Origin of the sequence: Paenibacillus sp. S-12 (genome assembly GCF_030363895.1) — a bacterium.
Taxonomy (GTDB): domain Bacteria; phylum Bacillota; class Bacilli; order Paenibacillales; family Paenibacillaceae; genus Paenibacillus_B; species Paenibacillus_B alvei.
This window is the reverse complement of record NZ_JASIUF010000002.1, coordinates 57,672-115,342: the sequence shown is the minus strand read 5'-3', so window position 1 is coordinate 115,342 and position 57,671 is coordinate 57,672. Positions and strand designations below refer to the sequence as shown.

Here is a 57,671-nt window from a genome sequence, read left to right as displayed (position 1 = left end):
TGCTCATCCCATAATTCATCAAAAAGCTCATCTAATGTATAATAAGGTTTAACATTGAATGAATGTAACTCCTGCTTATGTGAATTTGAAGGTTTTATATACTTTTTATCATTAACATTTACGAATTCAATTGGTGCAATGCTTTGCCCAGGAAGCTGCTTATATCTATGACGATATGTGAAGAACAAATTCCATGAATTAGATTCTGTATTAGTCCATTTTATATACCAGCTTCCCATATCATTGGGATCAAATTGGAGCTGTGCTAGAGGTTCTAGTACTTTCTCTGCCTCTGTCTTATTAGTTTTTTGATTGATTATCTCAACAGCGATTTTCCCTGTGAACAACGGCGCCCTTGACCCCCATATCCAAGCGTCTTGGCCCGCATATTCGTCAAAAATCAAATCCTTTCTTACATATGTAGGCCCTCTGTCCTCTGTATTAAATTTAATTGTCCCCGAGCTTACAGTTGTTGTTCTTTCATGTTCTTCAATAATTGGATCCCTGTTAAAAACAAGCCAATCCCACGGAGCTGCCTTAAATGCATATTGAAACGCTTTTTTCACCCAGTTTACAACTGACAACTCTTGATAGTTTTCTGTCAATTCCTCGACGTTATTCTCACTGATAGGGTCTGCACTCGCGTTTTGGACAACTGGTGCTGTTGAGAGTAATAGCAGGGTACATGCAAAAATCAAAAAAAGCCTCTTTGCGAACACTTTGCATTCCTCCTTATAGTTGATTTCATTACATATGTTACCATATTAAAATATATTATCCATTATTTTCATTGTATTAGGAATTGATTACTATATAATTGAACCATTTTACCTATAATTTAAAATAAATTATTCATGTCCCTCCCTTGAAGTTTCGATAAATTACTATATTGACGTAGAAAATTAGGCAAAGCTGCTCCAGTATGCCAAGGAATTGCGCACTGTTGCATTTATAGAAGGTCAAAACGACTTCGTGGCAGAAGGCTGGTTGTATGAATCGTTTGCACTTAAGGGAATGAAAAACTTTGATGCGCAATTAAAACGACACAGCGATATGCCTCATATGGAGATCATTATGCATGGCTGTCTCAATGTAATCGCCTATATATATCTATTGAAATGAAGCAAGCAGAATCTATCGAGAAACTCATGACTATGCTCGAAGGTGACCACTGCTTCTTGTACTTTTGCCAAAATGAATTAGGCTTTGACTGCAATGCATTATCGTTGGAACTGGCAATTTCACTTTCTGAAGAACAAAACGTCGTTTCACACACATTCTATTAAATGAGGTGGATTCAAATGAAAAAAGTATAAATCACGATGTCCATGGCTCCTTTCTTGTTCGGTTCTACCGGAGCATCTTCGAGGGTGAATCTAGCTAACATCGGGTCAGGATGGTCAACTTTGGACATTGGTTCAAGGTGGTAAGCAACATCGGCTAGGGACGGAGCGCAAGGGTTGTGACGCGAGGATTAGAGATAAGGTATAGGTTCAAAACATACGGATAGCGACTCTTGAGTTCAAGGGACGCTTTCTTAATTAGGATAAAGTCCAAAATATTAAGAGAATCTAGGGATTAGAATCCATCGAGCGGAAGAGCTACATGGCATATCATCTTACTATAACAATTGGAACATCATCACCATCACCGAGAACAAATTGGCCAATCCGTGCATCATCCAGCTCGGAATAATCGATCCTCCTGCTAATTTCTCGTTTATGTACCCCATAAACCAGCCAATTAAGGCAGTAAATAACGTTATGATAACAACATTGATAATTCCGGTTCTTGAAAAAAACATAACTCCGTGCAAACAACCAAACAATATCGCTTGAATCGTGTTCCCTGTCGCAAATCCAAACGCAGAAATCAATCTTTTCCCGATAAAACCTCTGAATAATATTTCTTCAGATAAACCGGTCTACGAAAGCATACAACAAAGCCGCAGCTATTCCTGAAACGCCTACTCCATAAAATTTGTGAAGCAGCAACATCGGCGTCATTGGTAAAAAACAACGTAATATATGCCCCAGAGAAACGAACAAAAGAAACGCTGAGAAGAACACGGTGAAAAAGAGTTTGCTTTTCTGGATAACAGGAACTTTACATCCAATCCATTCAAAAAAAGACTGCTCCTTTCTGGCGAATAGAAACCAGCATACCAGAGGAATTACACTAAATAGGATTACTTGTATAAGTGATGAAATCAACACGGGAACAGTCATCTCTTACTACTCCTCTCTCTTGTACTCTAAAATGTCGCCAGGCTGGCAATCAAGCACTTTACAAATCGCATCAAGCGTAGAGAAACGAATCGCACTTATTTTCCCCGTTTTTATATTTGAGAGATTAACATTTGATATTCCTACCTTCTCCGCAAGCTCGTTCAGAGATATCTTACGGTCTGCCATCACACGATCCAGCCTCAAAACAATAGCCATAATACACACACATCCTTACAGAGTTTCATCGGATTGCTGTTGCACCAAGCAAGAGAATATACTTAGAAAAGACTATATCATTTAATTTTCCAAAATCGTCATTCATATTTGCTGAATTTTTTCGGTATTTTAATTCAACGGATAGTCTTTATTCTTTTGTGCCACAAGTAGTATATAAGTATCATTTTTATAAAATCCCACAAAATAAAGAACATACATTCGCATTACGACTCATTTTCTGTCATAATAGATTAAGGGAAAAGTCACAACAAAAAAACATAATCAATATTAACGATGTATTTTTCTGATGAAAGTAATGTAGGTATAGTATGAAATGTAAATTTATTTTTATTTAGGTCTTGTGCAACCTACTATTCGTAATTTCTAGTACTAAGACTAGCTTTCTGCCTATAGATGTAAAATTGTAAAGAAGATTAGCGTAAGTCTGAGGTCTAACAAAGATTGAAATGAAGAATGATGTTTCATTTGTTTTACTTGATTATTAAATTTGTTATACACAAAGAAAACAACCAAATAACTTTGATATTTTCATGTAAAAGATCACTATTTCCCTTGGTAATTTCTCATTTTTTACATATACAATCTACCCTGGATTTTTATAATTTCTCATGTTAAAATGAAAAGGATTCTTAAGGAGGTACACCAATGCCCTATGCAATAGATTTATTCTGTGGTGCTGGCGGTATGAGTGAAGGCATTCTGCAGGCAGGATTTGAAATACTTTTTTCTAATGATATAAATGAAGACGTGGAAAGAACTTACGTTAACAGACATGAACAATTGGGGTTAATTCAAAATTATAACACTTACTTCCATCGTGGTGATATTAGTCAATTAAATGGCGATTTCATTTGGAATTGTATTAAAAATTTAAAGATTTTTAGCACAAAAGAAAAACCTATTCCAACTGGGATTGATGCGATTTTTGGTGGACCTCCCTGTCAGGGATTTAGTAGAGCTGGAAGACGAAAGACTGATGACCCCCGAAATTTATTATTTAGAGAGTATTTAAGAATTATTAACGAGATCAAACCTAAATATGTAGTAATGGAAAATGTAGAAGGGTTTAATGATACCAAGTTTTATGATTTCAAAGGAGTAACAGGGGAAATTTATCCTGACGCTTCTCTAGCTCCAGATATTTTAATTAATGAATTTCAACTAATAGGTTACGATGTACTGCCCCCAAAAGTCTTAGATGCATCAGATTATGGGGTGCCCCAAAAAAGGAAGAGAGCAATTTTTATAGCTTATTTGCGGAATGAGCATATACCTCAGTATCCATTCCCGACACACTCGAATGAGAAAAAAATCACTGTACTGGATGCTGTAGGAGATTTAATCAGGGATCACGTCTTGCTAAAATCAATTAATTCTGAATTAACCAATTATCAATTAGAATCACGCAGAGGGAGAACTCCAAATGTATCGGGAACAACAATAAGTAGTAACGGTCAATTTCATAATAATGATATATCGAATCATCAACCAATAATCATAGAACGCTTCTCACTATTTCAAGAAGGAGAAGACGGTAATTCATTAAGAAACCGAATTATGAGAGAAGGGATCAATCTTTCCAATAAACCATGCCTATTGCAAGAGTGTGAAACAAAATTATCAATTGATCAACAGGAGATAATACAATTTTTTAAGGGTGGTAACGTTACTAATGAAATGTTAGATGCTCTCTTAACAAAGAAATCAATACGAACTAGATTAAACAGAGCTTTACCTTCTTTAACTGTAGTTACACTCCCTGATGATTATATTTCTCCCTTTGAAGATAGAATATTTTCAGTTCGTGAACTAGCTAGACTTCAATCTTTTGATGATAGTTTTGTATTTTTGGGTAAGAGAACTACTGGAGGCTCCCGTAGAAAACTAGAAGCACCCCAATATACACAGGTTGGAAACGCTGTTCCACCATTGCTTTCAAAAGCAATTGCAACTGAAATAATGAATGCAATACGAGGGACAGATTAGATTCTGCCCTCGTTTAGTTCATATTTGAAAATATGCATACTCATAATTTAATTTAACAAGTTCACTTTTTAAAGTAGTAAGGTGATTGCTACTATGTCCCGTCGATAAATTTCTATTCAACATTTCTTTTACAGAACTTGCAATGTTTGAGGAAGTACTCCTTCCCCAATAATTTCCCCCGCTTAAATGAGTGACTCTCTTCACACAAGTTGATGTTGGCTTTATACCAGTTATTTTAACAGTAGGTACAGTGACAAATGAATATGTAAATCGAGATGAATTATGAATGGAGTATCCATTTTTCCCAATTGTAATATTTGTCTTAAAGTTATTTGCTGAGTATATCATATCCCACAACATAGGTATTTGGGCGTTATCATTCCAATTTGTCTTACATTGAACAATATGTATTTCTATCTCAGAAAAATCTCGGTGTGATAAGGCATTCAAGACATTTTTCAGATTATATTTATTATTCCTGATAACTGTAGGTACAATTTCACCATTTGTATCCAAAATACTTATTTCATTCTTATCTAGAGTATAATCTGGTTTTTCAGGAAAGGTAATAGCTATAAGGTCAGATTCAGTATTTGATACAAAATTAGAATAATTCACAGTTATTGCGTCACTAATTGGATCTGGAATTAAGCTCTTATGGTGCTTAATGACAACAGTTCTTCTACCTATTAGACATAAATTTAAATACCAACAAACAAGCGCTTCCCAGCTTGCTCCCCCACCAGACACATCACTTTGCGATCTACCTTCTTTCCGAGTAGTTGCAAAAATATCAGATAGGTTATCTCCTAAATTTAAGATTTGAGTTGGAGTTTTACCCGTAGCAATTGTATTAATTGTAGACTTCCATTTATTCCAGCAACCTGAAAATCCGGATGTGGCAAATAAGTTATTTATAGATGCTTCTCTAAGTGCCTCAATAATATTATGGCTCATAGTAACCCCTCGCTGTTATAAGTATCATGAAAAGACTAATATGATTTTATCACTATTAGTAATAATATACATCAATTACATCAATCTATCATGATTCTCATCTCATATTCAGCAATCAATCTCACAGATACACCAAGAATCACAAAATTCGCCGATGCTTTTTTACTGAATTGGGATAAAGATCGTAATATCCCTATAATTTACCATTAAAACAAATTCAATACAATTATTGGAATTATCAATAAGGTTTTCTTTAATTTTTTTAACCTGATAGTTTTCTCTTACTGAACTGAACTAAATATATTATTTCCCCCTAGAAAGGCATTTCAAAATTAAATTCACTTGCGAATTTTAGACGATGTTTGCGGATTATGGGATTCTGAAAACGATACCATACTTGCTACAATGGAGACACAACGCAATGAACATTGCTTAAGGGGGAATAAACAAATGAAAAGGCTTTCTTTGATGCTAGCGGCTTGCATGCTGTTTGTCGGAGTGCTTAGCGGTTGTGGAGGTAGCGAATCGGATTCGGGTTCATCCAATAAATTGGTCATTTACAGTCCGAACAGCGAAGAAATCATCAAGACGATCATTCCCATGTTCGAAAAGAAAACAGGCATTACCGTTGAGCTTGTAACGGCTGGCACAGGCGAAATCGTTAAGCGCTTACAGTCTGAAAAGAAAAATCCGTACGCAGACGTTATGTTCGGCGGCTCCATGGCGGGCTACCGCGAGCATGCCGACCTGTATGAGCCTTACGTATCTCCAGAAGATGCGAACCTGATTGAAGGCCATCGCAATAAGACAGGCTTTGCAACTCCGTTTGTTTCTGACGGCAGCGTGCTGCTCGTGAACAAGAACTTGATCGGCGATATCAAAATTGAGGGCTATGAAGATTTGCTCAATCCGAAGCTGAAGGGCAAAATCGCATCCGCTGACCCGGCAAGCTCCAGCTCCGCCTTTGCTCAGCTTACGAACATGCTGAAAGCAATGGGCGGCGACTATGAAAATCAAAAGGGCTGGGATTATGTCGGCAAGCTGATTGAGAACCTCGACGGCAAAATTGCAAGCGGTTCCGGTGCAGTTCATAAGAGTGTCGCGGACGGCGAGTATATTGTTGGCTTAACCTACGAAGATCCTTCTAGCACGTATGTGAGAAACGGTGCACCAGTAGAAGTCGTGTATCCGAAGGAAGGCGCAGTATTCTTGGATGCGGCATCCGCCATTATTAAAGACGCACCACATATGGAAAATGCGAAGAAATTCATCGACTTCATCCTGTCCAAGGAAGCGCAAGACGCATTCGGCACACAATTGACGAACCGTCCGCTTCGCAAGGATACGCAGCTCGGCGATTACATGACGCCACTCGACAAGATCAACATGATCGACGAAGATACAGACTATGTAAGTGCGCATAAATCCGAAATCGTAGAGCGCTACATCTCTGTATTCACAAGCAAATAATCGGTTTTCAAAATCAAAATATACGTGTCAAAAAGTCCGGTTTTCAGCACCACTTTTGATTAATCGGACTTTTTGACTACCTATAAAAAGGTTAGGTGACAACAACAATGAGCGTGACAATAAAAATCAAAGACCTAGTCAAAAAATACGGCGACACAACCGTCATTCCAGAGTTGTCCCTGGAGATCAAGAAAGGTGAATTTTTCACTCTTCTTGGACCTTCCGGGTGCGGCAAAACGACACTTCTGCGCATGATTGCCGGCTTCAACAGCATTGAAGGCGGAACAATCAACTTCAATGAGCGCGTTATTAATCAGGTTGAACCAGGCAAGCGAAACATCGGGATGGTGTTCCAAAGCTATGCGATCTTCCCTCACCTTACTGTTAAAGGAAATATCGCGTTCGGGCTGGAGAACCGGAAGCTGTCCAAAACCGAAATCAACGACAAAGTCGAAGAAATCCTCAAGGTCGTGCAAATTGAGCAATATAAAGATCGCATGCCGAAGAACCTGTCCGGCGGCCAGCAGCAGCGTGTCGCACTTGCCCGGGCAATCGTCATCCGTCCGGATGTTCTGCTCATGGACGAACCACTGTCCAACCTCGATGCGAAGCTGCGCGTCGATATGCGGAACGCGATTAAGGACATTCAACGCGAAGTCGGCATTACAACGGTGTATGTAACACACGATCAGGAAGAGGCCATGGCCGTATCCGATCGCATCGCGGTTATGAAATCAGGCGTCATTCAGCATTTGGGAACGCCGCAGGAAATCTATCAACGCCCAGCCAACGTGTTCGTTGCTACGTTCATCGGACGCACGAACATTATCGAAGGCAGCTTAACGCGTCAAGGCGGCAGCTATAAAGTGAATTTCGGTTCCGGCTATGCAGAGGAGCTTCCTAACATTCAGCTTCCAGCTTCAACACAGCAAAATGAGCTGAACGTCAAAATCTCGGTTCGCCCAGAGGAATTCGTCATGACTGAGGATCAAACTGGCATGAAGGCGACCATCGTGCACAGTGTCTTTTTGGGACAGAACACGCATTACTTCGTCGATTTGGAATCCGGTCAGCGCGTGGAAATTACGCAGGAATCAAAGACAACACAGATTCTCGATCCTGGCCAAGTCATTCATTTGAAGGTGAAAAAGGACAAAATCAACGTGTACGATGCTGCAGGTGAATTGAACTATACAAGGGGCGGTCAGCTATGAGGGGGACGCGCAAACGATTTGACGTCTGGACTAACATTTCGTTCCTGATATTTGCTTTCTACATGCTGTTTCTGGCATTGCCTTTGTTTACGATGCTGTTCAAAAGCTTTTTCAACGGTACAACAGGCGACTTCTCACTCGCCTACTTCGTAAAGTTTTTCAGCAAGCCGTATTACACCAATGCACTATTCAACAGTATTAAAGTTACTGTCTGCGTAACCGCCCTTGCGGCGCTCATCGCAACACCACTAGCTTATATTATGGCTACCGTGAAAATTAAAGGGAACTCGACTATTCGGATTTTGATCCTGCTTTCGTCCATGTCGGCCCCGTTCATCGGTGCTTACTCTTGGATTCTTCTACTCGGAAGAAACGGCGTCATTACCAAATTCGTCAGCAATACATTTGGCTTCCAAATGCCTGACATATATGGATTTACCGGCATTTTAGTTGTTTTGACCCTGCAAATGGTGCCTCTCATCTTCATGTACGTATCCGGGGCACTCAAAAATGTTGACCAATCGCTTATGGAAGCGGCAGAGAGCATGGGCTATAAGGGCATCAACAAGATGCGAAAGGTACTGCTCCCGCTTATCACACCTACATTGCTCGCAGGCGGGCTGCTCGTATTCATGCGCGCACTGGCCGACTTCGGTACGCCGATGCTGATCGGTGAAGGCTTCAAGACCGTTCCTGTCCTGATCTTTACCGAGTTCATCAGTGAGGTCGGCGGCGACGACGGCTTTGCTGCCGCAATCAGTGTAATCGTTGTATTGTTCGCAACGGCAGTCTTCCTTTTGCAAAAGTTCATCGCCAATCGCAAGTCCTTTACGATGAGTGCTTTGCACCCAATTGAAGCGAAGCAGAAAAAAGGCATTGGCAATATCGCGGCACATGCTGTCATCTATCTGTATACGTTAATCGCGCTGCTGCCGCAATTGTACGTTATCTATACGTCATTCCTGAAATCGAACGGCCGCGTCTTCGTTGACGGCTTCTCGCTGCAAAGCTATCAGAATGCCTTCAACAATATCGGCAGTGTCATTACGAACACGTTCATCCTAGCTATCGTGTCGCTCGTCGTTATTATCCTGCTTGCGATTCTGATTGCTTACGTAACGGTTCGCAGAAAGAATGCATTAACGAACACGCTCGATATTTTCACGATGTTCCCATACATCGTTCCAGGCTCCATCTTAGGTATCGCTTTGCTGATTACGTTCAACGACAAGCCGCTGGCACTAAGCGGAACCGCATTCATTATGATTATCTCGTTCGTCATCCGGCGTTTGCCTTATACGATTCGCTCCAGTGCAGCCATTTTGCATCAAATTAACGGCGGTATTGAAGAAGCCGCAATCAGCTTGGGCGCTTCCCAGATGAAGACATTCTTCAAAATTACGCTGCCGATGATGCTCGCGGGCGTCGTCTCCGGTGCAATTCTAAGCTGGATTACAATCATTACTGAATTAAGTACCTCGATCATCTTGTATACAGGCAAAACGAAAACCGTTACGGTTGCCATTTATACCGAGGTTATTCGCGGCAACTATGGCGTGGCGGCAGCACTATCTACGATTCTGACGGTCATTACAGTCATCTCGCTGCTCGTCTTCCTGAAGCTATCTGGACAAAAAGAAGTCTCCCTATAAGAGAGAAAGTTCAAAAAGTCCGTCTTTGATCACGAAGTAACACAGGAAGGAACTCGGCATCGAATCTTGGGTTCACTCTCGAACAGCGTTTGCTTTCGAAGCATGATTCCTGCGGAAACATTGTAGCTGCTCATGCAGCCTCATCTACATTCCGCTGCTCCTTACAAGTTTTGCGACGCAAAATTCGCTACGAAAGTATAAGCTTCGAGTTCCCGCAACCTTCTCGGTGCTGAAAACCGAAATTTTTGAACAACATATTTGAGTTCATCATCCACACCAAGTCGGTACCTCGCAGAGGGCCGACTTGGTTTTATTTGGATGATCTGCTCTTGGGTTCCGACCAGTATAATAAGGAATGAAAGGCCTATCATTGGTGGAGGGAGACATGGAACAGAAAAAGATTCGCAATTTCAAGGAGTCAACCCGTCACTTATTTCGGCTGTATGCAGTGATTCCGTTTTCGATTATGATCGTGCTGTTTTTCATCTTTACGATCATTAATGGAAGGATGAATTTAACTCAAAAAACGACGGAGGCTGCCGAGTCTATCAGCAAGTCTATGATGGAGGTTTTTCAACAGTACCACGACGAAATCAATCGCATGGCTGTCTCACCTGCCGTATTGAATTATGTGACTACACGCTTAGGCAGCGATAAAGTGTACTCCGAATTTTATGATTTCAACAATCGGCAAAAGGTGAAGAGCATCTTCCATATCGTCGATAAGGACGGCATCTTCCGAGCCAGCTCCGATTCGCCGGATGCACTGTATAACAACTTTGCCTTCGGCAATCTCATCAACCGAATCGAGCACAAATCTGGCGGAATGCTTACCGAAATGAACAGCTTCCGCTATTCCCATGATCGCGACACAAGCTATACGTTCGGCAAAGCAATCGTCAAGGACAAGCAGACGATCGGCTATATCGTCTACCAGCTCTACGAATCCGACATGCAAAAGCTTATTTTTGAACAAAACAATGAAATCGCGATGATCACGGACGAACATAACTCGATCATTGCCACCACCAGCAATGTGACCAAGGGCGTACTGAATAAATTCAGCCCCAAGCTGGATAAGCAAGGACATGTTCAGTTGAACGACGGCACCTACTACATGTATACCAAGCGCATACCAGGCACACCCATTCAAGTAATCACGCTCAATTCCTACATGTCAGAGCAGTACACCTACTATACGGTGTCTATCTTTATTCTCGCTGCCAGCCTGCTGCTGTGGGCCATCATTCATTTCCTATCGAATAAAATGTCTGCCCGCAATTCCGAATCGATTGATAAATTAATTCTGGCCCTAGCCCAACTGCGTGAAGGAAACTTCAATGGCTATGTGGATATTCAGACGAATGACGAGTTCGAAATTCTCGGCGCTGAATACAATGCGATGCTGGATCGGTTAAAGGAATTGATGGCGAAAAATAAAGAGCTGTCCGAGCTCCGCACCATTATCGAGGTCAAGCAGCTGCAATCGCAATTCCATCCGCATTTCATTTTCAACGTATTGGAAACGCTGCGTTACGCCATTAAGATGGACGCCAATCAAGCGCAGCAAATCGTCATACTGCTGTCGCGACTGCTGCGTTACAGCATCGGCAACGATCGGAGCGTCCAACTGAAAGATGACATGAATTACGTGCGGGATTATTTGAAGCTGCAGCAAATCCGATTCAATGAGCGGCTGGAGTACCGCATTACCGTCGTGGAGGAGACCAATCATGTGTATGTTCCAAAGCTGTTGCTGCAGCCGCTAATTGAAAACGCTATCAAGTATGGCTATTTAAATCAATCCAATGTACTCATCGAAATCCGGATCTACCCTTCTGACGGGAAGTTAATGCTGGAGGTATGTGACAACGGACAAGGCATGAATGCAGAAACGCTGCAGAAGGTAAACCAAATCCTGCAAAGCCAAAATAACACCACGCAGCATATCGGGCTGTACAACGTTCATCGCCGTTTGGTGCTGCTCTACGGCGAGGACTCCGGCATCCATATCGACAGTAATCAAGGAAAAGGCACCTGTGTGACACTAACAATTCCTTACGAATGGAGTGATAACGATGTTCAAGGTTCTGCTGGTTGAGGACGAAGATATGATTCGCAGAGGCATACGCTTCAGCATTGATTGGCTGCAATACGATTGCATCGTCGTGGAAGAAGGGCTGAACGGACAGGACGGCTATGAGAAAATTTGCGAGCTTAAGCCGGATATTGTCATTACGGATATCAATATGCCCATTATGGACGGTATCTCCATGATTCGCGAGGGACTGCAGCAGCATACGTTCAGCAGCATTATCATTTCCGGCTATAATGAGTTCCATCTTGCTAAGCAGGCGCTGCAATTGGGTGTAACCGAGTTCCTCGTGAAGCCGCTGGAGGATGATCAATTGATTGCTGCTCTGGAATCTGCCAAGAAGAATGTCGATTTACAGCGCAAATATGAGGTCATTTCGAATCATCCGCAAGAGACCGAAGAGATTTTGAACAGTAAATTTATGGAGAAAGAAACGAAAACTTCGAAGTATGTATCGCAAATGATCACCTATGTGCAGGAAAATTACGCAAAGAAAATTAGCATCCACGATCTCGTAGATCAGCTCGACTTGAGCGCCTATTACTTGAACCAAAAATTCAAAGCCGAGACGAGCTATACGTTCAACGAGTTCCTGAATCGCTATCGCATCCAAAAGTCGATCGACCTGCTGAAATCAGGCGACAACAAAGTCTACAACATTGCTCACGATATCGGCTTCAGCGACTACAAGTACTTCATCAGCATTTTCAAAAAGTACGCCCATGTCACGCCCAGCCAATATCAAGAATATTTCGCGGACAAGAATGCCTAGCATTACCGTTGCAAAAATGTTCAAAAACACCTCTTCCAGCCAACTCGGATTCCACGAACCGTTATAGGCAAAGGAGGTGTTTTTTCGTTTCTTTATTTTATACTGTGATCCTACTTTGGAAAATGTTACGTATCCTTCTGGCCAACTTATATTTCGGATTTCACGCCTTTATCCTTTATGATTGCTGTTGCTCTTTGCGCCATCCGACTTTGCGTTATTCGCTTTTTTAGTACCTTTGCTTGTATAAGGTTTGCTTTTCGCTCTCTTTGCACTAGCTTGCCATCTATTCCAACCTTTTTTGTCCGTTCCTCTGCCTGTTCCGCCTTTGCCTTTAGCTTTGCTCATATAATCACTCCATGATTGTTTGTATATAGAGTTCCCGATCCTTGGTTGGATTCAATCCGCAACATCCTTAATCTGCGGCTAAGAGCTTACTATATCAAAGCTAAGCACTAGAATCAAAGGCCTACCCTCTCCATAATATCTGGAAAGCGTACAAGATCATAACCTGTTTAGCTAGGAAAGGGGAATTTTGAATGAGCTTGGACAGTAACTCCCTTACTTCAATACAATGAAGTCAAGCTAGGGAAACGAGATGTGAAGTTACGGTAAAAATCCAAATGTTATTTCATTTCCTGCCAACTGTCGTAATCGTGAATGGCAAAGCTGGCATAGCTCATATAGCGCGTCAATTTGTTATGAGCGGCTTGAAGTTCCTTTTCCATTGCTTCATTGCCCATGGAATAGAAGGATGTGTGCGGGCCTTCCGAACTTTCTGCCGTCTCTACAGCCACAACGACTTGCTTCTTCAGTGTAGAGGCTTCTCTCATTATGGCCTGTGCGTTTTCTATAATTCCGCTTTTCCCTAACGCATAATTGCGGTAATCCATGATAACGAGGCGATCAAACTTCTCCAGCAGCCATGCGCTCATACTGTAATCCGTTCCCGGTACCTTGATCGTATTCAGCCAATATGGAACGTCCAGCGTAATGTTGATCCCGCTTCCTTTAGTTTCTTTTTCGATCCATCTCAAGTTATCCATCCAGCTTGTCACTATTGCTCTATTGTTCGTCTTCCATCCGCTCAGCCGATAGGGTTCGATATCAAAATGCAGTCCTGCAAAGCTTGCTTCCGCGCCAACAGAGGAATTGTAGGTTGTAACCCATGTAATAAACTTTGCAATTTCATTCCGCTTCTCTTTATACGCCCATTCAGGCCGTCCGCCTAATGCCTCGACTTGAATGCCATGAGCCTTAGCGCTGCGTATAAAGCTTTCATATTTCGCCGGAGCCATATCGGTATCGATTTGCAAGTAAAGCGCCGTCACATTGTGTTCTTTGGCAAAGCTGAAGACCTGATCGGCTTCCTTTACAATCATTTGGCTATCCCATATCCAGGTTCCCTTCGGAACATTGCTGACAGCAGTCATGATGCTGACCTGACTCTGCTTCGGCTGCCATTCCACTTGAGCACGAAAGGCCTCGCTAATGAAGCGCAGGGGAACCATCGTTCGCCCATTTTTAACTAGAGCGCCTCCACCGAATGTTACATTCTTCCCGTTTACTATGGCATTATTATCCCCAATCCCCAATGCAATCGTATCCTTCTTATAGGAAAATACGATCTGGTTCAACGCTCTGTTCCACTTTACAGTTGCGCCAAGCTTTTCGGACACAAATTTGGCAGGAACCATCGTAAGGTTGGTAGCAGCGTCCACATATGGCAGCTCGTCCGGGAAGGTCACTCCCCTCCCATCCACCTCGACTTGTACCTGGGAAGCATAGACGTTAGGAATATAGCAGCCAACACTTATACATATAGCTAACATGCACCAAAGCAATCTTTTCATATCGCGCTACCTCGGATTTCCCTTTTTTGTTCATACATACAAAGAGATTATAAAGTGTGAGATATTTGGTAACAAGACCCATTTCTATGGGAGACACATCACCTTAAGTCCTAGGATTGAAGTTGAATTTGTGCTTGAGATACAATGAGGGCAGCATCCATTACCTTGCTAGGGGTCCGTTGAGCAAATCAGACTAGCAGGTGCGCGAATTTTCCGCGAGCCCAGCGATGCCTTCTAAGGCGGAAGAACGAATTACTCTGCTGACCCGGAGAACAACTATTGGGAGGTTGCTTGGAACCCCGATTCCGTGTTTGACGAACGAGGAGCAAGGCTGTCATTTCACAAGAAGCAAGGAGTTCATCATTGGATGAACTCCTTGTTCCTATACCGGAGAGGATCGTGTCCGTTGTCATCAGAATGGAGTACCGTCTTATTCGTAATATCCTTCTGTTGACTTGCGAAACCCCTTAAACTGATTGGCATCATGCCCAAACCATACCTGAGACTTCGTTCGCTCCGCAAGCGTACGGATTCGCTCGACCGTATTCCGGTAGCCAAGCGAGTCATACAGATTGCCTGGCGGTCTCACCGGCGGACCGAAGCTATCAGCCGTATAAATGGTATCAGAAGCGAGAATAATTCCGCCCGTTTCTGGCATAACGACATGCAATCCCAGCATGCCCCAAGCATGCCCGCTTCCGAAGTTCAGCAGCGTAATGCCTTCAGCCAGCTCCAATTGATCCTCTGTCCGCTTTATCGTTTTCCACTGCAAGTTATTTTTGATCCAGGCATCAATGTCTGCCCAAATGTAGCCTCCTTCTTTTTCGTTGCGGGCATAAGATTGCAAAGCGCCGTTCAGTTCGTCCTCGTGAACGATAATGGTTGCGTTCATGAACAGTTCCAGACATCCCGCATGATCCAAGTGCAAATGAGAGGCCACGACATACTTGATATCCTTCGGAGATACGTTCAACTGCTCCAGTCGATTATGCAGATAGCATTCCTCACCCGCTGCCCATGGAAAAAGAAGCTGTACCGTTTCGGACCATCGTCCCTCCTTGCCCATTCCGTTCGGGTTACAGGCCGTATCGAACAAAATCTTGCCTTCTGGATGATCAATCAACACCGTATAGACGGGAAATTCCACAAATTCGGTCGCTGCATTCGGATTCAGAACCGTTGCCGGATTATGCATGGCAATCAGCCAGTTCTTATCCATGCACATGCGGCCATTGTCCATCACATACAGCTTCGGACGTGCCTTCATCACATTCGTCATCTTCATTTCCTCCCATTGAACAGCATGGTTACTAGATGAAGATATGACAAAAGAGCAAGCATAATGACGCTCCACATCCTCGGAATGTCATTGCACTTGCTCTTTGTTAGCTGCCTTTACACTTTTTCAGCAGACATTTACGGAATCCTTTTAAGCAGTTGCTCTCGTTCCGTTTTTATAACTCTGTGTCCTTAATGAAAATAATCTTAACTCCCATGATCTGATTTTGCCCGTTGACGGCATAGTACGCTGCATAGGCTCCATCTCCAAATCCGGTACGAGAAACGACGCCGCCATCCAGCACACCAGCATCTTCATTGCTTTCTGTAATGTCGCAGCAGGCGAAATACCAGTCACTGTCCGCATTGTCGGACTCATTACCTTCTGCATCGGCATCCGGAATTCGATACTTGCTCACATCAAAGATTCCAGCCTGTCCGCTATCCACGCCTACAATGAAATTCCCTTTCACCCATTCTATGGCTTCCAACTTATCGGCAACCGAGCTATGGCAGGCAATAAGCTTGGCGCAGGCTTCTCCCCAATCTTGAACCTCCGTCTTGCTTACATAGGCGTCCCATGTCCCATTCAACGCATTGTCCAGCACGCCCATAATGATTGTATTTTCATTCAAGTCGTAGCATGGATCGGATACAACCAGTTTCCCAGTGGTAACTTCAAATTGACCTAATGAAATGAATATAGCAAACACTCCCTTCGTTGTTACTTTCCATACTTATTTCTTCTTTTTCCGCAATCTTGGTCTCCACTTATGACCACATCTCATACATGAATTAATCAGCTCGCTATTTCCTGAAAACCCCAATATCAAACCAAATAGCATAAAAAACATTGTAATTGTAGGGCCGCCAATCGCTTGACCAAGCAATGTACCTAGCAACGTAAAAAAAACACCGCCTAAAAAGGCAAGCCCCGCACTAAATCCTCTTTGCCCGCCTACAATTTGTACTGAACCACATTTCTCACACCTGACTGCATCATGATGCTCATTTATCAGGTTATTCGTGTTGCTGCTAGAACCTATTATCTTGCCTGTCTGATTACCCGTTCTCATCTGGCTGCTGGAAGACCTCGATTGTGTCGTCGCGACAGGCTTTCTCGCTCTATTGCTTGTTATCGTTCTAGTAGTTGGCTGCACGCTATTAACTCCTCTCGAACCTATAACGATGTAGGAATAAAGTCGTATACATACTTAGAAGAAATCTAAATCTGTACACTGCTCCTATACTCCTATGTCGTGGATATTTTTAACTTTAAACAAAAGACCGTATTCTTTCCATCAAATATTTTCCATGATAGACATTTAAAGATTATATCCAAGGAGAAAATGCAGCGAACCCGAGTGAGGCACCTTTTAACGTGTCCACCACTCGGGTTCAGAGGCTTGCAGCTATCCTTTTCTGAAATACTATTGGAACGTCGTAATAATGAGCCAGATATTCAGAACAGTTAAGACAATGGAAGTAATCCAGGCTAGAATCACAACCCATAATTTGTTTTTAAATTCACCCATTAATTTCTCATCACTCGTAAATATCGTTAAAGGAATGATGGAAAATGGCAACGCAACACTTAAAAACACTTGTGAATATATCAATAATTTCTCGACAACAGATTCCGTACTCCCGAACACCAGGATGCATACAATGACCGGAATAATAGCCACTCCGCGAGTAATCATCCGTCTAGCCCACATCGGCATTTTCATGCGGATAAAGCCTTCCATGATGATTTGCCCGGATAGCGTTCCAGTTATCGTTGAATTTTGGCCCGATGCAAGCAAGGCAACTGCAAATAATACACTCAATACCGGACTGGCAATCGCACCTACAATCGAGCTGTCATTCAGTGCGCGGTATAATTGCCCAAGTGTCTCCAAAGAACCACTGTAGCCAAAGAACAAGGAAGCACCCAAAATAAGCAGTAAGCAATTTACCACAAACGCAACGGTTAACTGAATATTAGAATCGATAGTGGCAAATTTGATCGCTTCTTTAAGCGATTTGCGATTTCCACGATCATATTGACGCGCCTGCACAATCGATGAATGCAAATATAAGTTGTGCGGCATTACCGTAGCGCCGACAATTCCTAGAGCGATGAACAAAGCTCCTTCATTAAATACAATCTCCGACCTTGGAATAAACCCGCCAAGCATGTGAGCCACATTAGGTTGCGCAATAATCACTTCATATAGGAAAACAACAAGAATCGTTGCAATCAACGTAACGACGATGGCTTCAATTTTCCGAAATCCAAACCGCGCCAAAATCAATAGTAAAAATACATCAAGTACGGTAATGAATACTCCGACGAGTAGAGGAATATTAAACAATAAATTAAGCGCAACCGCACTGCCGATAACCTCAGCTATATCTGTAGCCATTATGGCAAATTCGGTAATAATCCATAGGGCAAAGCCCCATTTTTTCCCCGTTTTCAATCGGGTCACTTGCGCCAGATCCATTCCGGTCACAATCCCTAGTTTCGCAGACATGCTCTGCAGCAGCATCGCAATTAGACTAGAAATAAGAATAACCGACAATAGCAAATAACCAAACTGCGATCCGCCTGCAATGGAGGTAACCCAGTTGCCAGGATCCATGTATCCAACTGCAACAAGCGCCCCTGGCCCTGAATATGCCCACAGCTTTCGCCAGAAACCCGCGTTGCTCGGTATAGGTACTGTGTTATTAATCTCCTCTAAACTTGAACCATTTTGAGTTTTGTGCAAGAATTTTCCTGATCCCATAATCAACCCACCTTTTTTCCATGCACAACAAAGTTTCACTACATCAACTTTCAATTATTTTATACCTTTTTCTGAAAAGATCAAGTGCTAGACAGGCTTTCCCCTACTTTTAAAAGGAAAGAGGCGACCTCCCCCCTTTCGCTCTTGGGAAACGACCGCCTCTTTATTATTCTTATTACCTTGAATATCATTACCTATTTTTCTAACCTATTCTCAATCTATACGAGCATCCCCGCAATCGCGGCACTCATCAGATTCGCCAGTGTTGCAGCAATAATCGCGCGGAAGCCCAGCTCAGCGAGATCCTGTCTGCGGGAAGGGGCAATGCCGCCCAGTCCCCCTATGAGCAGCGCAATAGCTGCCAGATTGGCAAAGCCGCACAGTGCAAAGCTGATGATGACTACGCTCTTCGGAGACAGATTTACAATTTCAGGCGCGAACGAAGTGTACGCGACGAATTCGTTCAAAACGAACTTTTGCCCGATGAAGGAACCCGCTTGCAGCGCCTCGCTCCATGGAACGCCGATCAAGAAGGCAACCGGTGCGAACAGGTAGCCAAGAATTTGCTCCAGCGTCAGCGCTTCAATCCCGAACACGCCGCCAACCCAGCCGATAATCATGTTTACTAAGAAAATAAGCGAGATGAACGCCAGCAGCATGGCTCCTACGCCGGCAGCGATCTTAAGACCGTCCGCGGCCCCGCGAGCCGCTGCGTCGATAACGTTACGGGACTCTGTATCCTTCACGATCTGAACCCGTTCCACTCGAAGATGATGATCGGTTTCCGGCATCATGATTTTGGCCATCAGCAAGCCGCCCGGTGCGCCCATGAATGCTGCTGCAAGCAAGTACTCGATCGGCACGCCAAGCATCGCATATCCGCCCAGTACGGAGCCGGAGACGCACGCCAGTCCGCCGACCATGATTGCGAACAGCTCTGACTTGGTCATTTTCTCGATATAAGGCTTAACAACAAGCGGCGCTTCGGTTGGGCCAAGGAAAATATTCGCTGCCGCCGACATCGATTCTGTTTCGCTCGTTTTGAGCACCTTTGCCAGAAATCCGCCGATAATTTTCGTTGCCCACTGCATGATGCCGAGGTAATACAGAACCGCGATTAACGAACAGAAGAAAATAATGATTGGCAGCACTTGCAGCGCGAACGTAAAGCCAGCTTTCTCTGCACCCAGTATCCCGCCGAACAAGAATTGAATCCCTGCATTCGTAGAATCAATGATGCTCTGAACAACTTTGGACAAGTAGTTCAGCATCGTCTTGCCGAATTCCCACTTCAGAACGATTAAGGCAAAAATGAATTGAATCGCGAATGCGCCAATGACCGTTCTTGGATTAATCGACTTGCGATTTTTAGATAACGCCAGTGCTATAACGAAAATACCTAAAATTCCTAGAAGCCCCCAAATGTATTGCATATACAGATCCTTTCTTCATCGAGTCTGTGACCAAGATTGTCATAGCGAAAGGGTCAGATAGACCACTTCAATTTCATTGGCCGTGAATTAGATTATATTATGTTAGTTAATGGATTTTAATACATCTACTAGCATTCCCTTAAATGCATCACGATTGATCGCTTCACAGACGCGAACATTGCGCGTGCGTTCCAAGCGATTGTTGATATCGACCAAGCTATAGCCTCTTGTCAGCTCGCCAACGGTTTCTACATCAACATGATACAGATGAGACTTCGTCATAATCGACTCATCCGCTGCAACTGCTGCCAGCAGGGTGTCTGGATGCGTGGTGCCATTTAGACGGTGAACCCTTTTGTTGAAGCGCATTACAACCTTGTTGACATCCTTGAAGAACTCTGCGCCCTTCGATCCAAGCTGCTCAATTTCCGCATGGTCGCTGTCGTCCATGATGGAATATTGCGTGCACATTTCCCAGCCAACCATCGTAATTGGAATGCCAGAGTGAAGCACAATCTTAGCGGCTTCCGGGTCAACGTAGAAGTTGTACTCTGCCGTCGGTGTTATGTTGCCGAGTGCATTGTTCGTGCCGCCCATAATGTACAAATGCGGAATTAACGGTACAATCGTCGGATCCTTTTTGATGGCCATCGCAATATTCGTCAGCGGTGCAATCGCCAGCAGATGAATTTCTCCTGGATTTTGGTGTACCGTTTCGATTAGGAAATCAACCGCATGTCCGGTTTCGGGAGATTGGATCGCCTTTTCGAAAAAGGAATCGCCCATTCCATCCTTGCCGTGCACATCCTCTACAGTACGATGCTCCTTGTGGCCAAGTCCCATAATCGGACCTTCATACCCTTTGTATACCGGAACCTTGCCGCTATGTCCTGCGACCTGAATCGTATAGAGTGCGTTTTCCACCTGCTGATCGAACTGAACATTACCGCCTGTAATCATAACGCCTTCCACTTGAAAATAATGAAGGGCTGTCAATATGGCGATTGTATCGTCTCCGGCTGTATCGGTATCAATAATGACGCGCTTTTTCTCTGACATTATGATTCCCTCTTCTCTGTTGCCTTTTTCGCCAGGTCTGTCATGTAATCGAAGAATGCATCGCGGTCTACGTCGTATACGACCTGTACCGGACGACCGTCAGCCGTTTCTACCGTACGTCCTTGGCTGGCACCTTCGGTAATGACTTTGCTGTTCACCGTTTGCACCTTCACAAGCTCGCTCTTGCCAACGAATGCAGTCGTTAATACATCCCACAGATAGTACGTCGAGTTCGTGGAAAAATGAACGAGCGGCGGCACCATAGCGTAGCATTGGCCGAGGAAATCAACCCCGATATGCTTGCGCTCAGCAGCCCAGCGTTCACGAACGTCCAGCGTAAGCGGCACTTGGTTCGTGCTTTCGAGTGCAACCAAGTCAATCTCGATTCCGCTCTCCCATACGCGAGCAGCAGCATCCGGATCCCAGAATACGTTCCATTCTGCCGTTCCGTCATGCTCAGGCTCATGCACGTTGCCCGCTTCGCGGAATGTACCGCCCATCCATACGAGGCGTTCTACTTTTTCTTCAATTGTTGGATCCATATCTAAAGCGCGAGCAAGGTCAGTAAGCGGACCCGTGAACAACAGGGTCGTCTTGCCTTCCGTTGCACGCAGCGTATCTATAATATGTTCATGTGCCGGCTTGTCCGCAACTGGAGTTACGACCTTGCCAGATTCATTCAAGAGCGGCAGTGCATCCACATAGAATGCATGCATGCGCCAGTCTTTCGGGAAAGGATTTTTCCCGCGCGAATTGGATGCAGCTACATCCAGCCCGCCTGTACCGAAGCGATCAATGATTTTGCGGCTTGCGAACATAGCCGGTTCTAAATAACAATCCGCTGGAATGACCGATACACCTGTCAACTCAACGTTGTCCATTTGCAATAACAAAAACAAAGAAATCAAATCATCAACGCCGCCATCGTGGTTAAAATAAATCTTTTTCTTCATCTTGTCTCCATTCCATACATCAACACTTCTTATGAAGGAAATGTATTCTGTGTTGTGTTTATACAAAGTGCTGTAAAACCGAACAAATAAATACATTTTAAACTCATCATTCGGATTCCGTTATCGATCATACTAAATTTTCGCTAAAAAATATATAGTTTGAATAAAAATTATTTGATTTGAAATGAATTATGAGAGAGAAATACATATTAGAAATGGTTAATCGTGTGGTCTTGCCAAAGTTTCTTCCTTATTATGCCGAATAAGTAGTATATACTTATTTTATATTCATTTCTCTTTGTTAGAAAGGAGAACCTATCGTGCAGCAGCGCACAACCCCAAGAACAAGGGTGCATTCAACGAACAACTCAGCTGTATCCCCTCGCAATCGTCGGGAACAGCCCAAGCCAAATCGCCCTGCTCCTGCTTCAAATCAACGGACAGCAGGTAGTCAAGTGAAAAATACACGACCGAAGGAGACATCGGCTAGCAAGCCTGTCGCTAGTCAAACGCCTCCTGCTCCGAAGACTGCCGTAAATAGACAGGGACAAGCTGTCGCTTCCCTTCTATTTGGCTCACTTGGTATTCTGACTTTTCTATACATATTGAGTAATTTGAGCACAGCACTCAAGTTTAATACGTTGTTCTCTTCCGAACAGAAGCAGGTTATGATAACTTCTTTTATTTTGAACCTAATCGGATTTATATTAGGAATCAGCGGCAAACGATCTTCGCGAGGCAGCGGCATAGCAGTCGTGGGCATGACGCTCTCTTCCATCCCCCTAGGGATCTGCCTGGTGATCTTGATTGTATGGGTGATGATGAAGCTTTCCATACAGATTTGAGTGTCTGGTCTACAAATGTAAAAAGGCAGAGAGATTCATGACTACCTCTCTGCCTGCGTTTTATACGTTATTTTCAAAGTTATTTTCAAATGATATGAGACCATTTGCATGTCTTCCTGTGCGATGCCTCAAGAACCTACAACTGTTAACAGCATAATCGAAGTTTGGAATCGACCGCTTTCGGGAACGATGCACAGCACCTGCTGCCCTTCGGCGAGATGCCCTTCATACATGAGTTCCTCCAGCATAATGAAAATCGAAGCCGAGGCTGTATTTCCCTTTGTGTATAAGTTCGTGAACCACTTTTCCTCTGGAATGATGACCCCGCCCTGCTCCAACAACCGGAATATCTCATCTCTGAAAAAATGCGATGAGTAGTGGCAAACCATCCAATCGATGGTCTCCGGTTCAATCCGGCCTTCCTGCACCAGCTCCAAAAATCGACGAACGCCCACCTTCGTGATTTCGTTAACCAGTCTGACATCCTGCTTTAGATTCAGCGCACCTTGATCCGCCGCTTCATGAATAGATGCATAATCCAGCCACGAAGAAATTCCACTCTCCTTGTCCATGCCCGAATACATGCACACGTCATACTCATTTGCATATGACTTGTTATCGACCCATTCAATGCGCAGCGATAACCCCTTTGCGGAGGGTTTGTCCTGCATTATCGCCGCGCCTGCACCATCCGACAGCATAAACCGCAAAAAGTCCGTGTCGAACGGCACACGTCCATTGCTATGTACAGACTGCGCCTCAAACTTCGTATGCTTAAACTCACGGCTCAGGAACTCACTAGCACAAGCAATTGCCGCCTCATGCTCCCCCGATTTAATTTGCAAATAGGCGTACTTAAACGCCTGCATTCCGCTTGCACATAAGCCGTTGTGCGAGGATATCTCCATTACTGGCAAGCCCGCCTCAGCATGCACCATGCTCGCAAAGCCAGGAAGAAGCAAATCGGCTCTCGTCGACCCTGTCGCCAGGAAGCCAATATCCTTCTCTTCTATCTTTCCATTACGTTCTAATGCATTTCGTATAGCTAGCGCAGCCATTTCTGCGTTCGTATATAAGCTCTTTTGCTCTTTATTCATTGCATAGTAGCGATATTTTATCTGATTCTTTTCAAGGATGATCCGCTTGGTCTTTGAAGTCTTCCCACTAATTTTACCAAGATAATCTTCAATTTCATCATTACTAACCGGAGAGCCAGGAAGAAACTTACCTATACTCGTAATATAGACGTGATTCATAAAGCACCTCCACAAAATATGACATATTTCTTCATTATCATAGAATTTAATTAAATTGTAAAGTATTGGATATAAAAATAACGCCCAGATACCTATATCCGAGCGCTCTTTTTCCTTTTCTATGTTGATGTCTATTCTATCAATCCTTATACGGATCGAACTCGTCCGCTCCGGCCATACATACTCCGATCGGCTTTAATGTGTGCATCACCTCGATCGTTTCTGCATGTGCATCCAATACCTCCTGCAGCTTCCGATACACAAACGGACTCTCGTCCGTACCCGCTCCGCGCAGCTCAACGCCGAATGTGCGCACGGCCTCCATCATTTGCTCTGTCGTAATCTTGCCGCCGCTTCGAGTACGGGTTTTCCAATTCATTTTGCCTGCCGCTTGCGTTCGGCTCATGATCCGTCCCGCCCCATGAACGGTGCTGTAATAGGCTTCCCGATTCTCTGCACTATCCTTGCCTTTTACAATTACCGATATGTCGCCCATACTGCCGCCGATAAATCCGACCTGCCCCGGTGCGGAAGGAGTCGCCCCTTTGCGGACAACTACGACTTCCTTGCCGTTATGCGTTTCTTTCCAAGCGTAGTTATGGTGATTGTGCACCTCAAGATCGGCGTCAGTACCCAGAATCGCCAGCACTTGCTCAATGACGTAATCACGTCCCGCATAGGCATACCGCCCGGCCAGCTTCATGGCACGATAATACATATCTCCAACCTCGCTGCTCAGATCAAGTAGGATGGGCGGCTGATCCATCTTCTCTCCTGAAGCACTGGCTAGGAACTCCCGCCCGACAGCCAGATTCATGAATCCGCTCGCCGTCTTATGCCCAAATCCTCTGCTCCCAAAATGATTCGCGACCCACAGACGTCCTGTCCCTACCTCCTCGAACAAGTCTACAAAATGGTTGCCGCTTCCGACAGTACCTAGCTGATTGCGAGCCAGTGCTTTCAGCTTGTCATGCTCCTGCTTGCCAATCGCTTGATAGACGCTCCAATCCGGATCATCGAAGAGATCGTGATCCACTTTCTCATTATTGACTCTCCCCATCCCGAAGGAGATTTTGCGAGCAATTTCGTCCATGATTTTCGATAATCTGGGCTTGATATCATCTGCTGACAAAAGAGTACGAACTGCTTTATTCCCGCAGGCAATGTCATACCCGACGCCGGAAGGCGAGATTTGCCCGTCATAGACCACAACCCCGCCAATCGGCTGACTGTACCCCTTATGATGATCCGCCATCAACAGGGCCTGAACTACATTGCCAGTCTTAGCGCACATTTTCGCTTGAGCGACAGCACTCTCCTCTGGGCTGCCCCAGACTCGTACGCCGTCTATTTGTTGATAAGCCATATCCTTCTTCAACTCCAGTAACGTATAATTTCTATTCGATATTCAAATGCCTTTTGCTTCTCGCAGCGCCAGAATTCGTTCTTTTACCGCTTCTTCAGTCTCTATTTCCGACAAATGAATGACCGCCCCAATGAGCTGCTCGCTCCACAAAGCAGCGTCCCAGCCCTCCAATGCCCGCAGCGCCATATTCCGATTGCGAACGACAGGACTGTGCAAGCCGACAGTAATGAGTCTTTCTCCGATTCCATTAAATCGATCTAAACTTTGCAAAATGCTATCCAGACATTGATGTGCAATATACGCTTTCCCAAGCCCCATCTCATCACCAGGGCCCGTCGCGATATGCTGCAGCGGCAGGTGCTCCTCCGCAAACTGAACTAGCTTCTGAATTCTGCCCGAGTCTTCTGATTTCATGAGCTGCAGGTAATGGGAATTCTGAAGCGGATCCTCCGCAAGCTGCTGATAAAGAATTTCCCATATATCTATCCCAATCTTCTCTGCACTTGCAATGCCATAATAGTGATTCGCTGTATCACCGGATTCAATCACATCCATTACGATACGATTCCATCTCGGCTGAGCGATAACCGCTTGAACTGCTTCCAACGTATTGATCCGAAGCTGCTCCGTCCACCCTGCGGCCATCCGCTCACTCCATCTTTCCTCATCCTGGGTCAAAAAGTCTTGCAGCTTGAACATGACTGACAGGTGCTTGACCGTGAAGCACATCTCGTGTGCCGCTCTTACATAATTGGCCAGCACTTGCGGCGCATGCTCATAATCATCAATATCTTCTGCCGGGCCTCCATTTAACAAGGCCTCGATTATATCGGTCGCTCCATCAAACAGTTCGCGATCTACCTGCCCAGCAGAAAGCGCCTCCTGCAAGCCTCCATTTCTCGCACAGATGCAAGCCAAATATTCATTCATAACATGGTTCTGACAACCATGCCGCAGCAGCCAATCTCGAATTTCCTGAGTCGATGGCTCCAATCTCTCCACAAGATGGATCTTCCCCCAACCATGAACCTGCTTGGCTAATGCAAACAGCACCTCATTGCTGTTTTCCACCCCATTCTGAATCGCAACTGCCGTGTACAGTGTGAACTCATCATGTTTGCCAAGGGTTAGAAGCAGTTCCTTAACATGTTCATTATGGAACAGGCCAAGCAGCGCGATACCGAACTTGACGACATTGCGATGTGCCCCATGCTCCGCAAACCATACCGCTTCCTGAAATACAGGTTCCGGTCGTATGCCGGGATAAATGCGTACCTGCTCCAATATATTATCAATCATGCTGCTTATTTCAGCCGTAACGAGCTTCATGTACAACGCCTTCCGCGTGGCATGCTTCGGCTTCCTCGATTGCTGCCCCAAGAGCTGGACGATCTCATCCACCTCTCCCTTTCGATCACTGCCCGCACCATGGTGACTGCATACTCCGTCTAGGCCGCCTGCTACCCACCGGATCTTACTGTCGGCCCAGAATTCTTCATCATCCGGCAAAGAGCCGTCTATTAATTCTCCTTGATCTCGTATGTATGCATAAATGGAAGTTCTCCCCTTCCAAGGCGCCGCTTGGTCAAAAGAAATAATCATCGTGCTGCTCCCCTTCCCCGATACTTTCTTCTGCCTCTATCCTCGCTTATTTTCAATACAATGAACATGGTAAAAGTATTACGAAACATCTATACTCCTGTTTTTTTATACGATCCAAACCTGCGACCAACGCAAAGTTTACAAAGTTCTCTTTCTCAATTCGTGGTAAAATTTATCTATTATCGCGTAAGTGAGGTGACTAGGCATGAACATTCGTGCTGTGAGAACGTCCGATTATACAAGCGTGATTTCTGTTCTTAACGATTGGTGGGGCGGCAGAAATATGTCTGATATGCTGCCGAAATTGTTTTTTGTCCATTTTCAACAAACGAGCTTTATTGCAGAACAAGACGGGGAAATGATCGCCTTCTTAATTGGGTTCGTGTCGCAAACCAATCCGAACGAGGCGTATATCCATTTTATCGGTGTTCACCCGAATTATCGAAAGTCCGGGATCGCGAAAAGGCTGTACAAAACGTTCTTCGAAACCGTACGGCAATACGATTGCGACACCGTCCGCTGTGTGACTTCGCCGGTTAATGCGACTTCGATCGCTTTCCATAGCCGAATAGGCTTCCGGATCGAAGAAGGCGACAGCGAGGTAAATGGGATTCCCGTACATACGAACTATGACGGAAGAGGCGGAAGCAGAGTGCTATTTGTTACCTCTATCAAGTAGAAGACTTCGGATAAAAGAAGCAGCCGTTTCCCGGCAAAATAGCGAGAAACGGTCGCCTACTTTTGGCATCTTGTACGCTTACTTCTTACTCCTCCGAAGTCCCATACCTCGGCGGTGCCGGAATCCCCTGTTCAGCCGCTCTGCTCACCGATTCCCACGCCTCCCAAGTCGCAATGCGCTCCTTATAAGTGTTTCTGGCTATATCAAAAATTGCGCTGCCCAAAATAAGCCGCAAAGGCGGGTTCTCGCTATCCACCAGCTTCATAAGCGCTTCGGCGGCCAATGCAGGATCGCTATCTATCGAACCTTCCGCATACTGCTTGGCCAGTTCCTCGCGCAAGGAATCGTAGGCCTCTAATGGCTGGCTATAGCGCATAGTTGCATACAAATCCGTCCAGTACCCGCCCGGCTCTACGAGTGTCAGCTTCACTCCAAAATGGGCTGCTTCTTGTGCTAACGCTTCGCTTAACCCTTCTAACGCGAATTTGCTTGCACTATACATGCCTGTCATCGGCCCTGAGATTACTCCTCCTATGCTGGAGATTTGAATCAAATGTCCTGCCCGCTGCTCACGCAAGTAAGGGAAATACCGCCTGAGAAACCCATAGAGCCCCGAAAAAATTCGTTTCCATGAGATCTCTTGCGTCGTCCTCGCTCAGTTCCTCGACCATGCCTAACGTCATTGTGCCTGCGTTATTCACGACAATATCAAGACGCCCGAAATGCTCAATCGCCGCCTTTACGGTTGCAAATACAGATTCCCGCTCCCGGATATCAAGCCGTAAAAATAACAGCGTATCTTGGTATTGTTCTTTCAGTGTTTCTAACTTCCCGACGGTTCTGGCGACGGCTACAACCTGATCCCCTGCCTCTAGCGCGGCATTGGCAAATGCATATCCAAGCCCCTTGCTGGCGCCCGTAATCAACCACACGCGTCTCTTCTTCATATTTCGTTCTCCAGACTTAAACAGCTCTTGCGTTGTCATAGGAAACCCTCCTATCCAAAATAAAAAAACACAGACAAATGCTCTGCCTGTGCCAACCATAATCGGATAGGAATATCCCTGTATGAGTCCATGTTCGAACAGAACAGCGCCAAAGAAGCCCTCGATCAAATAACGTAGGCAGATCCTTACGACACTTTCCAAGACATGAACTAGACGGCATATGGACAGACTTATCCCGATTACTCTGCTGACAGGCAGAGAAACAAAGAACCAATGAATGCAAATGGCATAGTTGGCTTATCGGGAACAATCTATCACACATAACCCTCCGTTCCTGTTAGATACCAATACTGTAACAATGCCGCCCAGTAATTTCAACCAAAATTTAATGACATCAAAATTGCCTTTATCTTGATCATAGTCTTCATGTTCGTTTGCTAGGGCAGCTATCGTTGAAGTTTTATTTACCAGCAAATGCTGAATGTTTACTAGCTTTCCACGCTTTATAACGCTTTGAAATCGTCGGCTCAATCATCAGATAGTTGTTGATCGTATCTTCCACATGATAGATCGTCGGCAAGCCGTCCGCCAAAATATTTGTAAAATCCACTGCTGTATAGATATCGTTTTGAATGTTGAGGTATTCGCGGGCAAATGCGTCCGCTTCATCTGACAACTCTTTCGAGCTCAATACGCCGCCCCAGTTTTGACGGTAGAATTCAGCGCCTGTCATTTCATCTCGTTTGACAAGCTCAATATCCCAAGCATCCTCTTTGCGACTGTACCTGCTCACCAGATCATTCTTGATCAGCCACGCAACGAACATGCCCGTCGGGATGTAGGCTTGAGCGGTACTTAGTTTCTGCGGAAACTCGCCTTCATCAAGCCATTTGGCTTTATCGAATATGTAGATTTCTTTCTCTGGAATTTGAAACAGGACATCTCTAGGGGCGGCTTCCATGTAACCTTTATTAGTCAGTTCATCGGCCAACTCCTTCATCCGATCGATAGCTTCCTGCTTCGTAGAATATGGCTCGTATGTTGGATTCGCCGTCTTCTTATCGGGATATAACCGCCCTTTAATGATATTGAGAATACATACCTCCGCAGCCTCCGTAATCATCAAATGCCGATAATCGGTAAACGTTTTGCGCTGATTGGTTAATACGATCTCTAGTGTAAGAGATGCAAACAACAGCGCAAATGAAAAAACCGGCTCCTTTTATTAAAAAGGAGTCGGTTTCGTCCAGCTCAAACGCAACTGATTTCATTCATATTGTAGTAAGGTCTCTAAGTCTTACCTTTTCCCAGGATCGTATGTTTCCCCAAGTGCGCTTGGCCCGCTTGTACGTCCAACTGCAAAAAGCAGCACCAGCAGGGTTAACAGATATGGAAGCATGTAGAAGACTTCGGTCGGGATACTTTTAGCCCAATCATAAATAACAACCTGATCCTTGAGCGCTTGCGCAAATCCGAAGAAAATCGCCGCGCCAAACGCACCTACCGGGTTCCATTTCCCGAAGATTACCGCAGCAAGTGCAATAAAGCCTTGACCGGAAATCGTGTTTTGCGCGAAGCTGCTGTTCGCTGTTAAAGCCACCGTAGCGCCACCTAAGGAAGCGATCGATCCCCCAACCAGAATGGACAGCGTACGAAGGCGATTAACCTTCACGCCTGCCGTATCAGCAGCCCCTGGGTGTTCTCCAACCGCACGCATCCGCAAACCAAGCGGCGTCTTATACATGACGAACCATACTACAAATACGCAAATATAAGCGATATAGGTCGTAGGATATGCCGTAAAGAATGCATTTCCGAGGAATGGAATGTCACTCAAAAATGGAATCGACCATTTAAAAAACACGTGATCGATAATCGGCGTCTCCGCAGATCCTTCGAACAAGAGCTTTACCATGAAGAATGTGGAGCTTGCCGCCAGCAAGTTGACGACAATACCGCTGATTACTTGATTTGCTTTAAATTTTATCGAAGCGATTGCATGAATGCCAGAGAAAATCAAAGTGAAAATCATTGCACCGAGGAGGCCTAACCAAGGCGATGCACCGCCAAGCCCCGCATTCTCCGCATAATGCGTCGTAATCGCAGCAGCAAAGGCTCCCGATACCATAAACCCTTCTAGTCCCAGGTTAATGACACCGGTTCGTTCGACGATCACCCCGCCGAGTGCGGCAAAGATCAATGCCGTGGCAAACACGAATGTTCCATTCAATAAATTCGCTAGAATATCCATGGTTTACCCCTCCTCTCGCTTCGATTTGCGTTTGAACATCTTGATGAACATGCGGATGGCTCCCGGAGCTGCCGCGAAGAAGATGATGATACTGATAACCATCTTAATAACTTCTGGAGGCACATCAGCACCGAAGCTCATCCCTTGAGCACCGTAATACAATCCGCCGATTAAGGCGGCAGATAAGGTTACCCCGACTGCTGTGTTCATGCCGAGCAGGGCTACCGCGATCCCATCGAACCCGATCCCTGACGTATTCGGTGCAATCGCCATGTATTTGAATACACCGAGTACTTCGAAAGTACCAATCAAACCGCCAAGCGCGCCGGAGATAAAGAATGTGCGAATCGCAATTCTTGACACTTTCATCCCTGCATACTCCGCAGCATGCTTATTGTGTCCTACTGCACGAAGCTCATAGCCCTGCTGTGTGCGATTCATATAGTAGTAATAACCGATAAGAATGAAGATGACGATGAAGAATCCCCAGTGAATGCGAGCGCCGCTGAGCAGATCCGATAACCACTGAATCTGGATGTCCGCAGATTCATGAATCATTTGCGAGCGGGACGTGCCTGCTTCCGCCATGTACGATTTGATCGTAATATGACTAAGATACAAGGCAATCCAGTTCAGCATGATGCACGAGATTACCTCATTCAATCCTCGTTTTACTTTGAATATGGCAACTAATGACCCCCATACCCCGCCGAACAAGGTTCCAACGAGTATCGCTACGATCCCATGGATGATTGGCGGCAATTCCAGCAGATTTCCGACCATCAGGGCCCCGAGAGCGCCCATCACGATCTGCCCTTCAACGCCGATATTGAACATTCCGCCACGGAAGGCAATCGCAACCGCGAGACCTGATAGAATCAATGGTACAATGGAACGCAGGGTCTCACCGATATCATAGACACTTCCGAAAATTTTATCGATCAACGAAGAGTAGGCAAGCAATGGATCATATCCGCCAACCAACATGACAATCGCGCCGATGACAATCCCGATGACAATCGAGATGACCGGAATCCAAATCGATTCTTGACGCAGAAGCTTTTTCACCGTGTTCAATTCGAGTCGCCTCCTTGTCGTCTGCCTGCCATCATCAATCCAAGCTCTTGATCATTCGTCTCTTCCGGATAAGCTTCACCTACGATTTGACCATTGAAGAGCACGATAATCCGATCAGCCACATTCATAATTTCTTCCAATTCGAAGGATACGAGAAGTATGCCTTTGCCATTGTCTCGTTCTGCAATGAGCTCCTTATGCACAAACTCAATCGCCCCGACATCCAACCCGCGTGTCGGTTGTGCAGCAATCAGCAGCTTAGGATGCCGATCGATTTCGCGAGCAATAATCAATTTCTGCTGATTTCCTCCGGACATCGCGCGTACCGGCACATCATATCCGGGAATGCGAATATCGAATGATTTCACGTATTTCTCGGCGAGCGTTAAAGCTGCCTTATGGTCCATTAGACCGCCTTTCGTCAATTCAGGCTTATAGTAGGTCTGCAAGATTGCATTTTCCGGCACCGTAAAGTCCAACACCAGACCATGCTTATGGCGATCCTGCGGAATATGCGACATTCCAGCTTGGCCAACCTCGCGCGGTGTCTTGTTCAAGACATCGACACCATCCAAATGAATCTCGCCCGACTCAACACGCCGCATTCCTGTTAACGCTTCGATTAACTCGGTTTGGCCATTCCCGTCAACTCCCGCGATGCCGACAATTTCACCCGCGCGAACCTGGAAGGAGAGACTGTCCACCGCAAGCTGCCCATTATCCCCTCGAACCTTTAGGTTGTTTACGTTCAGAACTGGCTGCATCGGATTGGCTTCCGCCTTCTCCGTCTTGAACCGCACTTCACGGCCCACCATCTTCTCAGCCAGTTCCTGAGGACTGGAATCCTTGACAACGACAGAGTCGATCACGCGGCCCCGGCGAATAATGGTGCAAGTATCCGCAACCTCCATGATCTCCTTCAGCTTGTGCGTAATAATAATAATGGACTTTCCTTCACTCGCAAGGCGTTTCATAATGGCAAGCAAATCCGTAATCTCTTGAGGTGTCAGCACAGCTGTAGGCTCGTCCAGGATAACGATATCCGCGCCACGGTACAGCGTTTTCAAGATTTCCACCCGCTGCTGCATTCCTACTGAAATATTCTCAATCTTTGCAGAAGGATCCACATTGAGGCCATACTGCTCCGATAATTGCCGTATTTTAGCTGAAGCACTTTTCAAATCGGTTCTCAGACCGGATTTCGGTTCCATGCCGAGAATAATATTTTCGGTTACGGTAAAAGGCTGTACGAGCTTAAAATGTTGATGCACCATCCCGATCCCCAGCTCAATCGCCCGGTTCGGGGTATCCATGATCACTTCTTGTCCATTGACCCAGATAGAACCTTCTGTTGGTTGATACAATCCGAATACGATATTCATTAATGTCGATTTTCCGGCACCATTCTCACCAAGTAATGCATGAATTTCGCCCTTTTTCAAAGCAAAGCTAATATCTTCATTCGCGACGACTTCACCAAAACGCTTTGTGATTCCCTTTAGCTCCAATACCGTTTCAGTATCCACCATGAAACGTCTCTCCTTCCTCCTCCAGAAACAACCCCCCGCTGATTAAGCGAGGGGAGCTTTTTGGTTCCAATCGGTTCTAATTGGTTCTAGTTCTCTACTTTTCTGGTACGACGATTTCACCGTCAACAATTTTTTTGCGGTACTCTTCTACTTTCGCCAATACATCTGCAGGGACATTTTTGGAGGATGTTGACGCAATGTCTACACCGTTTTCTTTTAGACCCATGTTCGTTACTTTACCGCCAGGGAAATTGCCTTCTGCCAATTGCTTCGTAATTTCATAGACAGCGATATCAACTTTTTTGATCATGGACGTCAATGTTACTTCATCGCCGAACGTTAAGGATTGATCTTTATCAACCCCGATAACCCATACTTTTTGCCCTTTGGAAACGCGCTCTTTGGCCTCGTTGAATACACCGTTGCCTGTCAATCCAGAAGCATGGAAAATGATATCTGCCCCGTCATTGTACATGGTCGCAGCTGCGGATTTACCCATATCAACGCGCGTAAATTGCCCTGTATAGTTCACAATCAATTGTGCTTTTGGATTTACAGCCTTGATCCCTTCACGGAAACCGGCTGCAAAGCGTTGAATTGGAGGAATTTCCATTCCGCCGACAAAACCGATTTTATTCGATTTGGTCATCAATCCAGCGATTACCCCAACTAAGTAGGCCCCTTCTTGCTCTTTGAAGGATACAGCCGCAACGTTCGGCACAACAATGGAAGAATCAATGATGCCAAGCTTTGCTTCCGGGTTTTCTTTGGCAATTTGTGTGATGGCACTATCCAATGTATAAGCTGTCGCCCATGTGAGGTCATAACCGCCTTTTACGAATTGGTTCAAGCTAGGAATGACATCAGAGTCTTGTTTTGGTTCCGCGTATTTTACATCATAGCCAAAATCAGCTTTCAGCTTTTGTAGACCTTCCCAAGCATTCTGGTTAAAGGATTTGTCATTTACGCTGCCCAAGTCGGTAACCATACCGATTTTCAATTTTTTGTCGCCAGATTCTCCTGCTGCTCCAGCCCCGTTTTTGGATTCATTTTTCCCGCCGCATGCGGTTAACACCATGGAAACCATCAATACGAATACAAGCAAAAGATTCATCTTTTTCTTCATCTGTAAGACCCTCCGATATATTTTTGTAAACTAATTTTCTTCCTTAGATTCACGTCTTAAGACGGTAAATCACATATATGACTTGTACTGCAGCCTCGGACGGAAAGCGGATGGTGAATCCGCTTACATTAAATCCCCCGAACCAACACTAGCGGTGTTCGAAAGCTGGGGACATCTCGATTATAGTTGGAGCTTAGAAGAACTTCAGTTAAGCGCTGCACTGTTTTTTTGTAATCTACTTCACAGAAAAGCGATAGCTTGCATTACTGAATTTATGCGTATACGTATGATAGGGTAATAGAGTAAAACGTTTTCATAAGTCAAGCGCTTGAAAATTAACCAAGGGGGTACGTTCCATTGAGTGTACATTTAGAAGCTAAAAAAGGTGAAATCGCACCAGTATCCTTAATGCCTGGAGATCCGCTGCGTGCGAAATATATTGCTGAGACATTCTTGGAAAATGCGAAATGCCACAACCAAGTTCGCGGGATGCTTGGATTCACAGGAACATACAAAGGCAAGCCTGTTTCTGTACAGGGTTCCGGGATGGGTGTTCCTTCTTTCGCGATTTACGCGACAGAATTGATTCAGGATTATGATGTTAAAACGATAATTCGAATCGGAACATGCGGCGCCATTCAGCATGAGGTGAAGCTTCGTGATGTTCTTATCGCGCAAGCAGTATGTACGGATTCTTCCATTAATACGAACCGTTTCCCTGGTTATTCATTCGCGCCGATCGGAAACTTCGATTTGATCAAAACAGCTTATGATATCGGCATGGAAAAGAATTTGAACCTGCGTGTAGGAAACATTTTGTGCTCGGACATCTTCTATACAGAAGACAATAGCAAGGAAACGATGATGAGGCTCGGCGCATACGGCGTGCTGGCTGTAGAAATGGAGACTGCCGCCTTGTATACGCTGGCTGCGAAGCATCAAATCAACGGACTAGCCATGTTCACGGTAAGTGATCATATCCTGACAGGTGAAGCTACAACAGCGGAAGAACGCCAATTGACGTTCAACGATATGATTGAAGTGGCATTGGAGACAGCAATCCGTCAGGGATAAGTATTGTTCATAGTAACAGTAACAAGCCCGAATATAGGCGCTCGGCAGAAATATACGCCATGCGTCATATTCGGGTTTCGACAATAAACCCCACAACGATTCACCCTCTCCAATCGTCCTTTCTACTCAGTTTACCATATTTAGACAAAATATTACACAATTTCTTTTACTGTCCCAATAGAAAATAGATCAAGAACAATACCGCGATCCCATACATTGCGGCCGTAATTTCAGAACGTCGTCCTGTGACGATTTTGACAATCGGGTAAGCAATGAAGCCGAATGCAATTCCATTCACGATGCTGAAAGTTAACGGCATCATAAGCATCATCAGAAATGCTGGAAAAGCCTCCGTCAAGTCATCCCACTGAATATCTTTAACACCTTGTATCATGAAACAGCCCACGATGATCAGCACAGGCGCAATCGCAGCATTCGGGATCATTTTCAAAATCGGAACAACGAATAATGCCGGAATAAACAATAGTCCTGCAATAAATGGCGTTAAGCCGGATCTTCCCCCTGCCGCGATGCCTGTTGCGGACTCAGCAACCGTTGTCGTCGGACTGCACCCCAGCATAGATGCCGCTACAATGGATAGCGCGTTAGCTTGAAACGAACGCCGGAACTTCGAATTGTCCGGCAGCATGCCTAACTGTGCCCCCATATTGGAAAAGAGAATGACCATCAATAAGGAAAACACCGCGATCCAGAAATGAAAGCTGCTAAATTGGCTAAAATCAAAAGCAAACAGCAGGCTGTCATACCCTGCCATGGAGAACGTAAAGTTGTCCATATTTGAGAAATCGACGATTCCAAGACATCCCCCAATGAGCGTTCCTGCAATGATTCCAATCAGGAAGTTCCCCTTCACCCTGCGCAAGAACAGCGGCACGACAATGGCAAGTGTCAAAATGGTCGTTAACGCATGCGGATCACGCAAGCTCGCTAATTGGACGAATGTACTCTCGCTCGGTACGATCACACCGCCATTTTTCAACCCTAAAAATCCAATAAACAACCCGATTCCTGCCGTCAGGGCTCGTATCATCGATACAGGTATCGTCTGCGACAAATAGGTAACGCCCTTCGTCAACGAAATGCAGAAGAACATAACTCCTGCGATACATGCGGCTGCCAATGCCTGCTGCCACGTAAGACCGAAGGAAGCCACCAACGTAAATACAAAAAACGCGTTATCCCCCATGCCGGGCGCCAGAATGAGCGGTGATTTCGCCCAGAATGCCATCAGCATGCATCCGACTATCGAAGAGAGTACGGTTGCAATCGTCGCGGCTTCATACGGCATGCCCGCAATGCTGAGAATAGCTCCGTTAACAGCAATAATATAGGCGATCGTAATAAATGAGGTCAGACCTGCCAGCATTTCCGTACGTATTGTAGTCTCGTTGTCTCGAATCTGAAACAAATCCTTTACTCGTGCATTCAATCCCTTTGCCTCCATCCAATTATTCCTCATTATTACTCGCAGCAAAACCATGGTACAATAGTGCTGATCTCACTATGAAAGGATATGGAAGTATGATAGATATTACTCAAATCCCACTTTTCTCTGAGATTCCAGCAGGTGATTTAGCTAGCCGCGTCGCGCCGATGCTTAAAGAACGTCATTATAAAAAAAATCATGTATTTATGTTCGAAAATGACCAAAGCGATGAGATTTTCATTCTTCGGACAGGAAAAGTCAAAATATATCGTATTCAAGATGGGAAAGAAGTTGTGCTCAGCATTCAACTCCCAGGTGAAATTTTCGGCGAAGCTGAGGCCATTTCTGGCGACAACCATCGGATTTGTACCATTGAGGCACTGGAATCGCTTATCGCATGGCAGATCAGTAAGCAAGATTTTTTGCAAATCATTGAAGAGTACCCATCTGTTCTCCACAAAGCATACGGTATAATGTTCCAAAGAGTTCGTGTTTTAAACCGCATGATTCGTTATATGACGTTCTGTGATGTGCGAGCGAAGGTCGCAAATCAAATTATGGATCTCTATTATAATTTTGGTCAAGAACATGGAACCGCTTACAAAGTTGATATGAAAATCAATCATGCCCTGCTCGGCAATATGGTTGGCATTACACGCGAATCCATTTCCAAAACCCTTAGTGACTTTCAGAGTGAAGGGCTGATTGATATTCGTCAGAAATATATCTATATCCTAAATTTAAAGAAACTGGAACAGATGTGCGAAGGAACGGAAGAGGTTCCTGCACTTCGGAAATGGTAGATTCCTCGTCAGCTAACAGCCTAACTATATCAAAAGAACGAAGCCGTATCAGTTACGCCAGTAACGTTTATTTTGTGAACTGGATCATACTATTGATATCGTAGTCCATTCATGAAAAGACGCCTAGATCCTTGGATCTAAGCGTCTTTCTAGCACAATTTGGCCTTCATCATGTAATTGGATCAACCTGTCAGACGATTTCATTGATGGCTGCCTTCAGCGGCCATGGCAATTTCTTTGGTTTGATGAACGGTGCCAAATGGATGCTTGGGAGGGCCATAGATCGTATACAGCTTAAGCGGTTTATATCCTGTGTTGATTACATTGTGCCATGTACCCGCCGGGATCATAATCGCATAATTATCATCGACCCGCTGCTCGATATCTAATTTATCCTTACTCTCTCCCATCCTTACAAGCCCATGCCCTTCTTCAATGCGTATGAACTGATCGGTTGTTGGATGCACCTCCAAGCCAATATCACTTCCAACCGGAATGCTCATCAGCGTCACTTGCAAATGATCTCCAGTCCATAAGGCCGTACGGTACATTTGGTTTTGCTCGGCTGCCTGCTCAATATTGACAACAAACGGCTGGCCCCCATAATCCTTCAATGCAATATGATTTCTCCTTGAAAAAAGCCCCTCGGGATTATACCAGCTGTAATCATATGGATTCCAACTATAGCACCGATTCACGCCGCTCGGGGGATAATGAACGGGATAATGCCATGGTTGGTAATAGTACGGATACATATTCATTCTCCTCGCACAGATATTATTCACCACCGTATAGACTATGCAGATGCCTATATAAAGGTTAGCAGATCCTGTTTGAATCATTCTCATTCGAATTCCACCCTCACCAAACCACGTCTCTGAAGGATAATTACAGACAAAACATTTCAAATGGTGTGACCTTTTTGATTGCTGTGAATTCCGAATTGTTGCTACCATAGTTCAACGTAGCGGTAAATAATAGCCAATGAAATGGTAGAGGAGTTACTCATGATGAAAAGAATTGTCACACTGAGCACACGCAAACTGATGGACACTGCAAAACACGGCGGATGCGGCGCATGCCAGACATCTTGCCAGTCTGCTTGCAAAACTTCCTGCGGCGTTGCCAATCAGCGTTGTGAGAACGCAATGAACAAATAACAAATAGGCAATGAACTTACCGCCGTCCTTCCAAGGACGGCGAAGTTGTTTCTATGGATACCACCTGCAATTTGTAGACAAAAGGAGCTTGATTCGCAGTATGATTCATCAATATCAACTGAACGGATACAACATCGTGATCGACACCTATAGTGGCTCAGTGCATGTTGTTGATGACCTGGCGTATGAGATCATTGCGCTTTATGAACAGGAAACACCCGAACGAATCCTAGCATTAATGAAGGAAAAACAATATACAGAAGAAAGCATTCGAGGGACAATCTCAGAGGTCGAGGAACTTATAAAGAATGAGCAGCTTTTTACAGAGGATGCTTATGAGGAACTGTCTATTCATTTAAAAGCACGAAAAACGTATGTGAAGGCGCTATGTCTCAATGTCGCGCATACTTGCAATCTGTCATGCGAGTATTGCTTCGCCAGCCAAGGGAAATACAATGGCGATCGCGCAATTATGAGCGTAGAGGTTGGACAAAGAGCTATTGATTACTTACTCGAAAATTCGGGCCATCACCGGAACCTTGACATCGACTTCTTCGGCGGGGAACCGCTTATGGCTTGGAAAGTCGTCAAAGAGATTGTAAAGTACGCCCGAAGCAAAGAGAAGGAATGGAAGAAAAAATTCCGCTTTACCTTTACAACGAACGGGATGCTGTTAAACGATGAGGTCACCGAGTTTTTAAATCAGGAAATGTACAATGTCGTCTTAAGTCTGGATGGACGAAAAGAGGTTCATGATCGGCTGCGTACAACCGTTACGGGCAAAGGCAGCTATGATTCTATCGTGCCGAAGTTCCAGGAATTCGTCCAAAAGCGCGGAGACCAGGAATACTATGTACGGGGAACGTATACGCGAAACAATGTCGATTTCACCAATGACATCTTCCATATCGCAGATCTTGGCTTTGATAAAATCTCGATGGAGCCTGTCATCTGTGATCCAAGGGAACCCTATGCCCTTACCGAGAAGGATCTCCCGGAGATCTACAATCAGTACGAAATTCTCGCCAAGGAAATGATTAAGCGCAGCGAACAAGGCAAAGGATTTACATTCTATCATTACATGCTCGATCTCTCAGAAGGCCCTTGCATCCAGAAAAGAATCACGGGCTGTGGATCAGGCACCGAATATCTTGCTGTCACGCCATGGGGCGAACTGTTCCCTTGCCACCAGTTTGTCGGGGATGAAGCGTATAGCATGGGCAACATCTGGGAAGGCATCACGCGGCCTGAGCTGCAATGCCAATTCAAAGAGAGCAACTGCTATACGAAGCCGGAGTGCCAGGATTGCTGGGCTAAGCTCTACTGCAGCGGCGGCTGCCCCGCCAATGCCTTGCATGCGACAGGCTCCATCAACGGAACCTACGAGTTTAGTTGTGACGTGTTCCGCAAACGGATCGAATGCTCCATGATGGCCAAGGTCGCCGAGTCAATTCGAGAGATGGAAGAGAGTGAAATGTAGATTGATGAAAGAGGGGCAACAGGCCCCTCTTTGCTATTTTCGTCCGTACTTGTCTGCCATATGTATCTAAATCATTTTGCGAAACATACGCATGTAGAAAGATTTGTATTGCTTTCATAATACGAAAAAGTGATCTATTGCCTACGATTTTCATGAATACGCTTGCAAAATTCTAAAAATGAAGGTGCAACAACTACTGCATCATCGGGGTTGTAGCTTTCTTCGTAATCCATATATTTAATTTCCCCGGTTTGGATATCAATCCAAAAATCATTATCCGCATGATTGTCGGCAAAAGGGATATGAAATAGAATGAAATTCTCAAAATCCTCAGAATAATCTGCCCTTCTATCTTTCGCTCTTTCAATGGACATTGTGTAATAAGAATCCTCTTCATCTTCGTTTAACGGAATATGAATTCAGAAATCTATTATTGTTCCCTTTAGAATGGTTGTTCATGTAAGTTCCACATCCTACTTTTCTATTTAATTTACATTCCAAAAGCGAGATGTTTGCAAATCCTGAAAGCTGATTTCTTTATATGCGGAGATCGCTTCCTATAACTACGTCTTTATTATAGTTCATACCATACCAGGTGCACATAAAAAAAAGAACGAATCCCTATAGTGTGGAATTCGTTCTTTCATGCTTGAATTTATTTAACGTCAACGGGTTGCAAAGTCTCACTTGGCTCTTTCTTTAGAGTCAACATGACGATAAGGGAAATGCAGTATAAGGCAGCTAAGTAGATCATTGCGACCGTCATATCATAACTTTGAAGAATATAGCCGACAAAGATTGGTGAAAATCCTCCAATTGCTCTACCGAAGTTAAAAATTGTGTTTGTCGCTGTGCTTCGAATCTGCACAGGATAGAAGCTGCTAATTAAAGCTCCATACCCGGCAAACATGCCATTCGAGAAGAAGCCGACAATCGCGCCACCGATTAAAATAGCGACACTTCCAGCAGCATAGGAGTATAAAAACACAGCACATGAAGAGGCAAGCAAGAAGATGCCGAAAGCACGCTTTGCGCCAAACCGATCCATAAACAGGCCGAACGTTAGCATCCCAACAATCATGCCAACCGCTGTACTAATCGTCCAAAGAGCAGAGCTTGAAACGGATAAGCCTTGCGATTTCTGCAGCATGGATGGCAGCCAAATCATTAAGCCATTGTAGCCGGCAATTTGCACCGTGGCCATAATAATCAAGGAAATTGTCGTCATCGTTGTTCTAGGCGTTTCAAATAGTTGAGCCAGCTTGCCTTTTTCACGTTGCTTGTTAATTTCTTTATTCTTCTGGGCAGCCAGCCATTCTGGAGATTCCTCAAGGTTTTTTCGCACAATAAAGGCGAAAATGACAGGTAACACGCCAACAAAGAATAAAGCTCTCCATCCGAAAAGCGGAAGAATAACAGCACTTAGTAACGCTGCTAAAATAACGCCGTACTGTGCACCCACACTCACATATGAGGATGCCCTTCCTTGTTTGTTCTTCGGCCAAGCCTCGGCAACGAGAGCCATGCCAATTCCATATTCTCCACCTGCGCCAAGACCTGCGATAAATCTGAACACATAAACTTGTTCAATATTCGTTGCTAGTCCAGTTAAAGCCGTCCCAATTGCAAACAACAAGACGGTATTCGTAAATACTTTTACCCGCCCATACTTATCAGCTAAAACCCCAAAAATAATGCCGCCTAGCAGCATGCCAATATTCGTTATAGAAGAAATCAGTCCACCCGTTGCGAAATCAATGTTAAATTCCGAAATAATCATTGTCATCGCAAAGGAAATAAACATAATGTCCATTCCTTCCAACGTTAATCCAGCTACTGAAGCTGCCACTGTTTTCTTACGATAATCCATTCTAACGATCCTCCAGTTTCTTGTTGATCTTTCTGCGTGTTTGAGGGAATGGATTACACAAGACTTTTCCATTCTCTTTTGAAGCCTCACAGGACTCCCTTTAAAAGAGGTACTAAAAATGCCCTTCTGCACAAAGGGCAAAAGGGCATGCGAAAACATAGATATTATTAGCCTTACAATATCACGTCGCCCTTTTCAGCCTCTCTGGACTGCATTAAAGGAAATTTATTTCGTGATACATACTAGCAAAATAGAGCAGATACTGTCAACATCCATTTCATGCTATAAGAGTGAATTAATATTTATATGGTACATATTAACCGTCAAAACTGAAATCTATTGATGGAGACTCTTAGGGCTTTTCACTATTTGCTCAATAGGGACTAATTAAGCCGCTTTAACCCTCTCTAGTGAGAAGGGATTGAGGTTGCTGAATTTATCTTGTATCAAACTTGAGAAAAGGCTTTTATAATTAAAGTCGCTCCTCCCATATCCAAATCGGCTGCTGAAGAACGATGGATGTAAGATTACGGTTGATTCTTTTGGAATTCACCGTCATCTCATTGCTAAGAACGATCACTGTTAATTCCTCGTCAATTAGCCGTGTAACATAATGACGGAAACCACTGGGATACCCTTCTGGATGCCCAACTGCTTTTTTTCCCATGACATCTTGCGTATACCATCCATATCCATAATCACCTTGCAATAACCAGATCCAAACACAACATTTTTCAAAAAGAAATCTAATTCTCCAAAATCATTCATCGTCGTTCCGTCTTCATCCAATCTATAAACAATCCCATCAAATCTGTTCATGATTAAGGGTTCATAAAGAATCTGGCCTATTGATAACCATGATTCTTTGTCGTCTTGCATATCTGAAAGAACATATTGATTACGCTCTAATTCACTGTAACTCCATAAATCAATGTCACCGCACCGCGCTCCATTTGTTACTTTTAATAAGTTCGTAATATTTCGCTAGCTTTAGAGAATCAGCTTCTTCATGAATCCCCGTGATCCCGTCATTTAATTTTCCAAAAACAATCGTTGAAGGATCTTCTTTTAAAGCTCCTTTTAGGCAATCAATCATTTTTGTAATGTCTTCGTTCATTTAAAATCAACCTCGCTACACTTTTTAGGACGTGCATGTAATAATTACTTTTAAGAAAATTGCCAATAACTTTGTATGGGGTTCTCAATCGAACCTTCTACCATTTGTGCATATAAATAGATAGCACCGAACGCAAAGGGATAGCTTTTCCTCGGCTTTATGAGTGTATCTGGATACCCATCCTCATCGATCTGAAATAGAAAATCAAAACCGTCATCATGCAACTCCTTATAGTAATACTCTTCTCCCTGAATATGCCTTGGAGTTCCCCCGAATTTGATAAGAAAACGTTCTTCTAATGACGCTTTATCACTTACCATATTGGCTTCCGAAATAAAGTGCTTTACTAAATCAGGATCGGTAAAAGTATCAAATTTACTCTCTTCTGTCTTAGGATGTTTCATTGTTAATAAAGAACAATTTGGATATCTATTTTTAGAAATACGATCTTCAAAATGTTTAGGAGCAAAAATGGAGATCATCTCCGTTTCATCAAAAGGGTTAACGATAGACAAATAAAAATACCTCTCCATATCCTTATTTACCATGCCTTCTCGTTCATCAAAATAAGCCGGTGCGTTCCCTCCGATCCATCCATTACGGCTATCCTTTTCACTCGTTTGAAAAAGCACACACTCTTTTCGTTCTTTAAGAATTTTTAAATCTTTCATTGTTTTCTCCCTTCTCTATTTACATTGCGAGTAACACCGTCCTGCTCATCTTCTCACCATACTTCGACATTTATCGAGTTAAACCCTACCAAAACAGAGTTCATAATAGTCATGAAAAAAAGGAGTTCTGCGAACCTGAATGATACATGCACCAAATACCTTCAACTACGAGAGAAAACAAAATGGCTTCTCAAATATCAAGCATTTAAGAAACATATGATTATCGATAACGTCTATATATACAGAACGATACGAACTTGGAAGAGGTGAAATTATGAAGAAATTAGACGGCCTCTAGCTTCCCACAAGGAGGGGAATTAGAGCCAAATGAGCAATAGTATGAAAAAATCACCCGTATGGACAGACCACCAAACACCCGGTACCCGCTGGAGCAAACGGCAGGCAAGCAAAGCTGTACGCCGCTTTACAGGTGATGTTCAAAACGGAAAATGGTACAGAAAGCTGTTCTGTTCCTGGAATATTTGCGACTACCGCTTTTACAAAACAAAGCAACAAGCGATACATGAATGGGAGACATCCCAATGTCTGAGGGAACGACAATTGACTCAAGCAGAAGTTATAAAGGGTTGGGAAAAGTTCTATAGAAGAAAATAAGCTCAAGCGTCGGTCTGGGAAGCCCGGCGCCTGAGCTTTTACTTATAAGGGATTATTGCGGCTACTCTTTCAATCTAATTTGAAACGTCAATTCCCATTAAACTGAACCTGATACGATATTGCCTCTGAACATCGTAGCGACGACACGGTCCGAACTTCTTGCGACAGCTTCCGCCGAACAAGAAGCTTCGACTAGCACCATGTTTGCATCATCTCCGACTTTGGGCCACACTCTTTCGCCATTATCATGTAATGGTGTCTTGCCATCAGTAATAAATTGCAGCGTCCGGGCTAATGCCCGCTCATCGGACCATCCGTACATTTCCGCCAAACGACCGGCGCGTTTCAAAATATCCCCATCTCCAAAAGGCGACCACACATCAAAAATATTATCGCATCCGACGGCAACGTTAACACCTTTCCGGTGTAATAAACCGACTGGCGGAAACTTGCGGTTTATCGGTACACTGGTAATGATGGAGATCCCTGCATCTTCCAGAAGCTCTCCTATGACTTCCGCTTGAGCTTGAGAGACATCCCCCAGCCCAAAGGCATGGCTAACGGCAACCTTGCCTTGCAATCCTGCTTCTTTCGTTAGCTGGGCCAATCGTTTGATCGTAAACACACCAAGATGATCGGCGTCATGCAAGTGCAGGTCAATGCCCGCATTTCCTTCTACGGCTAGCTCCACCATTTCCTGCAAGGAAGCTTCGAGATCACCATCCACCGTGGCCGGATCGACCCCGCCCACGAAGCTTGCTCCTTGGCGAAGGGCTTCCCTGACCAACTGTTTCGACTTGGAACGCAATAAACCGTGCTGAGGAAAAGCAACGATTTCGTAGGACAGTTTCCCTTCAAATGTTTGCAGTGCTCGCTTAACTTGTTCCAAATTCTCCAATCCAACCTCAGGATAAACATCGACATGCGTGCGCACATGCGTTACACCAGACTTCACATACATATCAAGCAGTTGTTCCGCGCGTTCTTGCGTCGTAGTTTGCAAAGAAGGAAGTACTTGCTTCTCGATGTCAAACCGTTCAAAAATGTTGCTAGCAGGTGTTACCGCACGCCATCGATCACCAAGCAATGTTTTATCCAAATGACAATGTTTTTCGATGAATGAAGGCAGCATCAGAAGCCGTTTCGCATCTTTCTTAGGAAGTTCATCCGGTACGGACTCAACCGCTGGGACGATCTTCGCCACTTTCCCGTCCTCAATTAAGAGATGATAGCATTCCGTTTTGGTACCCGTAATCACACCGTTATCTTCCTGAAATCCCGTTTCCAACAGGACATTGGTTAACCAATAAGCAGTATTCAATGAAGCTCATCCTTTCAACGTTCTATGATTAAAGTTCTCCTGCTGCCAGATTCCCCTGGAAAACAACTGCGACCCTTCTTGCTCTTCGTGCAACCGCTTCGGCTGAACAACTTGCATCAACGAGAACGAGGTCGGCAGCATCTCCGACATTAGGCCAGATGCGTTGTCCATCCACATTTAGAGGTGTTACGCCGCCTGTAATATACCCCAGTGTTTGTCCAAGGGAACGTTCGTCCTTCAGGCCGAATCGTTCCGCTAATGTACCTGCTTTTTCAAGACTATCTCCTTTGCCGAAAGGAGACCAGTGATCCGTGATGCTGTCATCACCGAGGGAGATTTGCACACCCTTTTCGCTTAAGAGCGGTATCGGAAGTGTCCTTCCAAGCGGAACGGTGGATGTAATCGTAATCCGCTGCTCAGCTAACAGGTCTGCAACTTGACCTGCCTCTTCCAGAGAAATATCAGCCAACGCCAGAGCATGGCTGATGTTGACTCTTCCTTGCCACCCGGCTTCCTCTGTTAACGCGGCCAATCGTTGAAAGGTAAAAATGCCAAGATGGCCTGGATCATGGATATGAAGATCAATACCCGCATCCGCTTCCACGGCTAGTTCCATTACCGTTTGCAGCGACTTCTCAATATTGCCGTCGATGGTTGCAGGGTCAACGCCGCCAACGAGAGCAGCACCGCTTCTCAATGCTTCTCTTACGAGAGAAACAGATTCACTGCGCAATAATCCATGCTGCGGGAACGCCACAATTTCAACCGAAGCTTTTCCTTTGTAAGCTTCTACGGCTTGAAGCGTAGCTTCCAAATTCCGCAGTCCTATATATGGATCGACGTTACAATGGGTCCGAATATGGGTCGAACCGGCATGGGTCAGCAATCCCAGCAAGTTTTCTGCTCTTTCCTTGGCTACAGGCAACAAACGCGGGAGTAATTCCTGTTCTTCCTCCAGCCTAGTCAAAAGTCCTTTACGTGGAATCGTTGGCGCCTTCCATGGGCCACTGTAGTATGTCTTATCAAGATGGATATGCATATCGCGGAAAGAGGGTAGCATGAGATATCGATTTGCATCCCGTTTCGGCATATTCGTTTCTAAAGGTTGATCTGCGGGAACGATTTCACTGATTTCCCCATCTGAAATCTGTACATGAAAAAGCATGGTTTCTGTCCCCGTTACGGTACCATTCTCAACCTGATAGCCGGTCTCCAACCGAACATTCGTTAACCAGTAAGCATTGTCCGCCACTTCATTCTCCTCCTTCGCTGCAACTGTTCACGCTTATTTATGGTTTAATTCGCTCCAGCGCTCATATACCTTAATCGCATCTTCGTCTTTATGCTGAACCATAGGCAGCCTGCGTTGCTCCATCGGTTTGGAGTATTCATCATAGAACGTTTCCAATTCAAAATACTTGCGATTATCTTTATAAAAAGGAGCATAATCTTCCCGTGTTGTAATATAAACCACTTTTTTAGGACTGCAATAATACAGAGCTCCCAGACACATTGGACACGGACTCGCAAGAATATAAATTTCACAATCAGTCAAATGCTCGGTTTGCAGTTTTCTACATGCTTCTCTGATGGCAAGCACCTCTGCATGAGCTGTCGGATCACTGGTTTGCGCCACTAGATTCGGACTCTCCGCAATGATTTCTCCATCTCTAACGATCACAGTAGCAAAGGGTCTGCCGCCTTCTTCAACATTTGTAAGAGCCAATTGTATGGTACGTTTTACAAAATCCATGATAATCACCTCATGTTTTATCGTTCATTTCCAAACCCTCTTTAAGCACGATAAAGCATAAGAGGGTTACGCCCCCGCTTCGATTAATAGGTCAGCAATTTCTTGGAATCCTTTTTGCTGTGCATGCATTAAGGGGGTGATCCCATTTCCATCCCCAATATTCACATCGGCGCCATGGTTAACTAACAGTTGTACGATTTTTCGATGCTTCTCTCCGCCGTCGCCTAGAATGACCGCTTCCAACAATGCCGTCCAGTGCAAGTTATTGATGTGGTTGACGTCGATGCCTGAACGACTAAGCAGTTCTTGAACAACCTCGACATGTCCGCGTTCCGAAGCAGGAATCAGTGCTGTTCCCCCGAACCGGTTCGTAAGTTTCGGATCGGCACCGGCATCAAGCGCGAGTTTGACGATTTCGAGAAGTCCTTCTGCTCCAGCATATAGGAGGACATTATTTAAGTTGGCGTCGCGAATGTTAATGTCCGCACCCTTTTGAATAAGCGCCTTTACCGTATCTGCTTTATTGTTATAAGTTGCTGCCACGACAGCCGTTCTTCCGCGTCCATCCGTTGCATTGATGTCTGCTCCGTCTTGAAGCAGCTTCAGAACGTTATCGGTATCCCCTTCCTCTGCTGAAAAAATCAATTTCTGGTTCATCCATTCCACCTTCTTTTCATCAGAATTTGATTCCTTTGATAAACGCTTTGAAGGGCCGAAATCGGTTTGACACCCAGCCAGTAAGACAACCATTACAATCAGCAAGAGACGGGACATCGTTCGGCCTCCTTTATCGTTCTTTGCCAATATGCTAACATGAAGGGGATCAAACGAAAAATATATAATAAATAAGTTATATATATGTTTTTCATATATGAGAAAGGAGTCTTTGCAACGATGGATATCAGACAGCTTCGCTATTTTATTGCGATTGTGGAGGAAAGAAGCATATCAGCCGCAGCGAGAAGACTCCATATTTCTCAACCGCCTTTAAGCCAACAATTGAGGGCAATGGAAGAGGAGCTTGGCGCGATATTGTTGGAAAGAAACGGGAAATACATGGAAGTAACGGATGCAGGAAGAACCTTATATTCCTATGCCTTGCAAATGGATCAATTAATGCAAGAGGCTAAAATGGAAGTGACTGAGGTCGAAAATGGGGTAAACGGCAAATTGACGATGGGTGTAAATACGTTTTCGGTTGCTGATTTGCCTGAAATCCTACATCAATTTCAAAAGCACTATCCAAAGGTAACGTACAAAATCCAACAAAATGAGTCCGCTCATCTTTGTCAGTTAGTCCGAGATCGGGCTATCGAATTGGCATTCATACGATTGCCGCTTGAATTGGACGATTTCTCAGTTCTTCATCTGTATACCGAACCGTTTTATTTGATTACATCCCAGAAACAGAAACGGTTTGAACATGAAGTAACGCTCGCGGACATAACTAACGAGCGGCTCCTATTGCCAAGCACACAGGGATTAGGTGTACACTATTTAATTTTGGAGGCATACTCAAGGCTTAATATGCATCCCCCCATTGTCGGCGAATGTTCCGACATAGCGCTTTTGATGGAGTTGGTTTCCACTGACTTTTGTTCGTCGATCGTTCCGGAAACATTGCTTCATCGGCATAAAGGGGTTCCGATTCATGCGCACAAAATTTCTTCTACAGTTGGGATGTCTTCTCCGCTTGGGTTAATATGGCTGAAAAATCACCGCTTATCCAACACGGCCCGGAATTTTATCGATTTATTCAAAAAAGAAGGAAGGTATCTGCAGCATCATGCGCATAAGGAAATGGATTGATTGATTCAAGCCCTATTATGGAGTCCAATTTTTTGTGGAATGCGGAAATCAAAAAAAAGACCCTCGGATCCTAACGATCCGGGATCTTTTTGATCATTTTCAAACGAATGAATTCACTTCATTGAGGCAAATCGTACTGCATCATTTAAAAAGTAAATGCAGGGTTAAAATCTCCTTTATATGGCTCATGTTCAACGAATACGGTTATATCTTTGCCGTCTTTGTCTTTACCTGTTCTTTTATACGTAAATTTATTATTGTTAAGCTCGGTAATTTCAACAGCGATACCATACTTGTTCTTTCCAATAGAAACATGGGCTCTGACTTTATTGTCATGCAAAATATCAAAGTAGCCATAATCGCCACGACTTTCACCCGTATTCACATTGAAGAACTCATATTTATTCGTCTTATCGTCAAATTTAGCTAGGCTGATAAAGTTGGAATTGTATTCTGTGATCTCATTTCCCTCTTCGTCCAGAACCTTTGTTCCATGCCAAAGTGTGCTGCCCAAAATTTGATCTCCATCAACGTTTTTAACAATATCGCCAGTCGTTGTATTCCATGATTTGTCCGGCTCTGTGAAAGCAAGTTTTTTTCCTTTATACGGAACATGCTCGACGAATACTTCTGCGTCGTTACCTTGAGCATCTTTACCCATTCTTTTATAGGTGAAGACCTTTTTATTCAGTTCTGTCATATCGACAACTGCTTGATAATTCATCGATTCCGAGATCAGGATTCTCTTCTCTCCATCGTTAGTAAGGAAGAAGGTTCCTCTATCACCGCGGCTTGCACCGGTTTTTGCATCGAAGAATTCATATCTCCCGGTTTTTGCTTCATATTTGGCCAGGCCAATGAAGTTGGCATTTTCCTTAGTCAGGTCATGATGATCTTTATCATATACTCTTGTACCCTGCCAGTCCGTGCCGCTCAGAATGTCAGCCATTTCCTGACCTTTGGTAAGCTTGGCGTTTGGTGCGAGAACTGCTTTATGCGCTTTGTTCAACAGATATCCGACTTCACCACGCTTTGCTTTGCCGCCTTCATAACCTTGCATGACACGAAGATTGGAAAGTTCGATCATAGCCTGTTGGATTTCTTCTGTAGAGAGTTTCACAGAAGCAGCATCTGCTTGCAACACGCCAAATGGAAGAGCTGTTACTCCCAACGACGCCGCCAGCATCAGAGAAGCCAGCTTTGTAGAATATTTATTCATAATTTTTTCCTCCTTTACCTTTCTTGATCAATATGCTATCACCAAGAAAACCAAATGGAAAATATATTATTAATTAGTTTTCTATATGTTTTCCATATAGGATAAAGGAGTTTATATAGTAATGGATCGTAGACAGCTTTTCTCTTTTATTGCGATTGTGGAGGAAAGACTTCAAACAAAATACCTGCCAACATCGGTCCAAATATCGTACCGAGATCGTATAGGCATTATTCATTCCGGCCATTTCCCCCAGAAATCACATAATGATCCATTAATTTTGTCAAAAATATAACAGCTAACGTAATTCATCATTCAAAGGAACAATCACTTCGTCTAATGTTTTCCTCCATTGACGTTTCATTTCGGGTCCGTATTTCAATGGTTTTGCACCTGGATTCGCGGCTTTATACTTATCAAAATCTTTGCTATTGATAATATCTCCAATGTTCGGAATTGGGTCTGCTCCAATTACATACTGAATAGCAGATGAATGCAGCTCACTCTCGTCTACACACCAAGTATCCGCAAACTTTTGGACGGCTGCATTCACAGTTTCTGTAAAGAAACGTCGTTTCACTACAAGAATATCTTCCTCTGGATGCACTTCCCCGGTATCAATTGCATTTAACATTGCACGGTATATATCTTTTACAATTTCTGATTTTTTCAGTTTTTGAAGGGCTTTTTCGATCTCTTCACGTGTACTCTGGTTATTGGCTGAGTACGTTTCTAACAGTCTATCAATATAGGTTGAATCAATGTCATAGATCTTTACTGCATTTTCTCCATAAAACTCAATGTCTGAGAAATCTGGTTCTGGTTCACCCTCTGAGCCCTCTGAATCCATAAGTGATCCTTTAATGGTGTTATACACGCCAATATATTCTTCTAAGGTCTTTACCTGTTCTTGAAGATCTAAGGACTCTTCCATTTCATCATTGTAATCATCGTAAGTAACCAATGCTTCGTAAGCATTATTTAGCTCTTGAAACGCTTTTACAAATTCAATTCGAATCTCAAGTGGGGAGTGCTCGTTAATTTCGATCGGATCTGGTACTACTGTTGTCAATTTTTTATGAGCTTTTGTAAAACGTTTCTTCGTCTCTTTATAGGTTGGATAAACGAGATTTGTTTCTTCTTGTTCATGAGAATATAGCTTCGTCGCCTCTTGTACATTTCGTTCCATTGTCGCAGGTTTGCGAAAGGTTACAATCATTCCTTTTTTCTTATCAGGATAAGTACGATTCGTCCGGGAAAAAGCTTGAATCAAATTGGCATAGCTTAAATTCCGATCGACAAATAACGTTTGAATGGTTGGTGCATCGAAACCGGTCAATAAGCGTTCTACAACAATAACAAGGTCAATGTGATTTCCGAATTGTTTGAATTCTGCTTTCTTACGAGCTAAACGATTGTTAATATCTCCGTTATAACGTTCGATATCTTCAATTGACCAAGCTGTGTGATAATATTCGTTATACTCCTTGATGACGTCTTTCATTTCGTCCTGAATTTGTTTGGAATTATCTTCGTTCTCTTGTATTGAATAAGTAATCGCAATCCGAGGGAAATCCGGATCATCAATCGTTCTTCCTGCTCGAATGGGATGACCGGCAAATTCATTTTTCAACCATTCAGGATCTTTTGTCATTTCCTTAATTGCGTTGTAATACCGCTTCGCCATACCAATAGAACTTGTTGTTAAAATAGCTGATTTTTGCGGGCGACCATTTTGAAAATCAAATTTGATATAAGCATTATCTGGCTTGAAAATCTTATGGATAACTTTTTGAATATGATCATCATTTTCAAAAGTAGATGATTCAAGATAATCTTCCTTTTTGATGTCATCCATCTCATCGATCATAGCATTAATTTCATCATGACTAAGATCGGCGTATTTTTCACATGCACGAAGTTGATTAAAAATAAGATTATATAACGATGTTGGTTCAACTGTATCTTCATGTTCAACTTGGAATCCTAGAACAGCCCCGTCATCTAATGCATTTTTAATCGTATATGTATGTAAGCGCTCTCCATATTGATCTCGAGTCGTGCGAGCTAATTCACCCTTGGCTTGCTTTTTATTTACTTCAAATATCGGTGTACCTGTAAATCCGAACCACGTTGAATTGGGGAAAAATCCTTTAATCTCTTTCATTCCTTCAGAACTTAGTGCACGGTGGCATTCATCCACCACAAAAACAATGTGTTGTCCCAGAAGTTTACCAAAACGCTGCTTGGCTTTTGGATCCTCTTGTTTTTTGGTATAACGCAAGGCCGCTTCTAACTTTTGACGAGTCGTAATGATTACTGTATTCGAATTAGCATCAGAGAGTAGAGTTTGACTTAGCTCTTTTGCACTTCCGGTTCCGACAATCAAACTATTCGACTTCGCGTTACCAGAGGAAATACCTGTATTAAATTCCGAAGCAAATTTAGTGAATTCTGCCGTTGTTTGATTATCTAAGTCTTTTCGGTCAATGAGCATGATAGTACGATCTACGCCTGTTTTGCGAGCTAATAACTTAGTAGCAACAAAACTGGTTAACGTTTTTCCTGAACCGGTCGCGTGCCACACATATCCAGATTCATGTTTCATCGCAGATGTAAACATGGCCTGAATAGCATGAATCTGATAAGGTTTTAACACGATTAAAGCTTTATTGTCTTGATCCTCGCTTACAATCGTATAATTAGCAATCAAGCGATGAGCGTCTGGAATGTTTAAGACTTGCTTTACAAATTCATAGAGATTTTCTACTTTCCGGTTTTCCGTAGTGCGCCAGCTAAAGATCAACTTTTTATGCATGTCTTTAGGCATTGCATTGGCAAAATAACGAGTGGTTTGTTCATTGGAAATGACAAATAGCTGAAGAGTCGAAAAGATATTATTTCTAAACATGCCTTCTTCTGCATATTTCTTAATTTGATTAAAAGCTTGAAACACCCCGTCTTTGGCGCTGACTTGCTTTAATTCGATCTGAACAATGGGCAATCCGTTGATTAAAAGGGTCACGTCGAAGCGACGATCCCGATCATCTATGTTTGCTTTTTGTTTTGCAATCTGATGTACTACTTCATATGTAGAGATTCCGCCACCAATGCTTTGATTCGAATATAGCACTAGGGACATTGAACCTAAAGATACATCTTCTCGATCGATTGTAATCCGTGCAATTCCGTTTTCTCCTTTGAGCCATTTAGCGGCGTCAAAAGGAGTCTGTGTTTTCAAAAGTAGCTCTGTTTTAATCGTATCAAACTCTTTATCCGAAATTGGGTGATCCCCAATTTCGGATAAGTTGTTTTGTGTAATTTTCTGACGTAAGTTCTTCCATAGATCGCCTTCAGATTTTAGATCTGGACGATATTGCCACTGGTTATGACCTTCGCCTAATACTTCAATTAAGCGACGTTCCACTTCTGCTTCAGTGTTATGTGTTATCTTCGCCATGTGTCTTCCTCTCTTTTGTATGTTTAGACAAACATCTTTTGTAGGAACGCTTTTTTGGTTTCTTTTAAGGCATCTAGTTCTTGTTGATGAAGAGCTATAATGTCGTCTAGATGTTTGAAAAAGTTACCGATTTGGGTTTGTTCTTTTACGGACGGAGCCATAAAAATATATTGATTGAGTTCCTCCCGGTTAATTTTAGGCATACCAGTCCGCATGGATACAGAAACAGAATACTCAAAAAAGTTAGAAGTTTGCAAAATTGTATACAGGTAACTTTGTATAACATCATTTTTAGAATTTAAAACATATGCATCAGCACTTGATAACCCTTCAAAATCTGGCATTGCATATTTCCCAAGCTGCGGATTGATTTTCCCATAAATAATATCGCCAGGTTTGAAATAGAATTTCCCACTGATTAAATTTTCTTCACGTACTGTTTTGACATTATTCAAGACTCTTCCTGTGAATGATTCTATATTACCTGGACCAATGTGTAATAACGAATCATACTTCCCCGTTTTTGGATCTACCATATTTGTAGATATATCAACTGCATTCCCAAACATACGCTGCTGCCAATCTCCTGTAAATCCTGGAAAACGAATTTCCGGCACAGACTCTCCTTCTTTTGGAAACATTTTTTGCAAGAATCCCTGTTTTGTTTTTTTGAGGGTTGTTAGCTCCTGTTCGTGAAAAGCGATCGTTTCGTCAAGTTTTTTATAAAATCCACCAATTTTAATTTGTTCTTCTTCTTGAGGTTTTAATATACTGCATTCTCCAATATCAAGAAGATTAATTTTTTTAGGAAAGGCCGTATGGATTATTCGCTTGTTTAGTTCCTTTTTGAACCCCTTTGTTGATATATATGAACTTACAAATAATCCTGAATTATTTTTATTAGGTTTGATTAATGCTAAACTAACATAATAAGCAAAAGGTTCATCACTTTCTATTACCGCTGTGGCACCGATAACTCCAGCGGTGATCCGAGTCATAAAAATATCTCCAACCTCTGGCTTATTTTTGAATTGAGTTTCATAATCTTCAATGGAGATATACTTATTAGAAGCTTCGATATCATTAATATCTTCAACAGAAACAAACTTAATTCCGGAATCTGTGTATTTAGGTGTTTGATGAGTTCCGTCATAAATTTTAGAAATATCTTTTAACTTACATAGCTCCCAATGGCCGTTAAATCCCGGAAAACGAATTTCTGGTATATGTCTATTTTCCACGATTAAACACCTCTAATGCTCCTTTGATCCACTCTTCGTCTTTCTTATCATATTGTAGCGAAGAAATCATGTCATAAAGACTGGATTCTAGTTCTGCTCTTTCTTTCCTAATATCTTTAATCGTCGAGCCAATTGCAGCCATATCAACAGACTCTTCTTCTTCAAACGTATCTACGTACCGAGGGATGTTCAAATTAAAATCATTTTCCTTAATGTCGTCAAATGAAGCCAAATAAGCATATTGCTCAACACTTTCACGCTTCTTATACGTTTCGACAATCTTATCAATGTTTTCATCGGATAGTTTATTTTGGCTCTTCCCCTTGACAAACTCTTTGCTTGCATCAATGAATAACACATCACGTGTGCTACGATTTTTCTTCAAGACAATAACAGTTGTAGGAATTGATGTTCCAAAAAATAAGTTTGCCGGCATGCCAATCACGGCATAAATACTGCCATCTTCCAACAGTTTCTTACGGATTACACCTTCTGCTGCTCCACGGAACAACACCCCATGCGGCAAGACGATAGCCATGGTTCCTGTCTCTTTCAAGTGATAGAACCCGTGTAAAAGAAAAGCAAAGTCTGCTTTGGATTTTGGCGCTAATTTCCCATAACGATTAAACCGAGAATCATCTAAGAATGTATCATCTGAAGACCACTTTGCAGAGTAAGGTGGATTCATTAGGACTGAATCGAAGGTATACGGCTCGTCTGTCGGCCAGTCTTTGTTCAATGTATCCCCGTTACGTAGACGCATATCTTCTTTATCCACACCATGTAAGATCAAATTCATTTTTGCCAAGTTAAAGGTCGTTGTGTTTAGTTCTTGTCCATGATACTTTACACTGTCTGGATGGTTAATATAGTTTCGAACATTTAGCATCAAGGAACCAGATCCCATCGTCGGATCATATACACTAAACAGTTTTTTATCCTCTTGCCCCATTGCGACAATACGAGCCATCATAACGGATACCTGATGAGGCGTATAAAACTCTCCAGCTTTCTTACCCGCTTCTGAAGCAAATTGGCTTATTAAGAACTCATAAGCATCGCCAATGACATCGCCATCATGTCTAATCACATCAATATTATTTAGTTTTTTCAAAACTTCTGTAATGGTAATGTTGCGCTGTTGATCGTCTGCTCCTAACTTTTTTGATCTCAAATCTACATCATCAAACAAGCCATTAAATTGATCATATTTTGAAGATAAATTAGTAAAGGCTGCACTTAGATCATTTAACTGAAACGTGTTTTGTTTCGCTTGATTGGCTAATACATTGAATAGATAATCAGGTTCAATCACATAACTTAGTGTATCTTCTAATGTTTCAATTAGGTCATCCTTGATTTCTTTGTCTGCTAATAGATTTCTATACAATTGAGTCTGCTTGTCTTGGGTGTCGTATTCTTCTAGCGATTCGTCTGCGATTTCAACTACCTTTTCTATTAATTTGTCCGATAAATACTTGTAGAAGATCAATCCTAATAAGTAATTCTTGTATTCGGATGCATCCATCTTGCTTCGCAAGTTGTCCGCGGCACTAAATAAGCTTGTGTTTAAATCTGCCATTTTACACGTTCCTCACTTTTTCTATTATTGACTCAAGCGCTAGGCTATTAATCTTAGGATTTAGTTTGAATTATAAGCTCTATTTATTAAAGGTTTTGCCTTTTCGATATCTTCAGGGGATTTAATAATAATTTGCAAATCACCCGTTCCATAATGCCCTACATTACGCATATCTCTAGTAAAACCATCCTCAAGTTCAATATCATCAGGGTTTAGTCTCATATGCAATAGTATTTGCTTCTGGTAGACTTCTACACAAATTATGTTTTTAATTTTTTTGAACGCTGTATACAACTTAAGCTGATTTTCTGTAACGTCATCACCGAGTGCAAGAATATAGTCTCTAATGGAATAATACAGTTCTCTAAGCATCGGCATTGTAGACTGTAGCTGTTCTTGAAAAGTCTTATCTGATG

Annotated in this window: 53 protein-coding genes and 1 pseudogene (2 of these 54 cut by a window edge); 14 read left to right on the top strand and 40 right to left on the bottom strand. The window is 43.6% G+C overall.

The genetic code is table 11. From position 1 onward, the window contains the following. From NO352_RS00555 to NO352_RS00540, 4 genes are all read right to left on the bottom strand, one after another. Window positions 1–719, bottom strand: partial view of a hypothetical protein gene (locus NO352_RS00555; RefSeq protein WP_268599355.1) — the 5' portion only. 307 nt of this gene lie to the left of the window's left edge; only the first 719 of its 1,026 coding nucleotides appear in the window; the start codon lies at window positions 717–719; its stop codon lies beyond the left edge, outside the window. 902 nt (window positions 720–1,621) lie between these two features. Then, window positions 1,622–1,876, bottom strand: a complete 255-nt coding sequence (locus tag NO352_RS00550; RefSeq protein ID WP_289354701.1) for a CPBP family glutamic-type intramembrane protease — start codon at window positions 1,874–1,876, stop codon at window positions 1,622–1,624. Between the two features lie 34 nt (window positions 1,877–1,910). Continuing rightward, complete coding sequence (locus NO352_RS00545; protein ID WP_289354700.1) at window positions 1,911–2,228, bottom strand: hypothetical protein; 318 nt, start codon at window positions 2,226–2,228, stop codon at window positions 1,911–1,913. 6 nt (window positions 2,229–2,234) lie between these two features. Beyond that, window positions 2,235–2,444: a helix-turn-helix domain-containing protein gene (locus NO352_RS00540; protein WP_021261114.1), complete on the bottom strand. Its 210-nt coding sequence runs from the start codon at window positions 2,442–2,444 to the stop codon at window positions 2,235–2,237. A 666-nt stretch (window positions 2,445–3,110) separates the two neighbouring features. On the opposite strand from NO352_RS00540, the gene NO352_RS00535 reads away from it, so the two are divergent. Next, window positions 3,111–4,451: a DNA cytosine methyltransferase gene (locus tag NO352_RS00535; RefSeq protein WP_289354699.1), complete on the top strand. Its 1,341-nt coding sequence runs from the start codon at window positions 3,111–3,113 to the stop codon at window positions 4,449–4,451. 18 nt (window positions 4,452–4,469) lie between these two features. Here the strand turns inward: NO352_RS00535 and NO352_RS00530 are convergent, their stop codons facing one another. Continuing rightward, the gene (locus NO352_RS00530) at window positions 4,470–5,408 is read right to left on the bottom strand and encodes a hypothetical protein (RefSeq protein ID WP_289354698.1); all 939 of its coding nucleotides are present in this window, start codon (window positions 5,406–5,408) and stop codon (window positions 4,470–4,472) included. Between the two features lie 450 nt (window positions 5,409–5,858). On the opposite strand from NO352_RS00530, the gene NO352_RS00525 reads away from it, so the two are divergent. The 5 genes from NO352_RS00525 to NO352_RS00505 all read left to right on the top strand — a co-directional run bounded on the left by NO352_RS00525 (window position 5,859) and on the right by NO352_RS00505 (window position 12,611). Beyond that, a complete protein-coding gene (locus NO352_RS00525) occupies window positions 5,859–6,878 on the top strand; it encodes an ABC transporter substrate-binding protein (protein ID WP_005542986.1) in 1,020 nt (339 codons plus the stop codon). A gap of 107 nt (window positions 6,879–6,985) precedes the next feature. Further along, on the top strand, window positions 6,986–8,092 hold the full coding sequence (locus NO352_RS00520) for an ABC transporter ATP-binding protein (RefSeq protein WP_262866355.1): 1,107 nt from the start codon (window positions 6,986–6,988) through the stop codon (window positions 8,090–8,092). Then, entirely contained in the window at window positions 8,089–9,744 is a 1,656-nt protein-coding gene (locus NO352_RS00515; RefSeq protein WP_163976904.1) for an ABC transporter permease, read from the top strand. The genes NO352_RS00520 and NO352_RS00515 overlap by 4 nt, the downstream gene beginning before the upstream one ends. Window positions 9,745–10,129: 385 nt before the next feature. Further along, window positions 10,130–11,845 (top strand): sensor histidine kinase, encoded by a 1,716-nt coding sequence (locus NO352_RS00510; protein WP_289354697.1) that lies wholly within the window; start codon window positions 10,130–10,132, stop codon window positions 11,843–11,845. Continuing rightward, complete coding sequence (locus tag NO352_RS00505) at window positions 11,823–12,611, top strand: response regulator transcription factor (protein WP_005542993.1); 789 nt, start codon at window positions 11,823–11,825, stop codon at window positions 12,609–12,611. The genes NO352_RS00510 and NO352_RS00505 overlap by 23 nt, the downstream gene beginning before the upstream one ends. Window positions 12,612–12,779: 168 nt before the next feature. Here NO352_RS00505 and NO352_RS00500 read toward each other — a convergent pair whose 3' ends face one another. From NO352_RS00500 to NO352_RS00460, 9 genes are all read right to left on the bottom strand, one after another. Beyond that, the gene (locus tag NO352_RS00500) at window positions 12,780–12,956 is read right to left on the bottom strand and encodes a DUF3934 family protein (RefSeq protein WP_268620101.1); all 177 of its coding nucleotides are present in this window, start codon (window positions 12,954–12,956) and stop codon (window positions 12,780–12,782) included. Between the two features lie 278 nt (window positions 12,957–13,234). Further along, complete coding sequence (locus NO352_RS00495) at window positions 13,235–14,461, bottom strand: copper amine oxidase N-terminal domain-containing protein (protein WP_289354696.1); 1,227 nt, start codon at window positions 14,459–14,461, stop codon at window positions 13,235–13,237. Window positions 14,462–14,891: 430 nt separating this feature from the next. Further along, window positions 14,892–15,740, bottom strand: coding sequence for an AhlS family quorum-quenching N-acyl homoserine lactonase (gene ahlS, locus NO352_RS00490; RefSeq protein ID WP_289354695.1), 849 nt, complete (start codon window positions 15,738–15,740; stop codon window positions 14,892–14,894). Window positions 15,741–15,915: 175 nt separating this feature from the next. Beyond that, window positions 15,916–16,443: a DUF4241 domain-containing protein gene (locus NO352_RS00485; RefSeq protein ID WP_163976958.1), complete on the bottom strand. Its 528-nt coding sequence runs from the start codon at window positions 16,441–16,443 to the stop codon at window positions 15,916–15,918. 33 nt (window positions 16,444–16,476) lie between these two features. Next, window positions 16,477–16,899, bottom strand: a complete 423-nt coding sequence (locus NO352_RS00480; RefSeq protein ID WP_289354694.1) for a hypothetical protein — start codon at window positions 16,897–16,899, stop codon at window positions 16,477–16,479. A gap of 270 nt (window positions 16,900–17,169) precedes the next feature. Further along, on the bottom strand, window positions 17,170–18,513 hold the full coding sequence (locus NO352_RS00475; RefSeq protein WP_005543004.1) for an Nramp family divalent metal transporter: 1,344 nt from the start codon (window positions 18,511–18,513) through the stop codon (window positions 17,170–17,172). Between the two features lie 218 nt (window positions 18,514–18,731). Next, entirely contained in the window at window positions 18,732–19,946 is a 1,215-nt protein-coding gene (locus NO352_RS00470; RefSeq protein WP_005543006.1) for a NupC/NupG family nucleoside CNT transporter, read from the bottom strand. 102 nt (window positions 19,947–20,048) lie between these two features. Continuing rightward, on the bottom strand, window positions 20,049–21,005 hold the full coding sequence (locus tag NO352_RS00465; RefSeq protein ID WP_289354693.1) for a nucleoside hydrolase: 957 nt from the start codon (window positions 21,003–21,005) through the stop codon (window positions 20,049–20,051). After that, window positions 21,005–21,958 (bottom strand): nucleoside hydrolase, encoded by a 954-nt coding sequence (locus NO352_RS00460; RefSeq protein ID WP_040735151.1) that lies wholly within the window; start codon window positions 21,956–21,958, stop codon window positions 21,005–21,007. Before NO352_RS00460 ends, NO352_RS00465 begins: the two co-directional genes overlap by 1 nt. 320 nt (window positions 21,959–22,278) lie before the next feature. Here NO352_RS00460 and NO352_RS00455 point away from each other — a divergent pair, with 320 nt between their 5' ends. Further along, complete coding sequence (locus tag NO352_RS00455) at window positions 22,279–22,803, top strand: hypothetical protein (protein WP_005543012.1); 525 nt, start codon at window positions 22,279–22,281, stop codon at window positions 22,801–22,803. A gap of 128 nt (window positions 22,804–22,931) precedes the next feature. Here NO352_RS00455 and NO352_RS00450 read toward each other — a convergent pair whose 3' ends face one another. The 3 genes from NO352_RS00450 to NO352_RS00440 all read right to left on the bottom strand — a co-directional run bounded on the left by NO352_RS00450 (window position 22,932) and on the right by NO352_RS00440 (window position 27,027). Beyond that, window positions 22,932–24,059 (bottom strand): beta-ketoacyl-ACP synthase III, encoded by a 1,128-nt coding sequence (locus NO352_RS00450; protein WP_289354692.1) that lies wholly within the window; start codon window positions 24,057–24,059, stop codon window positions 22,932–22,934. A gap of 139 nt (window positions 24,060–24,198) precedes the next feature. Continuing rightward, window positions 24,199–25,425 carry an RtcB family protein gene (locus NO352_RS00445; protein WP_289354691.1) on the bottom strand — a complete coding sequence of 409 codons (1,227 nt, stop codon included), beginning with the start codon at window positions 25,423–25,425 and terminating at the stop codon, window positions 24,199–24,201. Window positions 25,426–25,467: 42 nt separating this feature from the next. After that, a complete protein-coding gene (locus NO352_RS00440; RefSeq protein ID WP_289354690.1) occupies window positions 25,468–27,027 on the bottom strand; it encodes a limonene hydroxylase in 1,560 nt (519 codons plus the stop codon). Window positions 27,028–27,232: 205 nt separating this feature from the next. On the opposite strand from NO352_RS00440, the gene NO352_RS00435 reads away from it, so the two are divergent. After that, window positions 27,233–27,706, top strand: a complete 474-nt coding sequence (locus NO352_RS00435; RefSeq protein ID WP_289354689.1) for a GNAT family N-acetyltransferase — start codon at window positions 27,233–27,235, stop codon at window positions 27,704–27,706. Window positions 27,707–27,791: 85 nt separating this feature from the next. Here the strand turns inward: NO352_RS00435 and NO352_RS00430 are convergent, their stop codons facing one another. The 7 genes from NO352_RS00430 to NO352_RS00400 form a co-directional block, all read right to left on the bottom strand. Continuing rightward, complete coding sequence (locus NO352_RS00430) at window positions 27,792–28,283, bottom strand: SDR family NAD(P)-dependent oxidoreductase (RefSeq protein WP_289354688.1); 492 nt, start codon at window positions 28,281–28,283, stop codon at window positions 27,792–27,794. Beyond that, complete coding sequence (locus NO352_RS00425) at window positions 28,276–28,692, bottom strand: SDR family NAD(P)-dependent oxidoreductase (protein ID WP_289354687.1); 417 nt, start codon at window positions 28,690–28,692, stop codon at window positions 28,276–28,278. Before NO352_RS00425 ends, NO352_RS00430 begins: the two co-directional genes overlap by 8 nt. Window positions 28,693–29,113: 421 nt before the next feature. Next, a complete protein-coding gene (locus NO352_RS00420) occupies window positions 29,114–29,848 on the bottom strand; it encodes a DUF7832 domain-containing protein (protein WP_289354686.1) in 735 nt (244 codons plus the stop codon). A 102-nt stretch (window positions 29,849–29,950) separates the two neighbouring features. Next, window positions 29,951–30,904, bottom strand: coding sequence for an ABC transporter permease (locus NO352_RS00415; RefSeq protein WP_005543020.1), 954 nt, complete (start codon window positions 30,902–30,904; stop codon window positions 29,951–29,953). A gap of 3 nt (window positions 30,905–30,907) precedes the next feature. Continuing rightward, window positions 30,908–31,981, bottom strand: a complete 1,074-nt coding sequence (locus NO352_RS00410; protein WP_005543021.1) for an ABC transporter permease — start codon at window positions 31,979–31,981, stop codon at window positions 30,908–30,910. Then, window positions 31,978–33,510: an ABC transporter ATP-binding protein gene (locus tag NO352_RS00405; protein ID WP_268620112.1), complete on the bottom strand. Its 1,533-nt coding sequence runs from the start codon at window positions 33,508–33,510 to the stop codon at window positions 31,978–31,980. Before NO352_RS00405 ends, NO352_RS00410 begins: the two co-directional genes overlap by 4 nt. 94 nt (window positions 33,511–33,604) lie before the next feature. Then, complete coding sequence (locus NO352_RS00400; RefSeq protein WP_163976923.1) at window positions 33,605–34,636, bottom strand: BMP family lipoprotein; 1,032 nt, start codon at window positions 34,634–34,636, stop codon at window positions 33,605–33,607. Between the two features lie 357 nt (window positions 34,637–34,993). Here NO352_RS00400 and deoD point away from each other — a divergent pair, with 357 nt between their 5' ends. Further along, on the top strand, window positions 34,994–35,710 hold the full coding sequence (gene deoD, locus NO352_RS00395) for a purine-nucleoside phosphorylase (RefSeq protein WP_005543024.1): 717 nt from the start codon (window positions 34,994–34,996) through the stop codon (window positions 35,708–35,710). Between the two features lie 166 nt (window positions 35,711–35,876). Here deoD and NO352_RS00390 read toward each other — a convergent pair whose 3' ends face one another. Next, a complete protein-coding gene (locus tag NO352_RS00390) occupies window positions 35,877–37,175 on the bottom strand; it encodes an NCS2 family permease (protein WP_289354685.1) in 1,299 nt (432 codons plus the stop codon). A 77-nt stretch (window positions 37,176–37,252) separates the two neighbouring features. Between NO352_RS00390 and NO352_RS00385 the strand changes: the two genes are divergently transcribed. Further along, window positions 37,253–37,960 (top strand): Crp/Fnr family transcriptional regulator, encoded by a 708-nt coding sequence (locus NO352_RS00385; protein WP_289354684.1) that lies wholly within the window; start codon window positions 37,253–37,255, stop codon window positions 37,958–37,960. A 200-nt stretch (window positions 37,961–38,160) separates the two neighbouring features. On the opposite strand, the gene NO352_RS00380 is transcribed toward NO352_RS00385, so the two are convergent. Beyond that, window positions 38,161–38,715 (bottom strand): cupin domain-containing protein, encoded by a 555-nt coding sequence (locus tag NO352_RS00380; RefSeq protein ID WP_005543029.1) that lies wholly within the window; start codon window positions 38,713–38,715, stop codon window positions 38,161–38,163. Between the two features lie 255 nt (window positions 38,716–38,970). Here NO352_RS00380 and scfA point away from each other — a divergent pair, with 255 nt between their 5' ends. Further along, entirely contained in the window at window positions 38,971–39,120 is a 150-nt protein-coding gene (scfA, locus tag NO352_RS00375) for a six-cysteine ranthipeptide SCIFF (RefSeq protein WP_076321126.1), read from the top strand. A 100-nt stretch (window positions 39,121–39,220) separates the two neighbouring features. Beyond that, window positions 39,221–40,600, top strand: a complete 1,380-nt coding sequence (scfB, locus tag NO352_RS00370; RefSeq protein WP_171415227.1) for a thioether cross-link-forming SCIFF peptide maturase — start codon at window positions 39,221–39,223, stop codon at window positions 40,598–40,600. Between the two features lie 134 nt (window positions 40,601–40,734). Here scfB and NO352_RS00365 read toward each other — a convergent pair whose 3' ends face one another. The 5 genes from NO352_RS00365 to NO352_RS00345 all read right to left on the bottom strand — a co-directional run bounded on the left by NO352_RS00365 (window position 40,735) and on the right by NO352_RS00345 (window position 44,258). Beyond that, the gene (locus NO352_RS00365) at window positions 40,735–40,974 is read right to left on the bottom strand and encodes a hypothetical protein (RefSeq protein ID WP_187698640.1); all 240 of its coding nucleotides are present in this window, start codon (window positions 40,972–40,974) and stop codon (window positions 40,735–40,737) included. A 281-nt stretch (window positions 40,975–41,255) separates the two neighbouring features. Next, window positions 41,256–42,470: an MFS transporter gene (locus tag NO352_RS00360; protein WP_163976928.1), complete on the bottom strand. Its 1,215-nt coding sequence runs from the start codon at window positions 42,468–42,470 to the stop codon at window positions 41,256–41,258. A gap of 597 nt (window positions 42,471–43,067) precedes the next feature. After that, window positions 43,068–43,289: a hypothetical protein gene (locus tag NO352_RS00355; RefSeq protein WP_289354683.1), complete on the bottom strand. Its 222-nt coding sequence runs from the start codon at window positions 43,287–43,289 to the stop codon at window positions 43,068–43,070. A gap of 115 nt (window positions 43,290–43,404) precedes the next feature. Continuing rightward, window positions 43,405–43,587 (bottom strand): hypothetical protein, encoded by a 183-nt coding sequence (locus tag NO352_RS00350; RefSeq protein ID WP_268620115.1) that lies wholly within the window; start codon window positions 43,585–43,587, stop codon window positions 43,405–43,407. A gap of 50 nt (window positions 43,588–43,637) precedes the next feature. Further along, on the bottom strand, window positions 43,638–44,258 hold the full coding sequence (locus tag NO352_RS00345) for a hypothetical protein (RefSeq protein WP_289354682.1): 621 nt from the start codon (window positions 44,256–44,258) through the stop codon (window positions 43,638–43,640). Between the two features lie 327 nt (window positions 44,259–44,585). Here NO352_RS00345 and NO352_RS00340 point away from each other — a divergent pair, with 327 nt between their 5' ends. Then, window positions 44,586–44,873, top strand: a complete 288-nt coding sequence (locus NO352_RS00340) for a hypothetical protein (protein WP_289354681.1) — start codon at window positions 44,586–44,588, stop codon at window positions 44,871–44,873. 97 nt (window positions 44,874–44,970) lie between these two features. On the opposite strand, the gene NO352_RS00335 is transcribed toward NO352_RS00340, so the two are convergent. From NO352_RS00335 to NO352_RS00320, 4 genes are all read right to left on the bottom strand, one after another. Beyond that, window positions 44,971–46,194, bottom strand: coding sequence for an amidohydrolase (locus tag NO352_RS00335; protein ID WP_289354680.1), 1,224 nt, complete (start codon window positions 46,192–46,194; stop codon window positions 44,971–44,973). Between the two features lie 28 nt (window positions 46,195–46,222). Further along, a complete protein-coding gene (locus tag NO352_RS00330; protein WP_289354679.1) occupies window positions 46,223–47,446 on the bottom strand; it encodes an amidohydrolase family protein in 1,224 nt (407 codons plus the stop codon). Between the two features lie 33 nt (window positions 47,447–47,479). Beyond that, the gene (locus tag NO352_RS00325) at window positions 47,480–47,947 is read right to left on the bottom strand and encodes a nucleoside deaminase (RefSeq protein ID WP_289354678.1); all 468 of its coding nucleotides are present in this window, start codon (window positions 47,945–47,947) and stop codon (window positions 47,480–47,482) included. A gap of 66 nt (window positions 47,948–48,013) precedes the next feature. Then, window positions 48,014–48,604, bottom strand: a complete 591-nt coding sequence (locus NO352_RS00320; protein WP_040735160.1) for an ankyrin repeat domain-containing protein — start codon at window positions 48,602–48,604, stop codon at window positions 48,014–48,016. A gap of 237 nt (window positions 48,605–48,841) precedes the next feature. Between NO352_RS00320 and NO352_RS00315 the strand changes: the two genes are divergently transcribed. Beyond that, window positions 48,842–49,756: a LysR family transcriptional regulator gene (locus NO352_RS00315; RefSeq protein WP_289354677.1), complete on the top strand. Its 915-nt coding sequence runs from the start codon at window positions 48,842–48,844 to the stop codon at window positions 49,754–49,756. A gap of 145 nt (window positions 49,757–49,901) precedes the next feature. Here NO352_RS00315 and NO352_RS00310 read toward each other — a convergent pair. From NO352_RS00310 to NO352_RS00290, 5 genes and pseudogenes are all read right to left on the bottom strand, one after another. After that, a pseudogene (locus NO352_RS00310) lies at window positions 49,902–50,726 on the bottom strand (DUF4822 domain-containing protein); the annotation flags it as partial. A gap of 544 nt (window positions 50,727–51,270) precedes the next feature. After that, window positions 51,271–54,432, bottom strand: a complete 3,162-nt coding sequence (locus NO352_RS00305) for a type I restriction endonuclease subunit R (protein WP_289354676.1) — start codon at window positions 54,430–54,432, stop codon at window positions 51,271–51,273. A gap of 23 nt (window positions 54,433–54,455) precedes the next feature. After that, window positions 54,456–55,673, bottom strand: coding sequence for a restriction endonuclease subunit S (locus NO352_RS00300; RefSeq protein WP_289354675.1), 1,218 nt, complete (start codon window positions 55,671–55,673; stop codon window positions 54,456–54,458). Further along, window positions 55,663–57,255: a type I restriction-modification system subunit M gene (locus NO352_RS00295; protein WP_289354674.1), complete on the bottom strand. Its 1,593-nt coding sequence runs from the start codon at window positions 57,253–57,255 to the stop codon at window positions 55,663–55,665. The genes NO352_RS00300 and NO352_RS00295 overlap by 11 nt, the downstream gene beginning before the upstream one ends. Before the next feature lie 60 nt (window positions 57,256–57,315). After that, window positions 57,316–57,671, bottom strand: partial view of a DUF5655 domain-containing protein gene (locus NO352_RS00290; protein WP_289354673.1) — the 3' portion only. The gene runs 544 nt beyond the window's last position; the window shows 356 of its 900 coding nt (coding positions 545–900); its start codon lies off the right edge, out of view; the stop codon is at window positions 57,316–57,318.

Bases quoted from the DNA above. Each gene is read 5' to 3' on its own strand.
- NO352_RS00545 (WP_289354700.1), bottom strand. From the start codon at position 2,228: ATGACTGTTCCCGTGTTGATTTCATCACTTATACAAGTAATCCTATTT.
- NO352_RS00540 (WP_021261114.1), bottom strand. From the start codon at position 2,444: ATGGCTATTGTTTTGAGGCTGGATCGTGTGATGGCAGACCGTAAGATA.
- NO352_RS00535 (WP_289354699.1), top strand. From the start codon at position 3,111: ATGCCCTATGCAATAGATTTATTCTGTGGTGCTGGCGGTATGAGTGAA.
- NO352_RS00530 (WP_289354698.1), bottom strand. From the start codon at position 5,408: ATGAGCCATAATATTATTGAGGCACTTAGAGAAGCATCTATAAATAAC.
- NO352_RS00525 (WP_005542986.1), top strand. From the start codon at position 5,859: ATGAAAAGGCTTTCTTTGATGCTAGCGGCTTGCATGCTGTTTGTCGGA.
- NO352_RS00520 (WP_262866355.1), top strand. From the start codon at position 6,986: ATGAGCGTGACAATAAAAATCAAAGACCTAGTCAAAAAATACGGCGAC.
- NO352_RS00515 (WP_163976904.1), top strand. From the start codon at position 8,089: ATGAGGGGGACGCGCAAACGATTTGACGTCTGGACTAACATTTCGTTC.
- NO352_RS00510 (WP_289354697.1), top strand. From the start codon at position 10,130: ATGGAACAGAAAAAGATTCGCAATTTCAAGGAGTCAACCCGTCACTTA.
- NO352_RS00505 (WP_005542993.1), top strand. From the start codon at position 11,823: ATGTTCAAGGTTCTGCTGGTTGAGGACGAAGATATGATTCGCAGAGGC.
- NO352_RS00500 (WP_268620101.1), bottom strand. From the start codon at position 12,956: ATGAGCAAAGCTAAAGGCAAAGGCGGAACAGGCAGAGGAACGGACAAA.
- NO352_RS00495 (WP_289354696.1), bottom strand. From the start codon at position 14,461: ATGAAAAGATTGCTTTGGTGCATGTTAGCTATATGTATAAGTGTTGGC.
- ahlS (WP_289354695.1), bottom strand. From the start codon at position 15,740: ATGACGAATGTGATGAAGGCACGTCCGAAGCTGTATGTGATGGACAAT.
- NO352_RS00475 (WP_005543004.1), bottom strand. From the start codon at position 18,513: ATGGGATCAGGAAAATTCTTGCACAAAACTCAAAATGGTTCAAGTTTA.
- NO352_RS00470 (WP_005543006.1), bottom strand. From the start codon at position 19,946: ATGCAATACATTTGGGGGCTTCTAGGAATTTTAGGTATTTTCGTTATA.
- NO352_RS00465 (WP_289354693.1), bottom strand. From the start codon at position 21,005: ATGTCAGAGAAAAAGCGCGTCATTATTGATACCGATACAGCCGGAGAC.
- NO352_RS00460 (WP_040735151.1), bottom strand. From the start codon at position 21,958: ATGAAGAAAAAGATTTATTTTAACCACGATGGCGGCGTTGATGATTTG.
- NO352_RS00450 (WP_289354692.1), bottom strand. From the start codon at position 24,059: ATGAATCACGTCTATATTACGAGTATAGGTAAGTTTCTTCCTGGCTCT.
- NO352_RS00445 (WP_289354691.1), bottom strand. From the start codon at position 25,425: ATGGCTTATCAACAAATAGACGGCGTACGAGTCTGGGGCAGCCCAGAG.
- NO352_RS00440 (WP_289354690.1), bottom strand. From the start codon at position 27,027: ATGATTATTTCTTTTGACCAAGCGGCGCCTTGGAAGGGGAGAACTTCC.
- NO352_RS00435 (WP_289354689.1), top strand. From the start codon at position 27,233: ATGAACATTCGTGCTGTGAGAACGTCCGATTATACAAGCGTGATTTCT.
- NO352_RS00425 (WP_289354687.1), bottom strand. From the start codon at position 28,692: ATGACAACGCAAGAGCTGTTTAAGTCTGGAGAACGAAATATGAAGAAG.
- NO352_RS00415 (WP_005543020.1), bottom strand. From the start codon at position 30,904: ATGGATATTCTAGCGAATTTATTGAATGGAACATTCGTGTTTGCCACG.
- NO352_RS00405 (WP_268620112.1), bottom strand. From the start codon at position 33,510: ATGGTGGATACTGAAACGGTATTGGAGCTAAAGGGAATCACAAAGCGT.
- NO352_RS00400 (WP_163976923.1), bottom strand. From the start codon at position 34,636: ATGAAGAAAAAGATGAATCTTTTGCTTGTATTCGTATTGATGGTTTCC.
- NO352_RS00390 (WP_289354685.1), bottom strand. From the start codon at position 37,175: ATGGAGGCAAAGGGATTGAATGCACGAGTAAAGGATTTGTTTCAGATT.
- NO352_RS00385 (WP_289354684.1), top strand. From the start codon at position 37,253: ATGATAGATATTACTCAAATCCCACTTTTCTCTGAGATTCCAGCAGGT.
- NO352_RS00380 (WP_005543029.1), bottom strand. From the start codon at position 38,715: ATGTATCCGTACTATTACCAACCATGGCATTATCCCGTTCATTATCCC.
- scfA (WP_076321126.1), top strand. From the start codon at position 38,971: ATGAAAAGAATTGTCACACTGAGCACACGCAAACTGATGGACACTGCA.
- scfB (WP_171415227.1), top strand. From the start codon at position 39,221: ATGATTCATCAATATCAACTGAACGGATACAACATCGTGATCGACACC.
- NO352_RS00365 (WP_187698640.1), bottom strand. From the start codon at position 40,974: ATGTCCATTGAAAGAGCGAAAGATAGAAGGGCAGATTATTCTGAGGAT.
- NO352_RS00360 (WP_163976928.1), bottom strand. From the start codon at position 42,470: ATGGATTATCGTAAGAAAACAGTGGCAGCTTCAGTAGCTGGATTAACG.
- NO352_RS00355 (WP_289354683.1), bottom strand. From the start codon at position 43,289: ATGAACAGATTTGATGGGATTGTTTATAGATTGGATGAAGACGGAACG.
- NO352_RS00350 (WP_268620115.1), bottom strand. From the start codon at position 43,587: ATGAACGAAGACATTACAAAAATGATTGATTGCCTAAAAGGAGCTTTA.
- NO352_RS00345 (WP_289354682.1), bottom strand. From the start codon at position 44,258: ATGAAAGATTTAAAAATTCTTAAAGAACGAAAAGAGTGTGTGCTTTTT.
- NO352_RS00340 (WP_289354681.1), top strand. From the start codon at position 44,586: ATGAGCAATAGTATGAAAAAATCACCCGTATGGACAGACCACCAAACA.
- NO352_RS00325 (WP_289354678.1), bottom strand. From the start codon at position 47,947: ATGGATTTTGTAAAACGTACCATACAATTGGCTCTTACAAATGTTGAA.
- NO352_RS00320 (WP_040735160.1), bottom strand. From the start codon at position 48,604: ATGAACCAGAAATTGATTTTTTCAGCAGAGGAAGGGGATACCGATAAC.
- NO352_RS00315 (WP_289354677.1), top strand. From the start codon at position 48,842: ATGGATATCAGACAGCTTCGCTATTTTATTGCGATTGTGGAGGAAAGA.
- NO352_RS00305 (WP_289354676.1), bottom strand. From the start codon at position 54,432: ATGGCGAAGATAACACATAACACTGAAGCAGAAGTGGAACGTCGCTTA.
- NO352_RS00295 (WP_289354674.1), bottom strand. From the start codon at position 57,255: ATGGCAGATTTAAACACAAGCTTATTTAGTGCCGCGGACAACTTGCGA.